Annotated in this window: 46 protein-coding genes, 1 tRNA gene, 1 pseudogene and 1 riboswitch; of the genes and pseudogenes, 31 read left to right on the top strand and 17 right to left on the bottom strand. The window is 72.1% G+C overall.

The genetic code is table 11. The features are described 5' to 3' along the window. The first annotated feature begins 11 nt into the window (after positions 1–11). Entirely contained in the window at positions 12–869 is an 858-nt protein-coding gene (locus ACZ53N_RS11200; RefSeq protein WP_469140636.1) for an SAM-dependent methyltransferase, read from the top strand. Positions 870–1,003: 134 nt separating this feature from the next. Here the strand turns inward: ACZ53N_RS11200 and ACZ53N_RS11195 are convergent, their stop codons facing one another. Continuing rightward, positions 1,004–1,564, bottom strand: a complete 561-nt coding sequence (locus ACZ53N_RS11195) for a carboxymuconolactone decarboxylase family protein (protein WP_469140635.1) — start codon at positions 1,562–1,564, stop codon at positions 1,004–1,006. A gap of 178 nt (positions 1,565–1,742) precedes the next feature. Here ACZ53N_RS11195 and ACZ53N_RS11190 point away from each other — a divergent pair, with 178 nt between their 5' ends. The 3 genes from ACZ53N_RS11190 to ACZ53N_RS11180 all read left to right on the top strand — a co-directional run bounded on the left by ACZ53N_RS11190 (position 1,743) and on the right by ACZ53N_RS11180 (position 4,921). Beyond that, positions 1,743–2,390: an alpha-ketoglutarate-dependent dioxygenase AlkB family protein gene (locus ACZ53N_RS11190; protein ID WP_469140634.1), complete on the top strand. Its 648-nt coding sequence runs from the start codon at positions 1,743–1,745 to the stop codon at positions 2,388–2,390. A 295-nt stretch (positions 2,391–2,685) separates the two neighbouring features. Further along, positions 2,686–3,873, top strand: a complete 1,188-nt coding sequence (locus tag ACZ53N_RS11185; protein ID WP_469140633.1) for an MBL fold metallo-hydrolase — start codon at positions 2,686–2,688, stop codon at positions 3,871–3,873. A gap of 160 nt (positions 3,874–4,033) precedes the next feature. Beyond that, entirely contained in the window at positions 4,034–4,921 is an 888-nt protein-coding gene (locus ACZ53N_RS11180) for a chitosanase (RefSeq protein WP_469140632.1), read from the top strand. A gap of 59 nt (positions 4,922–4,980) precedes the next feature. Here ACZ53N_RS11180 and ACZ53N_RS11175 read toward each other — a convergent pair whose 3' ends face one another. Next, positions 4,981–8,220, bottom strand: a complete 3,240-nt coding sequence (locus ACZ53N_RS11175; RefSeq protein ID WP_469140631.1) for an amidohydrolase family protein — start codon at positions 8,218–8,220, stop codon at positions 4,981–4,983. A 220-nt stretch (positions 8,221–8,440) separates the two neighbouring features. Here ACZ53N_RS11175 and ACZ53N_RS11170 point away from each other — a divergent pair, with 220 nt between their 5' ends. Beyond that, on the top strand, positions 8,441–8,857 hold the full coding sequence (locus ACZ53N_RS11170) for an MmcQ/YjbR family DNA-binding protein (protein WP_469140630.1): 417 nt from the start codon (positions 8,441–8,443) through the stop codon (positions 8,855–8,857). A gap of 49 nt (positions 8,858–8,906) precedes the next feature. Here ACZ53N_RS11170 and ACZ53N_RS11165 read toward each other — a convergent pair whose 3' ends face one another. Then, a complete protein-coding gene (locus ACZ53N_RS11165; protein ID WP_469140629.1) occupies positions 8,907–9,200 on the bottom strand; it encodes a YiaA/YiaB family inner membrane protein in 294 nt (97 codons plus the stop codon). 212 nt (positions 9,201–9,412) lie between these two features. On the opposite strand from ACZ53N_RS11165, the gene ACZ53N_RS11160 reads away from it, so the two are divergent. After that, a tRNA-Pro gene (locus ACZ53N_RS11160) sits at positions 9,413–9,489 on the top strand. A gap of 327 nt (positions 9,490–9,816) precedes the next feature. Here ACZ53N_RS11160 and ACZ53N_RS11155 read toward each other — a convergent pair. Then, the gene (locus ACZ53N_RS11155) at positions 9,817–10,227 is read right to left on the bottom strand and encodes a hypothetical protein (protein WP_469140628.1); all 411 of its coding nucleotides are present in this window, start codon (positions 10,225–10,227) and stop codon (positions 9,817–9,819) included. A gap of 48 nt (positions 10,228–10,275) precedes the next feature. Between ACZ53N_RS11155 and rpmF the strand changes: the two genes are divergently transcribed. The 6 genes and pseudogenes from rpmF (at position 10,276) to ACZ53N_RS11125 (ending at position 14,549) form a co-directional block, all read left to right on the top strand. Then, entirely contained in the window at positions 10,276–10,446 is a 171-nt protein-coding gene (gene rpmF, locus ACZ53N_RS11150; protein ID WP_370417666.1) for a 50S ribosomal protein L32, read from the top strand. A gap of 5 nt (positions 10,447–10,451) precedes the next feature. Next, positions 10,452–11,620, top strand: a pseudogene (locus tag ACZ53N_RS11145) (GTP-binding protein). Positions 11,621–12,109: 489 nt separating this feature from the next. After that, positions 12,110–12,562 (top strand): STAS domain-containing protein, encoded by a 453-nt coding sequence (locus ACZ53N_RS11140; protein ID WP_469140627.1) that lies wholly within the window; start codon positions 12,110–12,112, stop codon positions 12,560–12,562. Between the two features lie 355 nt (positions 12,563–12,917). Then, the gene (locus tag ACZ53N_RS11135) at positions 12,918–13,094 is read left to right on the top strand and encodes a hydrophobic protein (protein ID WP_469140626.1); all 177 of its coding nucleotides are present in this window, start codon (positions 12,918–12,920) and stop codon (positions 13,092–13,094) included. Between the two features lie 340 nt (positions 13,095–13,434). Further along, positions 13,435–13,986, top strand: a complete 552-nt coding sequence (locus ACZ53N_RS11130) for a hypothetical protein (RefSeq protein WP_469140625.1) — start codon at positions 13,435–13,437, stop codon at positions 13,984–13,986. An 80-nt stretch (positions 13,987–14,066) separates the two neighbouring features. Further along, positions 14,067–14,549, top strand: coding sequence for a hypothetical protein (locus ACZ53N_RS11125; RefSeq protein ID WP_469140624.1), 483 nt, complete (start codon positions 14,067–14,069; stop codon positions 14,547–14,549). Between the two features lie 230 nt (positions 14,550–14,779). Here the strand turns inward: ACZ53N_RS11125 and ACZ53N_RS11120 are convergent, their stop codons facing one another. The 4 genes from ACZ53N_RS11120 to ACZ53N_RS11105 form a co-directional block, all read right to left on the bottom strand. After that, entirely contained in the window at positions 14,780–17,047 is a 2,268-nt protein-coding gene (locus ACZ53N_RS11120; RefSeq protein ID WP_469140623.1) for a heavy metal translocating P-type ATPase, read from the bottom strand. A 79-nt stretch (positions 17,048–17,126) separates the two neighbouring features. Then, positions 17,127–17,426, bottom strand: coding sequence for a heavy-metal-associated domain-containing protein (locus ACZ53N_RS11115; RefSeq protein ID WP_469140622.1), 300 nt, complete (start codon positions 17,424–17,426; stop codon positions 17,127–17,129). A gap of 384 nt (positions 17,427–17,810) precedes the next feature. Beyond that, positions 17,811–17,948: a hypothetical protein gene (locus ACZ53N_RS11110; protein WP_469140621.1), complete on the bottom strand. Its 138-nt coding sequence runs from the start codon at positions 17,946–17,948 to the stop codon at positions 17,811–17,813. A 31-nt stretch (positions 17,949–17,979) separates the two neighbouring features. Continuing rightward, positions 17,980–18,480 (bottom strand): GNAT family N-acetyltransferase, encoded by a 501-nt coding sequence (locus tag ACZ53N_RS11105; protein WP_469140685.1) that lies wholly within the window; start codon positions 18,478–18,480, stop codon positions 17,980–17,982. An 882-nt stretch (positions 18,481–19,362) separates the two neighbouring features. Between ACZ53N_RS11105 and ACZ53N_RS11100 the strand changes: the two genes are divergently transcribed. Further along, positions 19,363–19,938, top strand: coding sequence for an antibiotic biosynthesis monooxygenase (locus ACZ53N_RS11100; RefSeq protein WP_469140620.1), 576 nt, complete (start codon positions 19,363–19,365; stop codon positions 19,936–19,938). A 371-nt stretch (positions 19,939–20,309) separates the two neighbouring features. Next, positions 20,310–21,038 (top strand): transglycosylase SLT domain-containing protein, encoded by a 729-nt coding sequence (locus ACZ53N_RS11095; RefSeq protein ID WP_469140619.1) that lies wholly within the window; start codon positions 20,310–20,312, stop codon positions 21,036–21,038. 188 nt (positions 21,039–21,226) lie between these two features. Here ACZ53N_RS11095 and aceA read toward each other — a convergent pair whose 3' ends face one another. Next, on the bottom strand, positions 21,227–22,543 hold the full coding sequence (gene aceA, locus ACZ53N_RS11090) for an isocitrate lyase (protein WP_469140618.1): 1,317 nt from the start codon (positions 22,541–22,543) through the stop codon (positions 21,227–21,229). A 390-nt stretch (positions 22,544–22,933) separates the two neighbouring features. Between aceA and ACZ53N_RS11085 the strand changes: the two genes are divergently transcribed. From ACZ53N_RS11085 to ACZ53N_RS11030, 12 genes are all read left to right on the top strand, one after another. Continuing rightward, entirely contained in the window at positions 22,934–24,343 is a 1,410-nt protein-coding gene (locus ACZ53N_RS11085; RefSeq protein WP_469140617.1) for a short-chain fatty acyl-CoA regulator family protein, read from the top strand. A gap of 75 nt (positions 24,344–24,418) precedes the next feature. After that, positions 24,419–24,593: riboswitch (cobalamin riboswitch) on the top strand. Positions 24,594–24,797: 204 nt separating this feature from the next. Then, the gene (locus tag ACZ53N_RS11080; RefSeq protein ID WP_469140616.1) at positions 24,798–26,297 is read left to right on the top strand and encodes a CoA-acylating methylmalonate-semialdehyde dehydrogenase; all 1,500 of its coding nucleotides are present in this window, start codon (positions 24,798–24,800) and stop codon (positions 26,295–26,297) included. Beyond that, on the top strand, positions 26,294–27,448 hold the full coding sequence (locus ACZ53N_RS11075; RefSeq protein ID WP_469140615.1) for an acyl-CoA dehydrogenase family protein: 1,155 nt from the start codon (positions 26,294–26,296) through the stop codon (positions 27,446–27,448). The genes ACZ53N_RS11080 and ACZ53N_RS11075 overlap by 4 nt, the downstream gene beginning before the upstream one ends. Continuing rightward, positions 27,445–28,524, top strand: coding sequence for an enoyl-CoA hydratase/isomerase family protein (locus ACZ53N_RS11070; protein WP_469140614.1), 1,080 nt, complete (start codon positions 27,445–27,447; stop codon positions 28,522–28,524). Before ACZ53N_RS11075 ends, ACZ53N_RS11070 begins: the two co-directional genes overlap by 4 nt. Further along, complete coding sequence (gene mmsB / locus ACZ53N_RS11065; protein WP_469140613.1) at positions 28,521–29,465, top strand: 3-hydroxyisobutyrate dehydrogenase; 945 nt, start codon at positions 28,521–28,523, stop codon at positions 29,463–29,465. Before ACZ53N_RS11070 ends, mmsB begins: the two co-directional genes overlap by 4 nt. Next, a complete protein-coding gene (locus tag ACZ53N_RS11060; protein ID WP_469140612.1) occupies positions 29,462–30,235 on the top strand; it encodes an enoyl-CoA hydratase in 774 nt (257 codons plus the stop codon). The genes mmsB and ACZ53N_RS11060 overlap by 4 nt, the downstream gene beginning before the upstream one ends. A gap of 118 nt (positions 30,236–30,353) precedes the next feature. Continuing rightward, on the top strand, positions 30,354–30,863 hold the full coding sequence (locus tag ACZ53N_RS11055; protein ID WP_469140611.1) for a ribonuclease FAU-1 family protein: 510 nt from the start codon (positions 30,354–30,356) through the stop codon (positions 30,861–30,863). A gap of 320 nt (positions 30,864–31,183) precedes the next feature. Continuing rightward, on the top strand, positions 31,184–32,743 hold the full coding sequence (locus ACZ53N_RS11050; protein WP_469140610.1) for a carboxyl transferase domain-containing protein: 1,560 nt from the start codon (positions 31,184–31,186) through the stop codon (positions 32,741–32,743). Between the two features lie 811 nt (positions 32,744–33,554). Next, a complete protein-coding gene (locus tag ACZ53N_RS11045) occupies positions 33,555–34,784 on the top strand; it encodes an ATP-grasp domain-containing protein (RefSeq protein WP_469140609.1) in 1,230 nt (409 codons plus the stop codon). Next, positions 34,781–36,517 carry an IucA/IucC family protein gene (locus tag ACZ53N_RS11040; protein ID WP_469140608.1) on the top strand — a complete coding sequence of 579 codons (1,737 nt, stop codon included), beginning with the start codon at positions 34,781–34,783 and terminating at the stop codon, positions 36,515–36,517. The genes ACZ53N_RS11045 and ACZ53N_RS11040 overlap by 4 nt, the downstream gene beginning before the upstream one ends. 155 nt (positions 36,518–36,672) lie before the next feature. Further along, the gene (locus ACZ53N_RS11035; protein WP_469140607.1) at positions 36,673–38,448 is read left to right on the top strand and encodes an IucA/IucC family protein; all 1,776 of its coding nucleotides are present in this window, start codon (positions 36,673–36,675) and stop codon (positions 38,446–38,448) included. After that, positions 38,445–39,653 (top strand): type III PLP-dependent enzyme, encoded by a 1,209-nt coding sequence (locus ACZ53N_RS11030; RefSeq protein ID WP_469140606.1) that lies wholly within the window; start codon positions 38,445–38,447, stop codon positions 39,651–39,653. The genes ACZ53N_RS11035 and ACZ53N_RS11030 overlap by 4 nt, the downstream gene beginning before the upstream one ends. A 9-nt stretch (positions 39,654–39,662) precedes the next feature. Here the strand turns inward: ACZ53N_RS11030 and ACZ53N_RS11025 are convergent, their stop codons facing one another. Then, complete coding sequence (locus ACZ53N_RS11025) at positions 39,663–40,682, bottom strand: ArsR/SmtB family transcription factor (RefSeq protein WP_469140605.1); 1,020 nt, start codon at positions 40,680–40,682, stop codon at positions 39,663–39,665. A 1,192-nt stretch (positions 40,683–41,874) separates the two neighbouring features. On the opposite strand from ACZ53N_RS11025, the gene asnB reads away from it, so the two are divergent. Then, on the top strand, positions 41,875–43,734 hold the full coding sequence (asnB, locus tag ACZ53N_RS11020) for an asparagine synthase (glutamine-hydrolyzing) (RefSeq protein ID WP_469140604.1): 1,860 nt from the start codon (positions 41,875–41,877) through the stop codon (positions 43,732–43,734). 90 nt (positions 43,735–43,824) lie between these two features. Then, positions 43,825–44,211, top strand: coding sequence for a GntR family transcriptional regulator (locus tag ACZ53N_RS11015; RefSeq protein WP_469140603.1), 387 nt, complete (start codon positions 43,825–43,827; stop codon positions 44,209–44,211). Between the two features lie 52 nt (positions 44,212–44,263). Here ACZ53N_RS11015 and ACZ53N_RS11010 read toward each other — a convergent pair whose 3' ends face one another. After that, the gene (locus tag ACZ53N_RS11010; RefSeq protein ID WP_184737972.1) at positions 44,264–45,409 is read right to left on the bottom strand and encodes a DUF5925 domain-containing protein; all 1,146 of its coding nucleotides are present in this window, start codon (positions 45,407–45,409) and stop codon (positions 44,264–44,266) included. 114 nt (positions 45,410–45,523) lie between these two features. Here ACZ53N_RS11010 and ACZ53N_RS11005 point away from each other — a divergent pair, with 114 nt between their 5' ends. After that, positions 45,524–46,879, top strand: a complete 1,356-nt coding sequence (locus ACZ53N_RS11005; RefSeq protein WP_469140602.1) for a xylan 1,4-beta-xylosidase — start codon at positions 45,524–45,526, stop codon at positions 46,877–46,879. 61 nt (positions 46,880–46,940) lie between these two features. On the opposite strand, the gene ACZ53N_RS11000 is transcribed toward ACZ53N_RS11005, so the two are convergent. From ACZ53N_RS11000 to ACZ53N_RS10975, 6 genes are all read right to left on the bottom strand, one after another. Further along, positions 46,941–50,798 carry a lipopolysaccharide biosynthesis protein gene (locus ACZ53N_RS11000; protein ID WP_469140601.1) on the bottom strand — a complete coding sequence of 1,286 codons (3,858 nt, stop codon included), beginning with the start codon at positions 50,796–50,798 and terminating at the stop codon, positions 46,941–46,943. Next, positions 50,791–51,591, bottom strand: coding sequence for a polysaccharide deacetylase family protein (locus ACZ53N_RS10995; protein WP_469140600.1), 801 nt, complete (start codon positions 51,589–51,591; stop codon positions 50,791–50,793). Before ACZ53N_RS10995 ends, ACZ53N_RS11000 begins: the two co-directional genes overlap by 8 nt. Further along, positions 51,588–52,751 (bottom strand): glycosyltransferase family 2 protein, encoded by a 1,164-nt coding sequence (locus ACZ53N_RS10990; RefSeq protein ID WP_469140599.1) that lies wholly within the window; start codon positions 52,749–52,751, stop codon positions 51,588–51,590. Before ACZ53N_RS10990 ends, ACZ53N_RS10995 begins: the two co-directional genes overlap by 4 nt. Beyond that, positions 52,748–53,566: a glycosyltransferase family 2 protein gene (locus ACZ53N_RS10985; RefSeq protein ID WP_469140598.1), complete on the bottom strand. Its 819-nt coding sequence runs from the start codon at positions 53,564–53,566 to the stop codon at positions 52,748–52,750. The genes ACZ53N_RS10990 and ACZ53N_RS10985 overlap by 4 nt, the downstream gene beginning before the upstream one ends. 405 nt (positions 53,567–53,971) lie before the next feature. After that, positions 53,972–55,066 carry a GNAT family N-acetyltransferase gene (locus ACZ53N_RS10980; RefSeq protein WP_469140597.1) on the bottom strand — a complete coding sequence of 365 codons (1,095 nt, stop codon included), beginning with the start codon at positions 55,064–55,066 and terminating at the stop codon, positions 53,972–53,974. Between the two features lies 1 nt (position 55,067). Beyond that, a complete protein-coding gene (locus ACZ53N_RS10975; RefSeq protein WP_469140596.1) occupies positions 55,068–55,505 on the bottom strand; it encodes a hypothetical protein in 438 nt (145 codons plus the stop codon). Between the two features lie 423 nt (positions 55,506–55,928). On the opposite strand from ACZ53N_RS10975, the gene ACZ53N_RS10970 reads away from it, so the two are divergent. Further along, positions 55,929–56,735, top strand: coding sequence for an SGNH/GDSL hydrolase family protein (locus tag ACZ53N_RS10970; protein ID WP_469140595.1), 807 nt, complete (start codon positions 55,929–55,931; stop codon positions 56,733–56,735). Between the two features lie 513 nt (positions 56,736–57,248). Continuing rightward, on the top strand, positions 57,249–57,512 hold the full coding sequence (locus tag ACZ53N_RS10965; RefSeq protein ID WP_130881299.1) for a hypothetical protein: 264 nt from the start codon (positions 57,249–57,251) through the stop codon (positions 57,510–57,512). The last annotated feature ends 159 nt before the right edge of the window (positions 57,513–57,671 follow it).

Below are 57,671 nucleotides of genomic sequence, written 5' to 3'. Positions count from 1 at the left end.
CACCGAAGGTCATGCGTACCGAAGGGAACAACCGCGTGAGCGAGCAGGGATTCACGGCCGACCAGATCGACACCAGCAGGCCGCACCCGGCCCGGATGTACGACTACTACCTCGACGGCTGGGACAACTACGAGGTCGACCGGCAGGCCGCCGAGCGCGTCATCGAGGCCCACCCCCAGGTCCGCCTCTCCGCCCGCGCGAACCGCGCCTTCCTGCGCCGTGCCGTACGGGAGGTGGTGGGCGGCGGCATCCGCCAGATCATCGACGTCGGCACGGGCATACCCACCTCGCCCAACACCCACGAGGTGGCCCGGGAGACGGCGCCGGACGTCAAGGTGGCCTACGTCGACAACGACCCGATCGTCGCCACCCACGCCGGGGCGAAGCTGACGAACGCGGGGGACGCCGGATTCGCCCTCGGCGACGTCCGCGACCCCCGGGCGATCCTCGCCGACCCCGTGGTCCGCGCACTCATCGACTTCGACCGGCCGGTGGCCCTGCTGCTCGTCGCCGTCCTGCACTTCGTCAAGGACGAGGAGGACCCGGCGGGCATCGTCGCCGCCTTCGCCGAGGCGCTGCCCTCCGGCAGCTGCCTCGTGCTCTCCCACGCCACCGGCGAACCCTACGAGGCGTACGAGGCGGGCCGCACGGACGAGGTGGCCCGGGACGGCGTCCTCGACGTCTACAAGAACGCCACCGCCACCTTGAACCTGCGCGGACGCGCCGAGATCGCCCCGCTCTTCGGCGAATTCGCTCTCCTCGACCCCGGACTGGTCCGGGTACCGCTGTGGCGCCCGGACGGGCCGGTGCCGGGCGCCGAGGAGCTCAGCAACACCATCTTTTACGGGGGAGTCGGGCGGAAGGCCTAGGGTCTGCCGACCGCTGTGCCGCCTGCGGCGGCGGGCGCCCTGCGGGCGCGTCCTCAATCGCCGGACGGGCTGGTTCTGGCTGAGCCCAGCCGATATCAGCCTGTCCGGCGTTTGAGGACACCGCCGACCAGGCCCTAGCGGGAATCCCGCGCCGGGATGTCGCAGCTGTCCTTGAACCCCTGGCCGGCCAGCCCGAAAGCCGCGTTGACGCGTGAGCGGAGGTTCTCGACCGCGACCATCGCGGTCAGCTCGACCAGCCCCTCGTCGCCGAGGTGCTGCCGCAGCCGCGCGGCCAGGTCGTCCTCGACCGTCGGCGGGGTCGCGGTCATCGCCTCGGCGTACTCCATGACGTCCCGCTCTAGCGGGGTGTAGACCTCGCTCTCCCGCCACCGGGGCACATCGTGCAGCTTCTCGTGCGTCATGCCGTGCCTGCGGTTCTCCCAGTAGCCGAAGTCCATGCACCACGAGCAGCCGATGGCCGACGCCGACGCCATCACCGCGAGGGCCTTCAGGCCGGGGTCGAGCTTCTTCCAGCGGGCCACCGACAGCTCGAAGCGGGACGTGCCGATCAGCACCCGGCGGTGGTGGCCGTAGGCCATCAGCGGGTCGAGGACCTTGCCGTAAGCCCGCCGGGAGTACCACTGGAGCAGGCGGATCAGCGGGGTGCGGGGCGGGTTGAGGGAGATGCGGGCCATGTCGGGTACCTCCGGTGGTCGCTGCGGTGTCGTCGCGGGTGTCGTCCGGTGGCGGCCGCTTCCACGGTCGCCTCTGCCCGTACGACGGACGGGCCGGGCCCGTTCGTGACATCCGGGCGGGGAAGAGGGGAAAAATCTTTTCCCGGGCCGCCACGGACCCCGGCCTACGCTGGGGGACATGCACGACGAGCTGCTCCCCCGCCCCGCCGCCGAGATCGCCCCGGGCGCCGTGCACATCCCCGGCTGGCTGGACGAGGCAGCCCAGCGCCGCCTGCTGGCCGAATGCCGGCAGTGGGCGAAACCCCCGGCGGGCCTGCGGACCGTGCGGATGCCCAGCGGCGGCGAGATGTCCGTACGGTCGTTCTGCCTGGGCTGGCACTGGTTCCCCTACGGCTACGCCCGGACCGTCGTCGACGGCGACGGCTCACCCGTCAAACCCTTCCCGGACCGGCTGGGCGAGCTGGCCCGGGCGGCGGTGGCGCGCGCCTACGGACCGAAGGCGGCGCCGGCGGAGTACGACATCGCGCTCGTGAACTTCTACGCGGCGGGCTCGCACATGGGCCTGCACCGGGACGGCGACGAGAAGTCCGACGCACCGGTCGTCTCACTCAGCCTCGGCGACACCTGCGTCTTCCGGTTCGGGCACCCGGGCGGCCGGACCCGGCCCTGGACCGATGTCGAGCTGCGCAGCGGTGATCTCTTCGTCTTCGGCGGCCCCTCCCGGCTCGCCTACCACGGCGTTCCCCGCACCAGGCCGGGCACCGCGCCGCCCGGCCTGGGCCTGACCGGGCGGCTCAACATCACCCTGCGCGTCAGCGGACTGTGATCGCCCCCGTGCGGCAGCGAACGCCCTCCACGGCGGGCGCGCGCCGAAAAATTGACGTGCGCGCCGGACGCCGAGCCTGCACAGTGGATTCCCGGCCGACATGGACGCCGCCGTCCGGGCCCGTACGTCAACGGGGGTGGGCCCGGGCGGTGACGTCCCGGTGTACGCGCAGCTCAGCGGCCCGGCAGTGGGATGGATCACCGTGTGCTCCGGCCGCTCGGGCCGATAATGGGGGGACCTGCCCTCCCCCGTGGCCCGCACGGCACGGGGGCGCCCCCATCGCCTTGGAGGTGCCGTGACCGGCTCCCGACCGCACAGCTCACCGCTCGACTCGCTGCGCCCGGCCGCCTTCGGGGCGGATCCCTCCGGGGAGCGGATGGCGCGCATCCGGCGGTCGCCGCACTTCGCCGACGGCCGGTTCGTCAATCCGGTGGCGGCCGACCGGACGCCGTCCGGCTCCATGCTGAAGTTCCTGCCCACCTACTTCCGCAAGGACGAGCGCGTCCGCAGAGCCCCCGCCGGGCCGGTGCCCGTGCACCCCACGACCATCGCCGACCTCGCGGACCCGGCCGCCTCCGGGCTGCGCATCACCTGGATGGGCCACTCCAGCGTCCTCGCCGAGATCGACGGCCGCCGACTGCTGTTCGACCCGGTGTGGGGCGAGCGCTGCTCGCCGTTCGACTTCGTGGGGCCCAAGCGCCTGCACCCGGTGCCGGTGCCGCTGGCCGAGATCGGGCCGGTCGACGCGGTGATCATCTCCCATGACCACTACGACCACCTGGACCTGCCGACGGTCAAGGCCCTGGCCCGGGCCGGTACGCGCTTCGTCGTACCGCTCGGCGTCGGCGCCCACCTCGAACACTGGGGGGTGCGCGCCGACCGGGTGACCGAACTCGACTGGCACGAGTCGACCCAGGTCGTCGAGGGCCTCACGCTCACCGCCACCCCCGCCCGGCACTTCTGCGGCCGGGGGCTGCGCAACACCCAGCACACGCTGTGGGCCTCCTGGGTGGTCACCGGCCCCGAGCACCGGATCTTCCACAGCGGTGACACCGGTTACTTCCCGGGCTTCGCGGAGATCGGCGCCCAGTACGGGCCCTTCGACGTCACGATGGTGCAGATCGGCGCGTACAGCGAATTCTGGCCGGACATCCACATGACCCCCGAGGAGGGCATGCGCGCCCACCTCGACCTGCAGGGCGGTGTGCCCCGCGGGATCATGCTGCCGATCCACTGGGGGACGTTCAATCTCGCTCCGCACCCCTGGGAGGAGCCCGCCGAGGGGACGCTCGCCGCGGCGCACCGCGCCGGAGCGGCGGTGGTCACCCCCCGTCCCGGACAGCCGTTCGAGCCCGCCGCCGGACTGGCGGTCGATCCCTGGTGGCGCGCGGTCGCGGTGCGACCGGCGGGCGGCTGGGCCGAGATCGGGGACGGCGCCGCGAACGGTGCCGAGGACGACGCCGAGGTCATTCTGCAGGCGTAGCGGGCCGGTCGGTGGCGGGCCGGTCGGCGGCGGGCGGGCGGGTGGCGGTATTTCACCAGGATGCGTACGAGCCTCTTGTGGTGCGCGCGGAAGGGCCGCTTCAATGGCGCCGATGGTTAGGAAAGCTTCCTAACAGCCTGATCGGGAAACGGAGCTCCGCATGCCCGCGCGCACCTCGAAGAGGATTCCTGTGTCCGGCCGTCTCGCCCTCGTGGGCCTGGCCGCCGCGATCCCCACCGCCCTGATGCTCACCGGGGTCGACCAGGCGTCCGCCACCGCGACCTCCCCCGCCTCCGCCCCCGCTCCCCGGGCCACTTTCCACACCCTGGCGGCGGGCACCGACCTGAACGACCCGTACAAGAAGGACATGGCCATGCGGCTGGTGTCGAGCGCGGAGAACTCCTCGCTCGACTGGCGTGCCCAGTTCACCTACATCGAGGACATAGACGACGGCCGCGGCTACACTGCCGGCATCATCGGCTTCTGTTCCGGCACCGGCGACATGCTCGACCTCGTCGAGCGGTACACCAAGCAGAAGCCCGACAACCCGCTCGCCAAGTACCTCCCCGCCCTGCGCAAGGTCAACGGCAGCGACTCGCACGCCGGCCTCGGCAAGCCCTTCGAGGACGCCTGGAAGAAGGCCGCCCAGCACAAGGCCTTCCAGGACGCCCAGGAGTCCGAGCGCGACCGCGTCTACTTCGACCCGGCGGTCAAGCAGGCCAAGGCCGACGGCCTGCGCGCACTCGGCCAGTTCGCCTACTACGACGCGATCGTCATGCACGGCCCCGGCAGCGGCAAGGACAGCTTCGGCGGCATCCGCAAGGCCGCACTGGCCAAGGCCAAGCCCCCGGCGCAGGGCGGCGACGAGAAGACCTATCTGGGCGCCTTCCTCGACGCCCGCAAGAAGGCCATGCAGAGCGAGGAGGCGCACAGCGACACCAGCCGTGTCGACACCGCCCAGCGCGTCTTCCTCAACAACGGCAACTTCGACCTCAAGCCGCCGCTGAAGTGGAAGGTCTACGGCGACTCGTACGAGATCAACGAGTAGCCGGCGGACCCGCGCACCCTCCACCGAGGGTGCGCGGGCGGCCCCGGGACACGCCTGGGTCAGAGCGCGTCCATGTCACAGCACGAGTCACGGCGCAGCTGCCGCCCCACCGCGAGCCAGTCCTCCTGCCGCACCCCCGCGCGGGGGGCCGGGATCCCCGTCGGCTCGTACGCGCCGACCAGCCTCGCCTGCTCGAAGGGCACCCCGCCACGCAGCACCGACTCCGTGCGGACGAGCGAGTCGAAGTCCGTGAACGGATCGCCGTCGATCACCGTCACGTCGGCGAACTTGCCGACCTCCAGCGTGCCCAGATCCCGCTCCGCGCCGAGCGCCCGCGCGGGCAGCACCGTCGCGGTGCTCAGCGCCTGGGCCGCCGACAGCCCGAAGCGGTGCAGGGCACGCAGCCCCAGGTGCAGGGAGAGCCCGACCGGCACCAGCGGGGCGTCCGTGCCCAGCGCCACGATCCCGCCGCCGGCCAGCACCCGCCGGTAGACCCCGATCTCACGCTCCAGCGTCGCCAGCTGGTCGGCCGTCGGCCGGGCCGCCGCCGTCTGCCGGACGACCGCGAGGTCCCACGGCGGCATCAAGCGGGTGACCCGGGGATCCTTCGCCAGGTCCGGGTCGTCACCCAGCAGGGGAACGGACGTGAACATCGTGGCGACCAGATGGAAGTCCGTGGCGGTGTAGATCTCCGTCAGGTCCTGATAGGCGTGCCCGGCGGCGGTCGTGGCATGCCCGAACTCCAGCCGCTGTGTGGCCTGGAGATGCGTCGTCAGGTCCTGCCCGAGCTGAACGCCCGGCGAGCACAGATGGCTGCCGGCCCGCACGCCGAGCCGCTCGTGCGCGAACCGCGCCGCCTCCGCCATCACCCAACCCGGCGCCCGGACATACGTCTTGACGAAGTCCCAGTCCAGCGCGGCGGCACGGGTCAGCGACCGGCGCAGGCCCTCCTCGGTACGGTGCGCGCGCCCCATGCTGTACGCCACCCGGGCCCCGTCCAGCAGCTCACCGGTGGCCAGCAGCCGCGGCCCGGCGAGCTCGCCCGCCGCGACGGCCTCCCGGATCCGGGCCTGCTCGTAGGCGAAGCCGCCGAAGGAGACGGCGGTAGTGATCCCGTAGGCCAGCTGCAGCGCCGTCTGCCGACCGCCGTAGGTGTTCTGGTAGGGGTGCGTGTGGGTGTCCCACAGCCCCGGGATCACGGTACGCCGCGACGCGTCGACGGTGCGCAGCGCCGCCCGCCGCGCCCGGTGCGGCTCGACGGCGGCGATGCGCCCGCCCCGTACGACGATGTCGACGTCCTCGCGGACGGCCTTGCCCGTGCCGTCCCAGAACTTCCCGGCCCGAACGACGGTGTCGGCGGGTGTGAGACGGCGGTAGTCGAGCGCGACGGGGACGGTGCGCGCCGAACCGTTCGCCTTGCCGCCTGTGACGTCGAGCAGCCGCAGCCGCCCGGCCGATAGGTAGAGCAGCCGGCGCGAGTCCGCGGACCACGAGGGGTGGTCGGCGGCCTCGTCGGTGATCCGGTGGGCCTCGCCGTCCGGGGTCCCGTCGGGCCGTACGGGCAGCAGCCACAGAGCGGACTCCACGATCACCGCCATCAGCCGGCCGTCGGGCGACCAGACGGGGCCCGAGTCGTAGCGGTCGGCGATCGAGGTGTGCGGGGCGACGGGGTGCAGCCGGGCGGTGCCGGTGGTGGTGTCGACGACCCGGATCAGGTTGTAGCCCTCACGGAATCGTTGGTTGAGGCGGTTGCGGTCGCAGAAGGCGACATAGCGGCCGTCGGGCGACCAGCTGGGCCGCCCGGGCAGCCCGCCGCCGCCCATGGGCGCTGCCAGTACCCGCTCCGTACCGGCGGCGAGGTCGCGCACGAGGAGGTTGCCGGAGAGGTCGAGGCAGGCCAGCCGCTCGCCGTCCGGCGAGAGCGCCGGATACGCGCGCCCGCCGTCGGCCAGCACGGTCTCCTTGCCGGAGGCGAGATCGTGTCGGCGCACGGCAGGCAGCCCGCCGCGGTCGTCGGTATAGACCAGCGCCCGCCCGTCGTGTGTCCAGGTCGGGGCCAGCAGATAGCGCGTGGGGTCCGTCCGCACCACGCGACGCGGCGCCCGGCCACCGGAGACGTCGGCCACCCAGAGGGAGTTGAGCGCGGCGAAGACCACCTGCCGGGCGTCCGGCGACAGCGCCGGCAGGTGCACCGCCCGGACCCGGCGCACGACGCCGCCCTCGAAGTCGTACCGCTTGCCGCGGTAGCGGGGGCGGTCGACGGGCAGGGGAGCGGTGAAGGCGATGGTGTCGGCCGTGAACCTCGCCCCGGGCAGTGCGGGGCGGATGATCCGGAACTGACCGCTCACCGTCAGCAGCAGCTCGTCGCGCGACACCCACCGCGGCGGAACCGGCTCCACGTCCCCGTCCACCGCGACCACGGCCCCGTCCACCACGAGCACACAGGAGGCGGTGGGCGCGGCCGTCGTCCGCAGATAGGCCAGCTTTCCGGCCGGTGACACGGCCGGCGTCATCACCTGCGCCGCGGCGCTCTCGACGTGCTCGACCCGTACCGGCCCCTGCCCGTCGGACGGCACGGAGGCGACCGTCCGGGCCTCCAGCGCCGCCCCGGCGACCTTGGCGCGGACGAAGAGCAGCCGGGCCCCGTCCGGCGACCAGACGGGGTCGAAGTCCTCCCAGGCCCCGTCCTGCGCGGGCCCCTCCTGCCCGGACAGCCCGGTGACCCGGGTGAGCGCACCGGTACGGACATCGATCACCCACACGCGGTACGGGCTGCCCGTCACCGGGTCCCCGCCCCGCTCGGAGGCGAAGGCGATCCGGGTCCCGTCCGGCGACCACGACGGCCCCCGGTCGTCCCAGGGACCGTCCGTGAGCTGCCGGAGCCCGGAGCCGTCGGCGCGGCACGTCCACAGGTGGAAGCCGCCGCCCCGGTAGGCGCAGACCGCGAGGTGCTTGCCGTCCGGGGAGTGCACCGGGCGGGTGGGCTCGAGGTCGGTCGGGGTGATGGCCACGGCCTCGCCGCCTGCGCGGGGAACGGACCACAGGACGTTCTGCACCTCGGCGACCAGCCGGTCACCGGCGGGGGACAGCGACGCCGAGCCGTTCGTGGCGGCGGTGAAGGAGAGGGTGACCTTGCGCGTGGCGGCCTCGCGGGACGCGAGACCGGGCGCGGCGGCCACCGCGTCCACGGGAAGCGCGACGGCCGCGCCGGCCACGGCGGCGGTACCGGCCGTGGCCTGCAGGAATCTGCGCCGGGTGAGGGCGGAGGGGGTAGCGTCCGCCGGGCCGGTGGTGTCCAACTGTCCTCCTGGTGCGGGGGAGTTGCGCGGTGCGGGAGCCGAAAAACGAGACGCTTGATACTTGCACGGCGCACCGGTCCAAGGTCAACACCGCGCGTGGCTCCGGGGCTGTCACCGGTGCGGGTGTGAGTGCCGGGGGCTACGGTCGTTCGTATCCGCGTCGAGGCGAGCCGAGGAGCCGGGCCGTCGGCCGCCGGCCGCCGGAGGGAGAGGGACGATCATGGTCACTGCCGAAGACGTCCGCGCGATCGCGCTCTCCCTGCCGGAGGCGACGGAGAGGCTCGCCTGGGGGATGCCCACGTTCCGGGTGGGCGGGGCGGTCGGGAAGGCCGTAAAGGGCGGGAAGACCGGCGGAAAGATCTTCGCCGCACTGGCGGACGACGACGCCTCGCTGGGCGTGAAGTGTCCGCTTGAGGAGCGGGCGGAGCTGATCGCGACGGAGCCGGAGAAGTTCTTCGTCCGCCCGGGTCACGACGACAACTACGACTGGCTACGGGTCCGCCTCGCCGCGATCGAGGACACCGCGGAGCTGCGCGCGATCCTCCTCGACGCCTGGCGGCAGGCCGCGCCCCGCTCGGTCGTCGACGCGCACGGCGGGGCGGAGGGGGCGGAGGCGGATGAGGGGGACGAGGGGTGAGGTATGGGGTGGACTGGATGCCGCGGGCCTTCGCGGCCTGCGCGGCCCCTCAGATGCCTCCGGCCTTGAAGACGTCCTGCTCGATGAGCAGCTTGTCGATCCGCGCCTTGTCCACCCGGTTGGTCACCTCCTCGACCTCCTGCCGGTCCCGCACGCACTTGGCCAGCGTGAACGCGGAGGACACCACGAAGATCAGCCCCAGCCCCAGAAACGCCCGCTCCCACGCCCCCACGGGCAGCTTCGCGATCCCCACGGCCAGCGCGACCAGGGACAACCCGAAGGAGAGCGCGGCCTGCACAAAGAAGGCATTGGTCGTCGGCCGCTGTATCGATGGAGTGCTCATGTGCGTAGCGTGTCCGCGCCCTGACCCCGGGCGCATGAGTACGGCTACTCATCTCCACCGGCCCACCGGTCCCGATCATGCTCGGGCGAAGCCCCGGACCGGCCTCCACCCGAGGTCAGAGCCTCGCGAAAGCCGTGCGCGACCACCGGCTGAAGTGCGGTATTGTTCTCATGCGCGGTCGGCGAGGGCGAAAGCCCGGGCCGGTTGAGCATCGGGACGTGGCGCAGCTTGGTAGCGCACTTGACTGGGGGTCAAGGGGTCGCAGGTTCAAATCCTGTCGTCCCGACCAGCGATTTTCGCAGGTCGGAGGCCGTTTCCTCGTTTGAGGAAACGGCCTTTCTGATGTTGTGTCGGCTTGTGGTCGCGGGGCGGTCGCGGTGTCGAGGACCCGGCTTGGCCATCAGGCCATCAGATATGACGCGAGAGCTTACGTCTCTCACGGCACGGTCACCCTCGCCGCGATCCGGCTGTGGATCCGCTCGTGACCCGAGGACGGTTCCAGCGAGGGTCCCGAGGTGGAACCCGGCCATTGTCGACTCGTCTGTCGGCTGTCTGCAGCGAGGGCCGCTGACCTGCATATCCGCAGGTCAGCGGCCCTTTTGTCACTACTGGCGGGCTAATGAGGGACGTCGAAATTGCCCTGCCCAAAGCCCGGCTCAGAGGCCTCCTGAGGGACCTCCTGAGGGGCAAACGACGGCGCAAACTGCTGCTGGATGGGCTCGTTGGGCACAGCGAACTCCGGCTGGGGTGGCTTGCTCGTACGGACGAGTCCATCGATCACGTCGAGGTCGCCGTTGAGGGCACCGTTCTTGATGCTCCTGGGCAGCTTGCCGTGGCCTCCGCCTCCCGAGGGCGGAATGGCCGCGAACGGAAGGAGGTCGCCGAAGCCGCCGAGGCCGCCCACGTTTGCGTCGTTGAAGCTCGCTTGGTGGATCGCCGCCGACCAGGAGTAGATGCTCTTCGCGACCAGCGGACACCTGAACGCAAGCAACGCCCCGACAGCCGCAGAGTTGGTAATGGGATCCATTTTCATATAGCGTCGGGTCCCGCACCGACCGGAGAGGACCCCGAACCCATGGCCGTTCCCAAGCGGAAGATGTCCCGCAGCAACACCCGCCACCGCCGCGCCCAGTGGAAGGCCGTCACGCCGCAGCTCGTGCCGGTAACCCTCGACGGCGTCGCCCATCTGGTGCCGCAGCACCTGGTCAAGGCCTACGAGCGCGGTCTGCTGCGCCCCGAAGGCTGACGGGCATGCGCGGACGACTGCCCGTCACCGTCCTGTCCGGCTTCCTCGGCGCAGGCAAGACCACCCTGCTCAACCACGTGCTGAGCAACCGCGAGGGCCTGCGCGTCGCGGTCATCGTCAATGACATGAGCGAGATCAACATCGACGCCGCGCTCGTGCGCGGCGGCGAGGCCGCCTTGTCGCGGACCGAGGAGCGCCTGGTCGAGATGACCAACGGGTGCATCTGCTGCACCCTGCGCGACGACCTGCTGGAGGAGGTCGACCGCCTCGCCCGCGAGGACCGCTTCGACCACCTCCTCATCGAGTCCAGTGGCATCTCCGAACCGATGCCCGTGGCGGCGACCTTCGCCTTCCCCCGCGACGACGGCGCACCCTCGGCGACCTGGCGCGCCTCGACACCATGGTGACGGTCGTCGACGCCGCCAACTTCCTGCCGGAGCTGGAAGGCGGGGACGGGCTCGCCGAGCGCGGGCTCGACCAGTACGAGGACGACGAGCGCACCGTCAGCGACCTGTTGATGGACCAGATCGAATTCGCCGACGTCATCGTGCTCAATAAACTCGACCTCGTCGACGCGGACAGCGCCGAACGGCTGCGCGCCACCCTCACCCGGCTCAATCCACCGGCCCGTATCGTGACCGCCACCCGCGGGCGCGTGGACGTCGGCGACGTCCTGGGGACCGGGCTGTTCGACCTGGAGCGGGCGCAGCAGGCTCCGGGCTGGGTCATGGAGCTCAACGGGGACCACGTCCCGGAGACGGAGGAGTACGGCATCTCCAGCACGGTCTTCCGCTCCGACGTCCCGTTCCACCCGGACCGCCTGTGGGAGTTCATCACCGTAGGCCTCGACAGCGGGGCCTACGGCCGGGTCCTTCGCTCCAAGGGTTTTTTCTGGCTGGCGACCCGCCCCCGGGTGACCGGCCTGTGGTCGCAGGCTGGTTCCGTCGCCCGCTTCGAGCCCTCCGGAGCCCGGGGCGCGGGCAGCGCACAGGGCCAGGAACTGGTCTTCATCGGCACCGGCCTGCGCAGCGAGGAACTCCGGTCCGCCCTGGCGCACTGCCTCATGCAGGACGGTGAAAGCCTCCCCGCCGCCGACCCGTTCCCCGCGTGGGACACCTACGGAATCGACGACGCCTGCGAGCACGAGCACCCCGCACTCGTACCGCAGAACTGAAGCCCCCGGGCCGGGCAGTGGTCGCAGCCACGGCACTGCCCGGCCCGGTCATCCCGCTCGCCGGCACCGGTGCCGGCCCTGACGAGGAGACCTGCCCCGGGGAATCGGTCGGCCAGGGGACCCAACGTCATGGGGCAGTAGCCACTGTGGACTTGGCGGCCGACTGGCGGCCGACTGACGGTGGAAAACTTGTCGGCTTGCGGCCGTTTCCTGGACCGGACCGGGGCTATGCTGCTGGGTGGACGTCCCGGACCCCGACGGCATGCTGTTTCTTGGCCCATGGTGCCTGTGGCGAGCGGACTGTTCGTCCCTTCGCTCAGAGCACCCCCGGGGTGAGCCAGCGGGGCCCTCGGCCCTGGAACTCGGGCCACTGGGCCCGCTGTTCGCCTGCTTGCCCGAACGTCACGAAACCGGGAGCACAGCAGGACGTGCCGAAGCCTGGCATTCTCACCTGGCGCTGCCCCGGCTGGTCTCCTGAACCGAGGCGCTATGCCTGCCCTTGAGATGTTGAACGTCTACCGGCGCGACAGGAACAACCGGGTGCTGATCACCCTGGCCGGTGAGATCGACCAGGTCTCGGCGCCCCTGGTGAGCGCGGCGCTGGAGCGATGCCTGTGTGAGGGCATCCGCACCATCGACGTCGACCTCACCCCTGTCACCTTCTGCGACTGCAGTGGCCTCAACGCCTTCCTCGACGCCGCACACCGAACCATCGCGGCCAACGGATCTCTGCGCCTGCACCACCCGCCTTCCACGCTGACCCGGATCCTCACCCTCACCGGCACCGGCCCCTTGCTCCTCGGCCCCCCGGACCCTGCCATGTCACCTCCTCGTCCGGAAAGGGCCGCCGACAGCCTTCCGGCACCACAGCCTTCCCTCGTGCACGGGGGCATCGGGCGGCCGGGTGCTCCGATGCCCGCCGTCTCGGGCGATGCGCTGTGACGGCCCGCTCCGGACCGGGTCAGGCACAGAAGCTGGAGGGCTACGCACCGTCGGCGGGAGCCGGGGTGTACTTGCGCGGGCTGCCTGTCCTGGTGGGAGGACCACGTCCTGCCGCCTGCCGACCCGGCGGAGACTGCCGACGAAGGGCCCTCGCGAACCCCGCCGGTCGCGTTTCCGGAGCCGGAACGCGCCAGTATCGCCGGCTCGTTGACAGGCAGTGGTGGCGGGCGTTGACTGGGCACCACGGCGTAGGGCTACGACGCTCCGGCATCCTCCGGGCGACGCCCCCGTCCAACTTCGCCCGGACCCCGCGGAACTCAGGGAATCCTCCCTGGCTTCATCCGGAGGCCCGGCCATGATCATGTTGATCGTCCTTCTTCTGCTGGCCCTGGCTCTGTTGGGGTTCGGCTTCGTCGTGCCCCTGCTGTGGATCGCTGCGGCCGTTGTGCTGATCGTCTGGATCCTGGGTTTCGCCCGCCACCGTCGTGGCCGCCAAGGCGGCGGACGCCGGTATGCCGGGAACCACCGATAATCCACACCTGGCCCGGGCCCCTTGCGGTACGCCCCGGGTGGTGTCCACTTGGGTGGGCGCCACCCGGCAGGCACCGGTGAGGGCACGAGCCTTCAGGGGTGGACGGGAGCGAAGCGGAGCGGCTTACGGGCCGAGCCAGTGAGGACAGCGATGTCCGCAGTCGTGATCACCGCCTCGATGGCCGGAGCCGCCTGTTCTATGAGGTGAGCGGCACTGAACGTGGGCCCCGGGCGGCAACCCGCGTTCAGTGCCGGCTCGCCTGGTGCGCGCCCGGTTTCGGACCTGTGGGCAGGGGCAGCCGTAGTGCACAGGGCTCACTCGGCTACGAGCGGAGGACCCAATGTCCCTCATCGTCATCATCATTGCCGTCGTGCTGGTGCTGCTCGTGTGCGGGGTAGCAGCGTGGATGGTCACGGCGCGCCGCCGGAAGCTGCGGGAGCGGTTCGGCCCGGAGTACGAGCGGACCGTGGAAGGCAAGGACAGCCGCCGGGCGGCTGAGCGTGAGCTGCGCGAGCGCCAGGAACGCCATGACGCGCTGGACATCAAACCGCTGCCGGCACCGGTCCGGGACCGTTACGCCCAGGACTGGACCCGGGTGCAGGAGCAGTTCGTCGACCGGCCCGACGACGCGGTCCACGAGGCGGACCGGCTCGTGACCACCCTCATGAGCGAGCGCGGGTATCCGACCGAAGGATACGAACAGCAGCTGAAGGACCTGTCGGTCGAACACGGGCGCACCCTGGAGCACTACCGCGCCGCCCACGAAATCAACGACCGCAGCAGCAGCCATCAGGCGACCACGGAGGAGCTGCGGGGCGCGATGGTGCACTACCGCGCGCTGTTCGACGAGCTTCTCCACAACGGCGACCGGCCGCGCGAGAGCCAGGCGTGAGCCCGCCACCGGCGACTTGGGTGCGACGAGCGGGCCCAGTCGGAGCCCGGCCGGAACCTATGACGGACGGAAGTGAAGAGATGCGCGACCAACAGACACCCCAGCCGGACGAGGGCGCTCTGTCCACGGACGACCTGGCCGCTACCCGGCAGGGCACCGGATACGAGGCGCCGGGCTCGCCGGGCGCCCCACCGGAGTTCCCCGGAGAGGCCACCACCATCGCCCGGGAGGGCCGGGAGGAATATGTCGGCCGGACATCCGCCGGCGAACGCCGGGGAGCGGAACTGGCCGAGGAGAACGAGCCCCTGCTCGGCGACGAACAGAAGGAATTCCGCGCCCGGTGGCAGAAGATCCAGAGCAACTTCGTCGACGACCCCCAGGACGCCGTCAACGCGGCCGACCGGCTCGTCGCCGAGACGATGCAGGCACTGGCCACGACCTTCTCCGACCACAAGCAAGGGCTCGAAGGCCAATGGCATCGCGGTGAGGAGGTGGCGACCGAAGACCTGCGCGTCGCGCTCCAGCGATACCGCTCGTTCTTCAACCGCTTGCTCAGCACCTGATCAGCCCGCCGCCGCCACGCCCGCAGCCCGTGCGGTTCCTGCCGGATGTCGGTTCTGCTCGACCAGGACTTCGCGGCGCGCCCGGCAAGCCCGGCGGGCCCGTTACCGCCGCCGCCCGTACGGGGATTACGCCGCCGGGCCCGTACACCGACAAGGCCATCGCCATGCCGCATGCCGATGAACAGCACCCGCGGGTGCTGTTCATCGGCACGTGAGCCGGTCGGCGGGGCTCAGTGTGCGCTGCGGAAGCGGCGGAGGCGGAGGCTGTTGCCGACGACGAAGACGGAGGAGAAGGCCATCGCGGCTCCGGCGATCATCGGGTTGAGCAGTCCGGCGGCGGCGAGGGGGAGGGCGGCGACGTTGTAGCCGAAGGCCCAGAAGAGGTTGGACTTGATGGTGCCGAGCGTCTTGCGGGCCAGGCGGATGGCGTCGACGGCGGCGAGGAGGTCGCCTCGTACGAGGGTCAAGTCGCCGGCCTCGATGGCGGCGTCGGTGCCGGTGCCCATGGCGAGTCCGAGGTCGGCCTGGGCGAGGGCCGCGGCGTCGTTGACCCCGTCACCGACCATGGCGACCGAACGGCCTTCGGCCTGGAGGCGCTTGACGACGTCGACCTTGTCCTCGGGCATGACTTCGGCGATCACTTCGGTCGGGGCGATGCCGACCTCCGCGGCGACGGCTTCGGCCACGGCCTTGTTGTCGCCGGTGAGCAGGATCGGCGTCAGGCCGAGGGCGCGGAGCCGGGTGAGGGCTTCGGCGCTGGTGGGCTTGACAGCGTCGGCCACCTCGAGGACCGCACGGGCCCGACCGTCCCACGCTACGCAGATCGCCGTACGCCCTGCTGCCTCGGCGCTCACCTTTGCCTGTCGCAGCTCGTCGGTCAGTGCGATGACCCACTCGTCGAGGAGCTTCTCGCGGCCGACGAGAACGGCGTGACCCTCGACGACGCCCTGTACGCCGAGACCGGCGAGGTTCGCGAAGTCCTCCGGGGCCGGGAGGTCGCCCACCTTCTCGGCGGCGCCCGCGGCCACGGCCTGGGCGATGGGGTGTTCGGAGGCGTGTTCCAGCGCGCCGGCCAGGCGCAGTACCTCGTCCTCGGTCTCGCTCTCGGCGAGGTGGATGCCGAGGAGGGTCATCTTGCCGGTGGTGACGGTGCCGGTCTTGTCGAGGACGATCGTGTCGACCTTGCGGGTGTACTCCAGGACTTCGGGGCCCTTGATCAGTACACCGAGCTGGGCGCCGCGTCCGGTGCCGACCATGAGAGCGGTCGGGGTGGCGAGGCCCAGGGCGCAGGGGCAGGCGATGATCAGGACGGAGACGGCCGCGGTGAAGGCGGCGGTCCAGCCTTCGCCGGTGGCGACCCAGAAGCCCAGGGTGGCCAGGGCCAGGACGATGACGACGGGGACGAAGACGGCGGAGATCTTGTCGGCCAGGCGCTGGGCGGCGGCCTTGCCGTTCTGGGCGTCCTCCACCAGACGGGCCATGCGGGCGAGCTGGGTGTCGGAGCCGACGCGGGTGGCGCGGACGACCAGGCGTCCCCCGGCGTTGACGGTCGCGCCGGTGACCGCGTCGCCGACGGACACCTCGACCGGGACTGATTCACCCGTCAGCATGCTCGCGTCGACCGCCGAGCTGCCGTGCTCGACGACGCCGTCGGTGGCGACCTTCTCACCCGGACGGACCACGAAGGTATCGCCGACAGTGAGTTCGGAGACGGGGATGCGAACCTCGCGCCCGTCGCGCAGCACGGTGACGTCCTTGGCGCCCAGCTCCATCAGTGCCTTGAGCGCGGCGCCGGCTCGGCGCTTGGAGCGGGCCTCGAAGTAGCGTCCGGCCAGGATGAACGCGGTGACACCTGCGGCCGCTTCGAGGTAGATGTTGCCGCCGCCGTCGCTCCGGGACAGGGAGAACTCGAAGGGGTGGGCCATGCCGGCCATGCCGGCGGTGCCGAAGAACAGGGCCCACAGGGACCAGAGGAACGCTGCCGACGTGCCGACCGAGACCAGGGTGTCCATGGTGGCGGCACCGTGGCGCAGGTTGGTGAACGCGGCCTTGTGGAAGGGCCAGGCGCCGTAGACGACGACCGGGGCGGCCAGCGTCAGGGAGAGCCACTGCCAGTTGGTGAACTGCAGCGCGGGCACCATCGCCATGGCGATCACCGGTACGGACAGGACGACCGCGGTGATGAGGCGCTGGCGCAGCGGCGCGAGGGCATCGGGGCCGCCCCGGTCCGGCTCGGCGCCGTCGGCGCCACCGGCGGGGGCGGCCGGGGGCTGGGGTAGGGCGGCGGTGTAGCCGGTCTGCTCCACCGTGGCTATCAGGTCGGTCACCTCGACGCCGGCGTCGAAGACGACCTTGGCCTTCTCCGTCGCGTAGTTGACCGTGGCCTCCACGCCGTCCATGCGGTTGAGCTTCTTCTCGATGCGAGCCGCGCACGAGGCGCAGGTCATGCCGCCGATCGCCAACTCGACTTCGGCTGAGGCAGGGGCGGTGATGCTCATGATGCTCCTCGTGCGCGGATGGGGTGTTCTTCTACCGGCGGGCGGCGGTGGCGTGGGCGCTCCGCCGCCGGGCCGGGAATCAGTGGGCGGAGAGGCTCTCGGCCCGGCCGGTCAGCTCGTAGCCCGCCTCGTCGACGGCGGCGGCGAGGCGGGCGTCGTCGGGCTCGTCGGCGGTCGTGACGGTGACCAGGCCCGCGGCGACGTCGACGCTCACGCCGGTCACACCCGGTACGGCGGTGACCTCCTTGGTGACGGCGGTCTCGCAGTGGCCGCAGGTCATGCCCTGGACCTTGTAGACGGTGGTGACGCGCCCCGCGGTCTTCTCGTCACGCGCCGCGGTGGAGGTGGAGCAGCTGTGGTCGGGGGAGCAGCAGGACATGAGTGCCTCCGGTGGTTGGTCTGTCTGCGGGGCACTGTGGGCGCCCTCGGAGATATTTATACCCCCGGGGGGTATCGGCCGCAACCCCTCGGGGATGCGGGCGTGAGGGTGTGGCGATGCCCAGTCGATATAGGTTTCCGCTGGTCAGGCAGGGGTCGCGCGCGGGGCGGCAGGCCCGTACCGGCTCGGAGATCGGCAAGACGGGCTAGGCGAACCGGATACCCCCGGGGGTATATGAGGGGCGGCGGTCGGTGCGGGCGTACGACCTCAGCCGAGAGTGCGGGGAAAAGGCGTGCGGGGCGTCGGCCTGCCGACGCCCCGCGTGTAGGTGGATCAGCCGACGCGGAGCGTCAGCGTGGCGGCGTGCGGCTTGCCGCCGGTCCGTCACTGCAGGAACAGGCGCCAGGTGCCGGGCTTGTCGACGTCGTCTCCCGTGCCGGTGATCCGGTCGGGGTCGGGCTGCGGCGGGTCGATGATCTCCAGGTGCTTGCCGCGCGCGTCGGTGATGTCCTGGCCGCGCACGCCGGCGAGCCAGATCGCCTTCTTCCCCGACTCAGCTGATCTTGGGGCTGCGGCGCTCGATGAGGAGGACGTCCCGCCACACCCCGTGGTGGCGACCGATGCGTTCGCGGGTGCCCAGCACGCGAAAGCCCGCTCGCCGGTGGACGGCCAGGCTGGCGGTGTTCTCGGGGAAGATCCCGGACTGGATCGTCCAGATGCCGGCCGCTTCGGTCGAGGCGGCCAGTGTCTCGAGCAGCAGCCGGGCGACGCCCCGGCCCCGGGCGTCGGGGTGAACGTAGACGGAGTGATCGACCACCCCGGCGTACGCGCACCGGTCGGAGACCTTGGAGACGGCCACCCAGCCCAGCACCCGGCCGGTGGCCGGGTCGAGGGCGACGAACCGGTGTTCCGAGAGCTTCGCCGCGTCGAACGCCTCCCATGTCGGGGCGGCCGTCTCGAAGGTGGCGTTGCCTTCGTCGATGCCCGCCTGGTAGATCGCCAGTACTTCCTCGGCGTGTGCGGGTCTCAGCGGCGTGATGGCAGTGGCGGCCATCTCGGACTCGGTGGACACGGTGAGACGGCTCCCGGAGATTCAGGCGGGCCCTTGGCGGGCGGAGCTTCTTGTCGTTGTCTACCGCCGCACCCATCGATGCGGTGCCCGTCACGGTGTTGCTCGCGCGATGGATTCCGCCGGACTGTTCGTGGTGCTGGGTGAACGGCACACGTCTGGCATCGCAGCCATGGTCCCTCAGGAGGAAGGGCCCCGCCCACATGGCGAAGGCGAAACTCCACAGGCCCATCAGTACGGCGATGCCCAGGTGGAACGCGATACCGAGCGACAGCGGCAGCCATCGTTGAGGCCGTCTCGCCATCGCCGAGGGAGAGACGGGTGGCGCCGGTCGAGGGGCCGGAGGGGGCTTCGCTCTCCTGGATTCTGCCGCAGACCAGCCACCCCACGGCCGCATAGACGGCCGCGGATCCGAACACGAGTGCGGCCTGGAGGCCGGGCAAGGTGACGGACGGGGCGTCGGCGGCATGGACGTTGGCCCGCAGCACGGCGACGACCAGCCACCCGGTCAGCACGGCGGCGCTGCCGCCGGTGACGGCGATCACCCGCTGAGTGCTCGGGGGCCGCCCGTATCCAGGGGGTAAGTCCTCCGAAGAGCACGGCGTCACCAAGCAGCACGGCTGACGCGACGGCGAGAAACGCCCCTTGTCCCGTGAAGCCGTCGGCCTCCCCGCCCGGGCCCATGTGGGTGGCCATCCGCCCGGGCAGACGGTCGCGCAAGGAGAAGAACGAGAGGACCGGCAACGGCCAAGAGGGGCGGCGTGACGGCGACCAGGGTGCGACGTGCGTGCGTCGCCGCAGGGGAAATGCCGGATGGATCGGTGCGCAAGGCATATATCACCCGACATCGGGACCTATCGTGTCCTCATGACGGAACCGGCGCGGGGACCGCACAGCAGCGGTGACGACCAGGTCAGCGTCGTCTACACCTGGCAGGTGGAACCGGGCAGGCAAGGCGACTTCCAGGAGTGGGCGCACGGCATCCAGCGGGTGGCCCGCACCTTCCCGGGAGAGCTGTCCGTCACCTGGCTGCGGCCGGAGGGCGACGGGAATCGCTTCCACACGGTCGTACGGTTCCGGGACACCGAGAGCCTTGAGCGATGGATGGGATCCCCTGAGCGCGCACAATGGCACGCCCGGCTCACGGGCATCGCGCGTCCGGTGCACCCCCACCTCACGACCACCGGGATGGAGTCCTGGTTCACCGTGCCCGGCGGGGTCGCCCGGCCGCCCACCCGCTGGAAGATGGCGTGTATGACGCTCCTGGCCGTGTACCCCTTCGTCCTTCTGTACACGTGGCTGGTGGCGCCGGAGCTCGTCTCCTGGCCGGTTCCCCTGCGCGCCGCCGTTCTCCCGCTCGTGCTGTCCCCGACATTGACCTACCTGGTCATGCCCCGCCTCAGCGAGCTGTTCCGCCGCTGGCTCTACCCCGAGACCCCCTGAGTACCGGGGCGCATCGGGGCTCGGGCTGAAGGCGGTGTCCAAGGGGCAGCGGCCGTCCACGCTCTGCGCATGCGCCTTTACATGGTGTGTGGGGGTGGGGGGTGTGGTGTGAGGCCGCTCATGGGACCTGGATCACTTACGAACCCGGATAGTGGGCTCCCGATTCGGACATTTAGGTATGAAATGGGGTGGTGGGTGGGGTGCGCGGGGGCCTGTTGTTACCGGGCGGGGTAGTAGGTCACACCTTTGCCAGGGGCTTTTCGGGCCGCTAACAATTGCCGAGTCGCATGGCGCCGTCGATCGAGACACGGCGCTTTCTTCGCGCCGATCCGGCCAGTGCGACTCACGCGATTGGAAGAGGTTCAGCCAGCATGCGCTCCACCACCTTCGGTACCGCCCGTCTGACCAAGACCCACAAGCTCACCGCCGCCGGTCTGACCGTTGCCGCGGGCGCCGCCGCCCTCACCATGGCCGTCACCCCCGGCCAGGCCGCCGAGACCCCCTCCATCGCCGTGAAGCCCGTCGCCTGGACCACCACCGACCTCGGCGCCCACGACCACATCGGCAAGCAGTCCGACAACGCCGCCACCCAGGCCAAGACCGCCGCCGCTGCCAAGGTCAAGGCTGATGCCGCCGCGAAGGCCAAGGCCGGCCAGGCCCGCGCCGACCAGCAGGCCGCCGGCCGCTCCCAGACCCGCACCCCCGTCAAGCCCGCCCCCGCCAAGCCCAAGGCTCCCGCCAAGCCCAAGGCTCCCGCGGCTCCGGTGAAGAAGGCCTACGCCGACAACCTCGACGGGTGGATCAAGGAGTCCCTGGACATCCTGAAGTCCAAGAACATCCCCGCCACCTACGAGGGCATCAAGCGCAACGTCATGCGCGAGTCGACCGGCAATCCCCGCGCGATCAACGACTGGGACGTCAACGCCGTCAACGGCGTCCCCTCCAAGGGCCTCCTGCAGATCATCGACCCGACCTTCAAGGCCTACCACGTCGAGGGCACCGCCTGGGACCCCTACGACCCCGTCGCCAACATCGCCGCCTCCTGCAACTACGCCGCCGACAAGTACGGCTCCATGGACAACGTCAACTCCGCCTACTAAAAAACCGGCACAGGAGTCGACCCCCACACGCCCAAGGGCGGCAGCACCCACCCGGTGCCGCCGCCCTTCGGCGTATCCCTGCGGGAATCCCGGCCCGCCCCGGTCCGCGAGCGCGCGGAGCGTCCTGGTCGCTCCGCGCCGCTCCCCAGCGGCCAGGGCCCCTCAGCCCCGGCCGTGACCCGGGCCCCTCAGCCCCGGTCGCATGTGTGGCCGCTCCTGGCCTGATGGAACTGCTCCTCCTCCGTGGAGCCGCGCAGCGCGAGCGTCTCCGCGGCGGGGTTGAGCGCCGTGCTGACCTGGTCGAAGTAGCCCGTGCCGACCTCGCGCTGGTGCTTGACGGCGGTGAAGCCGTGCCGCTGGTCGGCGAACTCCCGCTCCTGGAGGTCGACGTAGGCCGGCATGCCGTGCTCCGCGTAACCCCGGGCCAGGTCGAACATGCCGTGGTTGAGGGAGTGGAAACCGGCCAGGGTGATGAATTGGAAGCGGTAGCCCATCGCCCCCAGCTCCCGCTGGAACTTGGCGATCTGGTTGTCGTCCAGAGCGGCCCGCCAGTTGAAGGACGGCGAGCAGTTGTAGGCGAGCATCTGCTCGGGGTACTCGGCGTGGACGGCCTCGGCGAACTCGCGCGCCTGTGCCAGATCGGGGGTTCCGGTCTCCACCCACAGCAGATCCGCGTACGGGGCGTAGGCGAGGCCCCGGGAGATCACCGGGCTCATGCCGGGCTCGACGCGGTAGAAACCCTCGGCGGTGCGCTCGCCGGTGCAGAAGCGGGCGTCGCGCTCGTCGACGTCGGTGGTCAAAAGATTGGCGGCGAGCGCGTCCGTACGGGCCACGATCAAGGTCGGCACATCGGCGATGTCGGCGGCGAGGCGGGCCGCGTTGAGGGTGCGGATGTGCTGGGAGGTGGGTACCAGCACCTTGCCGCCGAGATGGCCGCACTTCTTCTCGGACGCGAGCTGGTCCTCGTAGTGGATGCCGGCCGCCCCCGCCGCGATCATCGCCTTGGTCAACTCGAAGGCGTTGAGCGGGCCGCCGAAGCCGGCTTCGGCGTCGGCCACGATCGGGACCAGCCAGTCGACGCCGGCGCCGTCGCCCTCGGCGGTGGCGATCTGGTCGGCGCGCAGCAGCGCGTTGTTGATGCGGCGCACCACGGTCGGTACGGAGTTGACGGGGTACAGGCTCTGGTCGGGGTAGGTGTGCCCGGCCTGGTTGGCGTCGGCGGCGACCTGCCAGCCGGACAGGTAGACGGCCTGCAGCCCCGCCTTGACCATCTGGACGGCCTGGCCGCCGGTCAGCGCGCCGAGCGCGTGGATGTAGTCACGCTCGTGGAGCTGCCGCCACAGCCGCTCGGCGCCGCGCCGGGCCAGGGTGTGCTCCTCCCGGACGCTGCCGCTCAGCCGCACCACGTCCTCGGCGCCGTACGAGCGCCGTACGCCCTGCCAGCGCGGGTCCGTCGCCCACCTCTGTGCCAGCTCCTCGGCCGTCGTCGTCCCTACCTGCGCCATGACCGTCTCCCAGTGTCGCCGTGTCGCGTCGGACCCGCGCCGGGTCCGCAGCGCATCCGCGCCGGACCCGCCCGGACTTCTGCCAAGAATGCGAAGGGGAGTGCTTCCCCCGGTAAGTGCGGCCCGCCGGGCCCCCGTTGAGCGGGCAATGGTGAGAAGCGGGGGCTCCGGTGGGCCGTGCTACGACTCTGACAGTGGCACTCAGTGCCATCAAGCATGGCCGGTTGCCAAGTTCTGTGAATCTTCCCGGGCTTGTTTGCCAATCTTGCCAACTTTGCCAACCGCCAAGTCCGCGAAGCCTCCTGCTCCCGGCTAGGGTGGCCGTACGGAGCCGGGGGCGGCCGAAGGGGTCTGGGTGAGCGCGACCGTGAGCAGGACCGTGAGCAAGGCATGAGCAAGACCTACGCGGGGGTGCGACTGCGGCGCTTGCGCGAGGAACGGCGGCTCAGCCAGGCCCAACTGGCCCGGATGCTCGCCATCTCGCCCAGCTACCTCAACCAGATGGAGCACGACTCCCGCCCGCTCACCGTGCCCGTACTGCTGAGGCTCACCGAGGCGTTCGGTGTGGACCCCGGCTTCTTCTCCGAGCGCGACACCGGACGTGTCCTGGCCGACCTGCGCGAAGCCCTCGCCGACGAGGTGGCCGCCGCCCGCGTCTCACCCACCGATCTGTCGGAACTCGCCTCCCGGCTGCCCGCCGTCGCGGCGGTGCTGCTCGACCTGGGCCGGCGCAACCAGGCCCTGACCGAGCGGCTCGCGGAGGTCGCCGAGCGGCGCGGCACCGACGACCCGGCCCTGCCGCGCCCGCCCCACGAGGAGATCCGGGAGTTCTTCTACCGTCGGCAGAACTACCTCCACACCATCGACACCGCCGCCGAGGAGCTGGCCGCAGAGATCGGCATCCGCCCCGGCGGGGTGCTGCCGGCCCTGGCCGCCCGGCTCGCCGAACGCCACGGGGTCCGCATCGCCGCCGACCCCGACCACCTCCACAGCTACGACCCCCGCGCGCGGGTGCTGCGCCTGTCGAACCGGTTGCGCCCCGGCCAGCAGGCCTTCCGGATGGCGACCCAGCTCGCCCTGCTGGAGTACGGCGGGGAACTCACCCGGCTCGCCTCGGAGGACTACGAGGAAGACTCCGTCGTCCGGCCGCTGGCCCGGATCGGCATCGCCAACTACGTCGCCGCCGCGCTGATCCTGCCGTACCGCGAGTTCCACGCCGCGGCGGAGGAGCTGCGGTACGACATCGAGCGGCTCGCCGACCGCTTCGGGCTCGGCTACGAGACCGTCTGTCACCGGCTCAGCACGCTCCAGCGCCCGCGGCTGCGCGGGGTGCCGTTCTCGTTCGTACGGGTCGACCGCGCGGGCAACATGTCCAAACGGCAGTCGGCCACCGGATTCCACTTCTCCCGGGCCGGCGGCACCTGCCCGCTGTGGAACGTCTACGAGGCATTCGCCTCTCCCGGCCGCATCCATGTGCAGATCGCGGCGATGCCGGACGGGCAGCGCCATCTGTGGACCGCCCGCACCGTCACCCGGCACCGGGGCGGCTGGGGCGAGCCCGGCAAGACCTTCGCCATCGGGCTCGGCTGCGAGATCCGCCACGCCTCCCGGCTCGTCTACTCCGACGGACTCGACCTGGACAACGCCTCGGCCGCCACCCCCATCGGCATGGGCTGCCGGATCTGCGAACGCCTGGACTGCCCGCAGCGGGCCGTCCCACCGCTCGGCCGGCCCCTCGCCGTCGACGAGAACCGCAGCACCTTCGTGCCGTACCCGGTGCGGGACACCGGGCCCCACTGAACCGAGGCCTTGATCCGGGCCGCTGACACTCCGGGCCAGGAGACCCTGGACTTACTAGGACGTCCAACTATATGTTCGGAGGACAAGGTCCGCGGTGCAGGGAAGCCGGTGTGAATCCGGCACGGTCCCGCCACTGTGACCGGGGAGTTCGTCCTCGCGGTACACGCCACTGACGAGCGGGATGTCGGGAAGGCACCGGGACGCGCGCTGATCCGGGAGTCAGGATACCGGCCGCGGAACGTTCCGTGTTTTCCACGAGGATGGAGCAGACACGTATGGCACCGGTCCGTACCCACGACCCTGGTGATCCGGCGCGGCGAGCGGCTGTTCCCGCTCGCTGACGGTTCCTGGCCCTTCGCGTCCCGCGACCCGTCGGCGGCCGCGCGCAACCCGCGCTCTCCGCCGGACGCTTCGCGCCGTCCTCGGATCTCACCTGACGAGAGCAGGCTCTCCCATGGTCCGTGAACTCACCCATTTCATCGGCGGCAGGCACACCCCGGGAACATCGGGTGCCTACGGCGATGTGTACGACCCCAACACCGGCGCCGTGCAGGCCCGGGTGCCCCTGGCGAACCGGGCCGAGACCGAGGCGGCCGTCGCCGACGCGGCCGAGGCCCAGCGGGAGTGGGGCGAGTGGAACCCGCAGCGCCGGGCCCGCGTCCTGTTGCGCTTCCTCCAGCTCGTCGAGGGTGAGAAGGAATCCCTCGCCCGGCTGCTGTCCTGTGAGCACGGCAAGACGGTCCCCGACGCGCTCGGCGACATCCAGCGCGGTCTGGAGGTGGTGGAGTTCGCCGCCGGCATCCCGCACCTGCTCAAGGGCGACTTCACCGACAACGCCGGGACCGGCATCGACGTGCACTCCCTGCGCCGCCCGATCGGCGTGACGGCGGGCATCACCCCGTTCAACTTCCCCGCGATGATCCCGCTGTGGAAGGCCGCCCCGGCCATCGCCTGCGGCAACTCCTTCGTCCTCAAGCCCTCCGAGCGCGACCCGTCCGTCCCGTTGCGGCTCGCCGAGCTGTTCCTGGAGGCGGGGCTGCCGCCCGGTGTGCTCAACGTCGTCAACGGCGGCAAGGAAACCGTCGACACCCTGCTCGAGGACCCGCGGGTGCAGGCGCTCGGCTTCGTCGGCTCGACCCCGATCGCGGCCCACATCTACGCCACGGCCGCCGCCCACGGCAAGCGGGCCCAGTGCTTCGGCGGTGCCAAGAACCACTTGATCGTGATGCCCGACGCCGACCTCGACCAGGCCGTCGACGCCCTGATCGGCGCGGGCTACGGCTCGGCCGGGGAGCGCTGCATGGCGATCTCCGTCGCCGTACCCGTCGGCGAGGACACCGCCGACGCGCTGGTCACCCGCCTCAAGGAGCGGATCGGCACCCTGCGGATCGGCCGGTCCGACGACCCCGACGCCGACTTCGGCCCCCTCGTCGGCCGCGACGCCGTCGACCGGGTCCGCGGCTATGTGGACCTCGGAGTGGAGGAGGGCGCCGAACTCGTCGTGGACGGGCGCGGCTTCACCCTCGCCGGGCACGAGAACGGCTTCTTCGCCGGCGCCTCCCTCTTCGACCGGGTCACCCCGGACATGCGGATCTACCAGGAGGAGATCTTCGGGCCCGTCCTGTCGGTGGTCCGCGCGGCGGACTACGAGGAGGCACTGCGGCTGCCCTCCGAGCACGCCTTCGGCAACGGCGTCGCGATCTTCACCCGCGACGGGGACACCGCCCGCGACTTCACCCGGCGCGTGGACACCGGCATGATCGGCGTCAACGTCCCGATCCCCGTGCCGGTCGCGTACCACACCTTCGGCGGCTGGAAGCGGTCCGGCTTCGGCGACCTGGGCCAGCACGGCCCGGACGCCATCCGCTTCTACACCCGCACCAAGACCGTCACCTCGCGCTGGCCCTCCGGGGTCAAGGAGGGCGCGAGCTTCACCATCCCCACGATGGGATGAGCGCCATGACGACGGGCCTCACCGAGGACCAGCTCGCGATGGCCGAAACGACGCTGGACTTCGCGCGGGAACACCTCGCCCCGCACGCCGTAGCCTGGGACCAGGACAAACACTTCCCCCTCGACGTGCTGCGCAAGGCCGCGGGGCTCGGCCTCGGCGGGGTCTATGTACGGGAGGAGGCGGGCGGCTCCGGCCTCACCCGAGCGGACGGCGTGCTGATCTTCGAGGTGCTGGCCACCGGCTGTCCCTCCATCGCCGGCTACCTCTCCATCCACAACATGGTCGGCTGGATGATCGACCGCTACGGCGACGAGGCCCAGCGCGCCCGTTGGCTGCCCCGGCTGTGCTCGATGGACACCCTCGGCAGTTACTGCCTGACCGAGCCGGGCGCGGGCTCCGACGCCGCAGCGCTGCGGACCCGGGCCGCACGCGACGGGGACTCCTATGTCCTGACCGGCGTGAAGCAGTTCATCTCCGGCGCCGGGGCCGCCGAGGTGTACATCGTCATGGCGCGCACGGGCGGGGAGGGGCCGGGCGGCATCTCGGCGTTCGTCGTCGAACGGGACGACCCCGGGCTGTCCTTCGGTCCCGACGAGAAGAAGATGGGCTGGAACGCCCAGCCCACCCGCCAGGTCGTCCTGGACGGCGTCCGCCTTCCGGCCGACCGTCGGCTCGGCGCCGAGGGCGACGGCTTCCGCATCGCCATGAACGGGCTCAACGGCGGCCGGCTCGGCATCGCCGCCTGCTCCCTCGGCGGCGGACAGAACGCCCTGCACCGCAGCCTGGAGTACCTCGCCGACCGGGAGGCGTTCGGGGCACCGCTGCTCGACGCCCAGGCGCTGCGGTTCCGCCTCGCCGACATGGCGACCGAACTCGCCGCCGCCCGCGCCCTGGTCCGCCAGGCCGCGGAGGCCCTGGACCGCGACGACCCCCAGGCGGCCCAGCTGTGCGCCATGGCCAAACGCTTCGCCACCGACACCGGCTACTTGGTCGCCGACCGCGCCCTGCAACTGCACGGGGGCTACGGCTACCTCACCGAGTACGGCATCGAGAAGATCGTCCGAGATCTTCGAGTGCACCGGATCCTGGAAGGAACGAACGAGATCATGCGCCTGATCGTGGCCCGCGGACTGACGGGAGACGCCCGATGACCCCGACGGACGGCACGGACGACTGTGTGTTGCTGCGCACCGAGGGCCGCGCCGCGTACCTCACCCTCAACCGGCCGAAGGCCCTCAACGCCCTCAGCCACACCATGGTGCGCCGCATCGACGAGGCCCTCACCACCTGGGAGCACGACCCCGCCGTCGAGACCGTCGTGATCAGCGGCGAGGGCGAGCGGGGGCTGTGCGCGGGCGGCGACATCCGGTCCATCCACGCCGACGCCCGCGCCGGCGGTGACGCCTCCGCGGCCTTCTGGCGCGACGAGTACCGGCTCAACGCCCGTATCGCCCGCTACCCCAAGCCGTACGTCGCCCTCATGGACGGCATCGTGATGGGCGGGGGAGTGGGGATCTCGGCCCACGGCAGCGTGCGGATCGTCACCGAGCGCTCCAAGGTCGCGATGCCCGAGACAGGCATCGGTTTCGTGCCCGACGTGGGCGGCACCTATCTGCTGGCCCTCGCGCCCGGGGAGCTCGGCACGCACCTCGGGCTCACCGGAGTGCCCGTGGGCGCCGCGGACGCCCTGCTGTGCGGCCTCGCCGACCACTTCGTACCGGCGGACGCACTTCCCGCCCTCGGCGCGGACCTCGCCGCCGGGGCCGTGCCCGATGTCCTGCCCCGCCATGTCCGCGAGGCACCGGAGGGCCGGCTGGCCGCCGACCGGGAGTGGATCGACCACTGCTACGCGGCCGACACCGTAGAGGAGATCATCGAGCGGCTGCTCGCCGCGGGCACCCCGGCCGCCAAGGAAGCCGCCGAGACGATCCTCGCCAAGTCGCCCACCGCCCTGAAGGTCACCCTCGCCGCGCTGCGCCGCGCCCGGGACCTCGGCCCGCTGGAGCGGGTCCTGGAGCAGGAGTACCGCGTCTCCTGCGCGGCCCTGTCCGCTCCCGACCTGGTGGAGGGCATCCGCGCCCAGGTGATCGACAAGGACCGCGCCCCGCGCTGGTCGCCGGCAACCCTGGCGGAGGTCGGCGGGGCGGACGTGGCCCGGTTCTTCGCACCGCTCGGCGCCCGGGAACTCTCCCTCGCCGACGACGCCCCGCAGGAGGTGCCCTGGTGAGCGCCGTGAGCCCCGCGAGTACGGTCGTCGGCTTCGTCGGCCTCGGCCACATGGGCGGTCCGATGGCCGCCAACCTCGTCAAGGCCGGATACCGGGTGCGCGGCCACGACCTGTCGGCCGCGTCCCTGGCGGCGGCCGCGGCCGCCGGTGTCGAACCGGCCGTCTCGGCGGCCGAAGCCGCCGCGGGTGCGGACGTGGTGATCACCATGCTGCCCGCCGGCCGCCATGTCCTCGCCCTCTACCAGGACGAGGGGCTGCTCGCGGCGGCGACGCCCGGCACCCTCTTCGTGGACTGCTCCACCATAGACGTGGCCGATGCCCGGGCCGCCCACGACGCCGCAGCGCGAGCCGGGCACCGCGCCCTGGACGCGCCCGTCTCGGGCGGGGTGATCGGCGCGGAAGCCGCCACCCTGACCTTCATGGCCGGGGGCGGCGAGGCCGAGTTCGCGCGGGCGGAGCCGCTGCTGTCCGCGATGGGCAAGAAGGCCGTCCACTGCGGAGCGGCAGGCTCCGGTCAGGCCGCGAAGATCTGCAACAACATGATCCTCGGCATCTCGATGCTCGCGGTGGGCGAGGCGTTCGTCCTCGGCGAGCGCCTCGGCCTGTCCCACCAGGCCCTTTACGACGTGGCCTCCACCGCGTCCGGCCAGTGCTGGGCCCTCACGGTCAACTGCCCGGTCCCCGGCCCCGTCCCGGGCAGCCCCGCCAACCACGACTACCGGCCCGGCTTCGCCGCGCCCCTGATGGCCAAGGACCTCGGCCTCGCCGCCAACGCCCTCCGCGCGGGCGGGGTGCACGCCGAGCTCGGCCTGCGGGCGGCTGAACTGTACGCGGAGTTCGCCGAGGGCCCGGGGGCAGCGGAGGACTTCTCCGCGATCATCCGGACGATCAGAGACCGGTCCATCCAGGACACCGCAGAGAACGGAACGGCCACCGCATGACCTACGAGACCATCCTCGTCGAGCGCAAGGGCCGCACGGCCCTCGTCACCCTCAACCGGCCGAAGGCCCTGAACGCCCTCAACCTCCAGGTCATGAACGAGGTCGTCGACGCCACCGCCGCACTCGACCGTGACCCCGACATCGGCTGCATCGTCCTCACCGGCTCACCCAAGGCGTTCGCGGCCGGGGCCGACATCAAGGAAATGCGGCCGCAGGGGTACATGGACATGTACCTCAGCGACTGGTTCACCGCATGGGACCGGCTCGGCGAACTCCGCACACCGACCGTCGCCGCCGTCTCCGGCTACGCCCTCGGCGGCGGCTGCGAGCTCGCCATGCTCTGCGACATCCTGTTGGCCTCGGACACGGCGGTCTTCGGCCAGCCGGAGATCAAGCTCGGTGTGATCCCCGGCATCGGCGGCTCCCAGCGGCTGACCCGCGCGGTCGGCAAGGCCAAGGCCATGGAGCTGTGCCTGACGGGCCGCACCATGGACGCGACGGAGGCCGAACGCGCGGGGCTGGTCTCCCGGATCGTGCCGGCGGACGAACTCCTGGAGGAGGCGCTCGCGGTCGCCGACACCGTGGCCGGGATGTCCGCGCCGGTCGCGATGATGGCCAAGGAGGCGGTCAACCGGGCCTTCGAGACGACGCTGGCGGAGGGCGTCCGCTTCGAACGCAGGCTCTTCCACGCGGTGTTCGCCGTCGCGGACCAGAAGGAGGGGATGTCGGCGTTCGTGGAGAAGCGGCCGCCGGAGTTCACGCACCGGTAGACGGGCGAGTGCGGCTTCCCTCGCCGGGATGGCCCAAGCGCTGCCGAAATCCATTCGCCCGAGATCTCGTCATGGGAGAAGCTGCGGCCGGACGATCTACGGACGGGAGCGGATTTTCATGAGCGGGATCCTGGGCGGGACGCTGGCGGCGGGCGACGCGGTGACGGTGCGGCTGGTGAAGGAACCCCGGCCCGAGGTGCGGTACCCCGCGACCGTGGTGCGCGACGACGGCACGCACGTCGTGGTGCGCGCCCCCTGGGCCGGTGCCGACACCCGTGACTTCGGGTTCGTGCGGTTCGAGAAGGGTGACGTTTTCACCGAGCACTACTGGCGTGACCGCTGGTACGCCGTCAAGGAGGTGCGGGACGCCGCCGGGGTCGTGAAGGGCTGGTACTGCGACGTCACCCGCCCCGCCCGCGTCGAGGAGGCCGGGCTCGTCGTCACCGACCTGGACCTCGACCTGTGGCTCTCGGCCGACGGGGCCACGGTGCTGCGCCTGGACGAGGACGAGTTCGCCGAGAGCGGCATCGCCGAGCGCGACCCCGTCGCCGCCGGACACGCCCGCCGGGCGCTGGACGACCTCGAGGAGCTCGCCTGCGGCGGCGGCTTCGCCGCGCTTCTCGGGTAAGGCCTGTCTTGCCGCCTGCGGTTTGTCCTGCCGACGGCGGGTCCGTCTTGCCGCCTGCGGCGGCGGGCGCCCTGCCCGGCTGCGCGGGCTCTGGATGCTGTCCGGCGGACCTTCGGCTGCGGGCCGTCTTGCCGCCTACGGCGGCGGGCGCCCTGCGGGCGCGTCCTCAATCGCCGGACGGGCTTATATAAGCCCGTCCGGCGATTGAGGACACAGCACAGTAGCCCGTCCGGCGATTGAGGACACCGCCGCGCAGCGGGGGTGCGCACACCCCGGCCCACAGAGACACGTCTGCGGGGAACCCATGGCAGGCTGGCCCCATGAGTGCTACGAGCCCCCGCACCTCCGCCCTCGACCTCATCGGAGCGGTGGTGGACCCCGGCAGTTGGCGCGGGTGGGACGAACCGGTCGAGGTGACGACCGACGACCCCGACTACCGGGCCGATCTGCTCGCCGCGCGTGAGCGCACCGGGCTGGACGAGTCGGTCGTCACCGGCGAGGGCCTGCTGCGCGGGCGCCGAGTGGCGGTCGTGGCCTGCGAGTTCCGCTTCCTGGCCGGGTCGATCGGCGTGGCGGCGGGGGAGCGGCTCGTCACCGCCGTGGAGCGGGCCACGGCCGAGGGGCTGCCGCTGCTGGCGGCGCCCGCCTCGGGCGGCACCCGGATGCAGGAGGGCACGATCGCCTTCCTGCAGATGGTGAAGGTCACCGCGGCGATCACCGACCACAAGGCCGCCGGGCTGCCCTACCTCGTCTACCTCCGCCATCCCACGACGGGCGGGGTCCTCGCGTCCTGGGGCTCCCTCGGCCACGTCACCGCCGCCGAGCCGGGTGCCCTCATCGGGTTCCTCGGGCCGCGCGTCCACGAGGCCCTCTACGGCGAGGAGTTCCCGCCGGGCGTCCAGCTCGCGGAGAACCTGCTGGCCCACGGCCTGGTGGACGCCGTGCTGCCCGCCGACCGGCTGCCGGAGACGGTGGCGCGGGCGCTCACCGTGCTGTGCGGGGACGCCGCCGAGGCTCCGCCCGAGGACCCGCCCGGCGCGCACGACCCGGCTCCGGCCCCGGTCCCCGCCTCCGCCGCCGAGTCGATCCGCCGCTCCCGGCGCCCCGATCGGCCCGGGGTGCGGCGGTTGCTGGCGGCCGCGGCCACCGATGTCACGCCACTCAGCGGCACGGGCGCGGGGGAGCGGGACCCGGGGCTGCTGCTCGCGCTCGCGCGCGTCGGCGGCACCCCGTGCGTCGTGCTCGGTCACGACCGCGGCAGCCACGCCGAGGAACCGGGCCCGGGCCCGGCGGGGACCGGTGTTCCCGCGCACGGCCAGGCGCTCGGTCCGGCCGGGCTGCGCGCCGCGCGGCGGGGGATGCGGGTCGCCGCCGAGCTGGACCTCCCGCTGCTCACCGTCGTCGACACGGCCGGGGCCGCGCTGTCGCGGGACGCCGAGGAGGGTGGGCTGGCGGGGGAGATCGCCCGGTGCCTCGCGGACCTGATGGCCCTGCCCGCCCCGACCCTGTGCCTGCTGCTGGGACAGGGCGCGGGCGGGGCCGCCCTCGCGCTGCTCCCGGCGGACCGGGTGCTGGCGGCCCGTCACGCGTGGCTCTCGCCCCTGCCACCGGAGGGCGCGTCGGCGATTTTGTACCGCACGACGGACCGGGCGTACGAAGTGGCCGAACGTCAGGGGGTGCGGTCCGCCGACCTGTTGGCGAACGGCATCGTGGACCGCATCGTGGAGGAGGGCGAGGGAGAGACGGCGGATTCCGACGGCTTCCTTCCCCGGCTCGGCCGGATCCTCGGCGCCGAACTCGCTGTCCTCAAGGGGCGTGAACAGGGTGAACGGCTTACCGCCCGCCGCGCGCGCTACCGAAACCTGGGCGTGCGAAGGTGACTTCGCGCCCAGAAAAATGCGGGCATTGCCTCCATACCCCCACGGGGGATTGGCGCCCTTAGGTTTGCCTAACCTAAGGTCTCGGGTGTGAAGGCGATCGATCTCCGGGATGCCCGGACCGCTGCCGCGCGCCCCCGGAAGGCCCCGGTCCGGGCCGTCGCCCCCGTGTCGGCTCGCTGCGCGGAGCTCGGCACGGTCATGGGCTCCAGGCCCGCGTTCCCCGTCGCGTCCGCCTGGGTGCCCGCCGTCCCGGCCGCCGGAGTGCGGCTCGCCGGGTCCGTCGTTCCGGTGCGTTTCCTCGCGCCCGTCCGTCCGGCCGCATCCCACCGTGCGCGGACACCGGCGGGCGGGGACCGCCGTCCACAGGCCCCCGCCGCGCCCGGGCCAACCCGCCACCGTCCTCACCCGCTCGTGCCGGAAGCCCGGCACCGAGGCCGGGCGGGCCGCCGTGACGGCCTCCCCCGGCCCCGGCCGTGCGGTCGTCGGCCCCGCCCGCCCCGTCCGCCGTCCGGTGGGCACGTCCGATGCCCGCCCAGCCGGTGTCGGCCCGTCGTCCGAAGGCCGGTCGGGGCACGCGCCCTGCCCGTCGGCAGCCTCGAACCCACCGCGTGCGGCAGCGGATGGACGCGGGACGACGGCGAGCACGGAGCCGGAGCCCGAGCCCCCGGCATCGCGACCTCCGGAACGTAGCCGCCCGCCGTGCGGCCCGTGCGGCCCGTGCGGCCCGGCGTCGGCTGTCCCCACCCGTCAGCGCGCCCCACGGCGCTGAGACCTGCCCGAAACCCGCCACCCGCCCCGAAAGGCGCCTCCCGTGCGGCTTCATCTGCTCGCGCTCAACCCGACCGACTCCGTCACCGAGGGCTTCCTTCCCGCGGCCGCCCGGCTCGGTCTCGCCGTCACCCTCCTGACCGACCAGCCGGACGCCCACCGGCGCGCCTACGCCCGGTTCGCCGAACGGGCAGCCACCGGCCTCCCCTGGCCCGAACTCACCGTCGTGGACTGCGACGTACGCGAATTCCGCGAGGTCATCCGGCAGATCTCCGCACTGGGCCGCCCCGACGCGGTGTTCACCAACAGCGACCACCTCCAGACGCAGGCCGCCCTCGCGGCCGACTACTTCGCGCTGCCCGGCAAGGACTGGCGTGCCGCGCTGCGCACCAAGAACAAGGCGCAGCTGCGCCGCGACCTCGCCGAGGCGGGCATCGACACCGTCTGGTCCGCCGAACTGGGACCCGCCGAGGACCCGGACACCCTGAAGGACCTCCAAGCGCCCTTCCCCTGCGTCGTCAAACCCTGCGAAGGCGTGGCCAGCGAGGACGTCATACGCGTCGAGGACGGCGACGAACTCTTGGCGCGCTGCCGGGAGATCCGCGAACGCAGGCCCCACGCGGCGCTCCTCGTCGAGGAATACCTCGACGGACCGCTGCACACCCTGGAGACACTGGGCGACGGCCGCACGCTGCACACGGTCGGCTCCTTCCGCACCCGGCTGTCCCCGCCGCCGCACTTCATCGAGGAACGCCTCGACCTGCTGGCCGCGCCGCCGCGACCGCACGCCGACCGGGTCCTCGAACAGCTTCACGCGCTCGGCGTCGGCTTCGGCGCCTGCCACACCGAGTTCGTCACCCAGGGCGGCCGCGCCCGCCTCATCGAGGTCAACTACCGTGCCATCGGCGACCAGTGCGACCTCACCCTCGCCCAACTGCTGGACATCCCGCTCTTCGAGCACATCCTCCGCGTCCACCTCGGCGAGCCGTTGCCCGCCGACCTGGGGGCGCGTACCGACGGCCGGGCCCGCGTGGAGTACGTCCGCGCCGACCGCGGCGGAACGCTCGTCGCGGCTCCCCGGGCGAGCGACACCGAGCGCGACGGCGTACGGCTGGTCTACCGGCCGCTGCGGGAGACGGGCGCGGAGCACCCGCTGTACCGCACCAACCGCGACTACCTCGGCGTACTGCGGGCGACCGGCACCGACCAGGGCCGGATCGACCGGGCCGTCGAGGAATTCCTGGCCGACCGGCGCTGGGAGATCGTGTCATGACCCCCCACGGCTCCGACCCGGCGGAGGACGAACTCCTCGGCCGGATACTGAGCACGCTGCTCCGCGAGGACACCTACGGCCTGCGCAGCCGCGCGCGCACCGAACGGCGCCCGGACGGCGACTGGCTCCGGCTCCGTATCGGCGGGGACGGCTGTGCGCTGCCCGTCGGCCCCGAGGGCTTCCAGTGCGAAGTGCGGGCCCGGGAAGCGTTGCTGGAGACCCCCGGCGGTGTCCTCACCGGACTGCGCCCCGTCCTCACCCGGCTGCGCGCCGCGGTGGCCGCCGAGGACCGGGCCGGATTCGACCACTTCCTCGCCGAGTGCGACGAGGCGCTCGCCGCCACCCGGCTGCACGGCCGGGTACGCGAAGACGTCGTGGAGCGGTTGGCCGGGGCCCACGGGCGGGACACCGGCCGGTGGACGGGCCCGCGCCGCTCCCTCGCCTACGACACCCTCGCCGCCTTCCGCGACCATCCCGTCTACCCCACCGGCCGGGCCCGCGCCGGGCTCACCGAAACGGAACTCCGCGCCTACGCACCGGAGTTCCACCCCACCTTCGCCCTGCGCTGGCTCGCCGTCCCCCGGGGCACCGTGCGCGGCGGGCGGGCTAAGACCCCGCGGTGGTGGCCCACGCCCGGCGCCCTCGGCCTGCCCGGCCTCGACACCACCCACCTCACCCTGCCCGTCCACCCCCTCACCGTGGGCGACCCGCTCGCCGAAGCGCTGAAGGCCGCCGGGCTCGAAGGCGCCGCCCACCTGGCCGAACGGCCCTGGCTCGCGGTGACACCGACCCTGTCGATGCGTACCCTCGCCGTGCTCGACGACCCGGACGTGCACCTCAAACTCCCGCTCGCCACCGCCACCTTGGGCCTGCGCAACCGGCGCACCATCAAACCCGGCACCCTGGTCGACGGCGAGGTCGGACAGCGGCTCCTCGAAGAGATCATCGCCGCTGAACCGCGCTTCGCCCCCACCGTGCTCCTCGCCGACGAGCGCACCCACCTCGACGCCGGCCACGAACTCCTCGCCGCCCTCGTACGCCGCTACCCGCCCGGCCTCCACGACGCGCACATCGTGCCCGTCGCCGCGCTGCTCGCCCGCACCCCCGACGGCACCCTCGTCGCCGACGCGCTCGCCGGGCGCTACTACGGCGGCTCGCTCACCGCCTTTCTCGACGCCTACCTGACGCTGCTCTTCGACTGGCACGCCACCCTGTTCGCGTACGGCATCGCCCTGGAGTCCCACCAGCAGAACACCTCCGTCGTCCTCGACAGGACGCCCGCCGGCCCACGGCTGCGCCTGCTGCTCAAGGACAACGACGGGCCGCGCGTGCACTCCGTGCGGCTCGCCAGGCGGCTCGGCGGGGAGGCCGCCGACCTCCTCGGCTTCGACGACCGACGGATCCTCGTCGGCGGTGACGGACCCGTCGCCGACGTCTTCGCGACGATCACCGTGCACCTGTGCGCGGGCGCCCTCGCCTTCGAGCTGGCCCGCACCGGCCGCGCCCGGCTGGACACCCTGCTCGGGCAGCTCCGCGACCGGCTCACCGAAGCCGTGGACCGGCTCGCCCCCGGCCCGGCAGCCGTGCTGCGCGCCCGGGTCCTCGACGCCGACCGACTTCCGGTCAAGGCCATGGTCACCGCCGGCACCCTGCTCACCAAGGAGCGCTCGGGCGCCGCCGACATCAACAAGTACTACGTCGAAGGCCCCAACTACCTGCGAGCGGGCGCGTGACGGCGCCCCGGACAGGCCCCGGGCCCGCGCTCGTGGCCGCACCCTTCCTGGTGGGCACACTCCCTCCATGGGCGTCACCGCACCGCCGGTACCCGCTGCCGCCGACCGCCCCCGCCGGCACCCCCACTGCCCTCCGTACCCGCTGGAGTCGCTGAATGTCCTCCGCGTCCCTTCCCACCTCGCCTCCTCTCTCCGCCCCTCGCGCGCGGGCCACCGCCCTCGCGGGCCGGGCGGACGCCGACCAGGTCGTCGCGCACACCCTGCTGAACTGCCTGCTCCGCGAGGTGTCCGGCCCCGAGCACCAGACCGCCGTCAGCGACGGGCACCTGCTGCTGCGACTGCCGCGTTGCGGCGCGCTGCTGCGCGTCGCCCTGCGCCGCGCCTCCCTGATCGGCGCGCACCGCTTCACCGGGCCCGTCAGCGCGCAAGGCCCCGACGGCTGGACCGAACTGCCCTGGCAGACTGTCGCCGAGTACATCCACCGCGAGCTGGAACTGCGCACCGGCGTCCGCAACGACGAATTCCTCGCCCAGGTGGCCTCCAGCCACGCGGGCGTGAGCGCCGCCCTGGACGCGGCCCGCCGGGAGACCGGGGCGCCCGCCCGGCGAGGCTCGGACGGCCCGGACGCCTATATGGACTCGGAGCAGTCCCTGCTCTTCGGCCACCGCTTCCACCCCACCCCCAAGGCCCGCACCGGCTCCATGGCGGACTGGGACCGCTACGCCCCCGAGACCCGCGCCCGCTTCCGGCTCCGCCACCTGGCCGTACGGCGGGAGCACGTCCGTGAGGAGACCGCGACGCCCGGCGCCCTCGCCGCCCTCGACCGGCAGGGCACCGTCCCCGACGGCTACCGGCTGCTGCCCGTGCACCCCTGGCAGTACGCCATGCTCCGCGACGACCGGACCCTGCGCGCCGCCATCGGCCGCCGCGATGTCCTCGACCTCGGCCCGCGCGGCGCGGAATTCGAGCCCACCGCCTCGGTGCGGACGCTCTACGACGGCCGGGACTTCCTCAAGTTCAGCCTGAACATCCGCATCACCAACTGCCTCCGCAAGAACGCCGAGTACGAGCTGACCGGCGCCGTCGCCCTGACCCGGTTGCTGGAGCCCGTCGCCGCCGACCTGGCCGCCCGGTTCCCCGGCACCGACCTGCTGCGCGAGCCCGCCTACCGCACCCTCGACCTCGGCAGCCGCGACCTCGCCGAAGGCTTCGGCGTCATCGTCCGGGAAGGCCTGGGCGCCCGGCTCACCCCCGGCGTCACCGGGCTGCTCGCCGCCGCCGTCGCCGACGAATACCCCACCGGCACCGCGCAGCTCGCCCGGCTGCCGGCCACGGCCGGCCCGGCGGAGGCACTCGCCTGGTGGGACGCCTACCTCGGCCTGCTCGTCCCGCCCGTCCTCGCCGCCTACTTCGACCACGGCGTCGTCCTCGAACCGCACCTGCAGAACGTGGTCCTCGGCGTCGACGCCGACGGCACCCCCCGGCAGATCCTCTTCCGGGACCTCGAAGGAACCAAACTGCTCCCCGACCGGCACGCCACCGCCCTAGCCGCCCTCCCCGACGACGTCGCCCGCCCCATGACGTACGACCGGGAACGCGGCTGGGACCGGGTCGTCTACTGCCTGCTCGTCAACCACCTCGCCGAGATGCTCGCCGCCCTCGCCGACCGGCACCCGCACCTGGAGCCGGAACTGTGGCGCGCCGTGCGCGCGACGCTGGACCGGCGCGCCACCGCCCACGGCGACCCGCCCCCGCTGCGCGCCCTGATCGCCGGGGTGCCGCTGCCCGCCAAGGCCAACCTCCTGACCCGCTGGGAACGCAAGGCCGACCGCGACGCCGGCTACGTCCGCATCGCCTCGCCGCTGGTGCCCGACCTGCTGTCCGCGTTCCCGGGCACCACCCGCACCGAACCCTGGAGTCCCACACCGTGATCACCCCCCGCGTCGCCGCCCGCGCCGCCGGCCTGTCGGCCGACGAACTGCCCGCCTACGTCTACGACCTGGCCGCGCTCGACGAGCACGCGCGCGCGATACGGGCCGCCCTGCCCGGCAGCGTCGAGCTGTACTACGCGGCCAAGGCCAACCCCGCCCCGGAGATTCTCCGGGCCCTCGCCCCGCACGTCACCGGGTTCGAGGTGTCCTCCGGCGGCGAACTGGCCCACGTACGCGAGGCCGTCCCCACCCTCCCGGTCGCCTTCGGCGGCCCCGGCAAGACCGAGGCCGAACTGCGGCTCGCCCTCCGCCTGGGAACCCGCCGATTCCACGTGGAGAGCGAGGGCGAACTGCGGCTGCTCGCGGAACTCGCCGACGGGCGGCCCGGCGACGACCCCGTGGACGTGCTGCTGCGCGTCAACCTCCCGGCGGGGGACGGCGAACTGGCCGGGGCGGCCCTGGCCATGGGCGGCGGACCCGGCCCCTTCGGCCTCGACCCCCGCCGCGCCGAGGCGTGCCTGCCGCTGCTGCGCGGCAGCAGGCTACGGCTGCGCGGCATCCACGCCCATCTGGCCAGCGGACTGAGCGGTCCCGCCCATCTCGCCGTCGCCGCCCGGATCGCCGACTGGACGCGCGAGCTGGCCGACCGGCACGGCCTCACCCTCACCGAGATCAACGTCGGCGGCGGCATGGCCGTCGACTACTCCCGCCCGGCCGCCCTCTTCGACTGGCACTCCTACGGCGCGGGCCTGCGCGACCTGGCCGTCCGCAACCCCGGGCTGACCCTGCGCGTGGAACCCGGCCGGGCGCTCACCGCGTACTGCGGCTGGTACGTCACCGAGGTCCTCGACCTCAAGCACAGCCACGGCGAGGCCTTCGCCATCCTGCGCGGCGGCACCCACCACCTGCGCACCCCCGCCGCCAAACAGCACGACCAGCCCTTCACCGTGCTGCCCGTCGACACGTGGGAGCGGCCCTGGCCGCGCCCGGCCGCCCTGGACGAGCCGGTGACCCTCGTCGGTCAACTGTGCACCCCCAAGGACACCCTGGCACGCCACGTCCCGGTGGCCGAGCTGCGGGTCGGGGACCGGGTGGCGTTCTCCATGGCCGGCGCGTACGCCTGGAACATCTCGCATCACGATTTCCTGATGCACCCCGCGCCGACCTTCCATTTTCTCGATGGGAGCGGGCCTGACCGGGGCTGACCGGGCGGGTCACGCCTGGCCGACGGGCCGTCCGACGGCCAGGCAGGAGTCGCCGTTGAGGAGGCCCACGCCCAGCCCGGTGGCGGTGTGCAGGACGGCCTCCCCGACGCGCCGGGTGCCGATCAGCCCGGCCTCGCGCAGCACGGAGGTGTGATGGCTGACGGTGGCGGGCGAGATGCCCACCCGGCGGGCGACCTCACCGGTCGTACAGCCCGGCCCACCCGCGACGGTCTCCAGGACCGCGGCCCTGCGCATCCCCAGCAGGGCCGCCAGCGCCCGCCCCGAGGCCGGCCGGGGCTCCGGCTCGTCGAGCCAGCGCAGATCGTGGGCGATGGGGTAGACCAGCACGGGGGCGAGCCCCCGGTCGCGCAGCAGCGTCGGCGCGGGCCAGCAGAAGAACGAGGGCACGAGCCGCAGTCCCCGCCCGTCGAGATGGAGGTCGCCCCGCACGTGCGGGCCGCGGAGCTCCAGCACCGGCGGGCTCCAGCTCAGCGCCGGGTGCAGTGTGGGCAGTAGTCGCGCGCTGCCGCCGGTGAGCAGGGCACGGGTGCGCACCGAGCAGTCGGCGCCCAGCCGGCCCTGGATATGCGCCCAGTGCGGGACCAGCACCGCCCGGTGGTAGTCGCGCACCGCCTGCGCCAGCCCGTCGAGGGTGTCCCGGTCGCCGTCCCCGAGCGGCCGGGTCCAGCGGGCCAACGGCCGGGTGGCCGACAGCTCCGTCAGATCCTTGCGCAGCCGGTCGCGGGGGGTCGAACGCAGGGCGTCGATGCCGTTCTCCAAGCCGTCGGCCCCGGCGGCGGGAGTGAGGAAGTCGGGGGAGTAGCCGTAGGGAGGCGCGAGGTCCAGCAGCCGTCGGTCCACCGTGCCCGGATCGGAGCGGACCCGGCGGCGCCAGCGGGCGAACACGGGCGCGGCGTCGGTGCTCTGCAACACATGCAGGCTCAGCAGCACTTCCCACAGCGGATCCGGGTGCTGGGCGATCGTGATGCGGGTCAGATCCTCGCTGGTGAAATGGATGCGCAGCGTCATGGCGGCGTCCCTCGTGCTCGGGATGCCTCGCGCTCCCGCGGGGGTGGCCGCGGATGCCAGGCGTGTCCGTGTGTCCCTTTTGCTGGGTGGGACGCCCGGCATGCCCGTAAGGTTGCTCTGAGTTGACAGAATATCACATTCTGTAAAATTTCCGGATGGTCGTGGTCCACTGCGGCATCCGCAAGGCCGTCCGCGAGCCGGCGACCACGGCCCGGCCCGCGCCCGGATCGGTGATCATGGCCGTACTCCCGTCGCCACTCGGCGCAGACCGACCGCCAGGGCCGCAGGATCGGCCGGACGGCGTACTCGCCGCCGCCCCGGCCGGTCCCGTGGCCGCCCCCGGCGTCCCCTGCGCGCCGGGGGCGAGTCGTCGCCCATCTCCAGCCCGCGGTCGAGGATGTCGGGCAGATTCGCCTCTCCGTGCAGGGTGCGCGGTTCCTCAACGGCGGTCGGTGGTGGGGCGGTGCGGTGCCCCGCGTACGGTCGCGGTCCATTTCGTCCCGACGGTCCACGTCGCGGTGCCGCGGGCCGGCCCCCCGACCCGGCCCGGCGGCACGATCCAACGTGCCAGGGGGCGCCGGAGGAGGTCCACCTTTTCGAAGGCCCTCTAAAGTCGCAGGTCCGCCGGGTGTGGACGAGTTTTCGAGCGCCATGGGCCCCGCAAGCCACGGCTGTCACGGCCGGCCCGGGCAGGTGTGCGCAGGAGCGGAGCGGTTCCCTCACGGCCGACGAGCACCGGCGGGCCCCTCCGGTTTCGGCCAGGTCGCGCCACCACGACGCGGTGCGCGGCCACTGTCGTGGGCGCGGAACGCCCGCGGCCGTGGCGACGGGCCCGCCCGAGTCCGTCGTGGCCGGAGAGGAATCACCGACCCGGTGGCGCCGAGGAGTCGTCCGCGCAACTCGGCGCGCGTCGCCCTGAACCGCAGCTCGGCGGGCACGTGAGTCCTTTCCGGGGCTGCCGGTTCAGGTCCGGCGACCATGAAGCGGCGCTCCGTAGAAGGCACTTCGGAGGTCGCGCCCGGCGGGATTGGCCGGTTCCGGGGGGTTCCAAACGATCTTAGATGGTGCATGCATCTAGATTGGGCGTACGGTGATCATCGCGATCCGCTCGCGCAGCGTCGCGGACCGTGATCGACGAGGGCACAGCCGCCCCGGGCCACCCGGGCGGCCTACCGAGAAGGAGACCGCGACCATGTGCGGGATCACCGGATGGATCTCCTACGACCAGGACCTCAATACCCCCACCACACGCAGCACGCTCGAGGCGATGACCGAGACGATGGTCTGCCGCGGCCCGGACGCCGGAGGCGTCTGGCTGGACACCCACGCCGCCTTGGGCCACCGCCGGCTGGCCGTCATCGACATCGAGGGCGGCAAGCAGCCGATGCTCGTCGAGCACGACGGCCGCACCCTCCTTGCCACCACCTACAGCGGTGAGGTCTACAACTACCGTGAGCTGCGGTCCGAACTCGAGGCCCTGGGCCACGCGTTCCGCACCTCCAGCGACACCGAAGTCGTCCTGCACGCCTATCTCGAATGGGGCGACGCGTTCGCCGAGCGCCTCAACGGCATGTACGCCTTCGCGATCTGGGACCCGCGCAGCGAGGAACTCCTCCTGGTCCGCGACCGCATGGGCGTCAAGCCGCTTTACTACCACCCCACCCCCGACGGCGTGCTCTTCGCCTCGGAGGCCAAGGGCATCCTCGCCCACCCCGCCGTCCGCCCCGCCGTGGACGCCGAGGGCCTCGCCGAGCTGCTGGCGAACACCAAGACCCCCGGCCACGCCGTCTACAAGGGCATGTACGAACTGCGCCCCGGCCACCTCGCGCGCATCCGCCGCGACGGCCTCACCGTCCGGCGCTACTGGGCGCTGGAGGCACGGGAGCACACCGACGACCTGGGCGCCACCGTCCACCACATACGCGAGCTGCTCGACGACATCATCGCCCGCCAGCTCATCGCCGACGTCCCGCTGTGCACGCTGCTCTCCGGCGGGCTCGACTCCTCCGCCATCACCGCGCTCGCGGCGAAGGGCCTGGCCGACGCGGGCCGTGGCCCGGTGCGCTCGTTCTCCGTGGACTTCGCCGGCCACACCGAGAACTTCACCCCCGACCAGATGCGGCCCACCCCCGACGGCCCGTACGCCCACGCCCTCGCGGCGCACGTGGGCTCCGACCATTCCGACATCGTCCTCGACACCGCCGCCCTGATGGACCCGGCCCACCGCGCGGCCGTCCAGTCGGCCCGCGATCTGCCACTGGCCTTCGGCGACGGCGACACCTCGCTCTACCTGCTGTTCAAGGCGATCCGCGAACAGTCCACCGTGGCCCTGTCCGGCGAGTCGGCCGACGAGCTCTTCGGCGGCTACCACTGGTTCCACGACCCCGAGATCGTGGCGGCCGACACCTTCCCGTGGATCGCGGCCGGCATCGCCGACCGCTTCTCCGGCCCGCGCAGCGGCGGCCGTGTCGCCCTCCTCGACGCGGGCTTCCTCGGCAAGCTCGACGTGGACGCCTACCGGGACGCGCGCTACCACGAAGCCCTCGCCGAGGTCCCCCGGCTGGCCGGCGAGAGCGGCCACGACCGGCGCATGCGCGAGGTCTCGTACCTGCACCTGACCCGGTTCGTGAACCTCCTCCTCGACCGCAAGGACCGCGCCAGCATGGCCGTCGGCCTCGAGGTCCGGGTGCCGTTCTGCGACCACCGCCTCGTCGAATACGTCTTCAACACCCCTTGGGCGATGAAGACCTTCGACGGCCGGGAGAAGTCCCTGCTGCGCGCCGCCACCCGCGACACGCTCCCCGACATCGTCGCCGACCGGGTGAAGAGCCCCTACCCGAGCACCCAGGACCCGCGCTACGCGGCGGCCCTCCGCACCGAGCTGAAGCGGGTCATGGCCGACAACGACGCGCCCGTACGCCCGCTGCTCGACAGCGGGTCCGTCACACAGGCGCTCGCCGACGACGCGGGCGAGTCCTTCCGGACCGGTACGGAGCTGGTCCTCGGCATCAACTCCTGGCTGCGGACCCACGGCGCGTCCCTGGAGGTGTAGCGCGGCAGGGCATTGCCCGAGGACCGGGCACGGTGGGTCTCCCAAGGCGCACAATGGGTGGTACCACCTCGCCCAGCCAGGAGTCCCACCGTGGCCTTGCAACTGACCGTCGACCCGGACGCGACCGAACCGCCCTACGAGCAGATCCGCGCCCGCATCGCCGACCGGGCCCGCTCCGGCGCGCTCCCCGTGGGCTACAAACTCCCCACCGTACGGGGCTTCGCCGAGGAGCTGGGCCTGGCCGCCAACACCGTGGCCAAGGCCTACCGCGCGCTCGAAGCGGACGGGGTGATCGAGACCCGGGGCCGCAACGGCACCTTCATCGCCGCCCCCGGCGACGCCGCCGACCGGGAGGCGGCCGCGGCCGCCCAGGCCTTCGCCCAGCGCGCCCACCGGCTGGGCCTGGACCGGGCGGCCGCGCTCGCCGCCGTCGAGGACGCGCTGCGCGCCGCGTACGACGGCGGGGAGGAGCGGTAGCGCCGGTGCGGGGTCATCCCGGAGGAGCGGTCGGCCCCGCACCGCCGTCGGCCTACAGGTAGAGCCCCGAGTCCGCACCGTCGTGCTGCGCGGGCACCGACGCGGGACCGCTGCCGCGCCGCAGCGCGAACAGCTCCGCGAGCGTCGCCCCCTCCCGGCCGACGCCCTCCTCCCGGCCGAGCCAGTTCACCGCCTCCGGACGGGTCAGCGAACCCACCTCGATCCGGGCGAGACAGCGGCCGGGACGCACGACGGCGGGATGCAGCCGCTCCAGGTCCTCGTTGGTGGTCACGCCGACGAGGACATTGCGGCCCTGGCCGAGCAGCCCGTCCGTGAGGTTCAGCAGCCGTGACAGCGCCTGCCCGGCGGTGTGCTTGGCCTCGCCCCGGATCAGCTCGTCGCAGTCCTCCAGGAGCAACAGCCGCCAACGGCCCTTCGCCGTGCCGTCGTCCTCGCCGATCGCGATGTCCATCAAATAACCGACGTCGTTGAACAGCCGCTCCGGGTCGAGCACGCAGTCCACCTGGCACCAGTCCCGCCACGAGCGGGCCAGCGTGCGCAGCGCCGAGGTCTTGCCCGTGCCCGGCGGACCGTGCAGAAGCAGCAGACGGCCGGCGATGTCATCCGGGGTGATCTTCATCAGCCGGTCCATGGCGTCCGCGACCGGCGCGGTGTAGTTCGGACGCACCTCCTCCCACGTACCGGCGGAGATCTGCCGGGTGGTGCGGTGCGGGCCGCGCCGCGGGGAGACGTACCAAAAGCCCATGGTGACGTGCTCGGGCTGGGGCTCGGGCTCGTCCTCCGCGCCCGAGACGGCCTGGTCCAGCACCTTCTTGGCCAGCTCGTCGGTGGCCGCGGTCACCGACACGTCCGCGCCCCGGCTCCAGCGGGAGATCAGCAGCGTCCAGCCGTCGCCCTCCGCGAGGGTCGCGCTGCGGTCGTCGTCCCGCGCGGCGCGCACCACACGGGCGGACGGTGGCAGCAGCGTCACCCCCGTCTTGACGCGGTCCACGGAGTGGCTGTGCGCGTACGGCTGCTCGCCGGTGGCGAACCGGCCGAGGAAGAGGGCGTCGATGACGTCGGACGGCGAGTCGCTGTCATCCACGTTCAGCCGGATGGGCAGGGACTTCTCCGTCGGGGTGGTGTCCGGTTCGGCGGGCAGGGCCTGCCTCCTGGCAGCGGGGCGGTCGGCACACATGCCGCCCATGATCCGGCACGGACCGCCCGCGCGCACCAAGGTTTTCCCTGGTTCCGTCGTAGTTACCCGGTAAATCGCCGCACACCGATTCCCGCGCCGATACTCTGGCCGGTGATGGGACGTCATGAGGGCCGGCGGTTGTCCCGGGCAGGTCGGTGGGGATTCACGGCACTGCTCGGTCTCACCCTGCTCGTGCTCGCCCTGCTGGTCGCCATGTGCGGCGGCGTCCTCCAGCCGCGCGACGACGACGTGGACACCCGCCGGGACGCCGCCGTCGGCTGGGGGTTCACGCACACGCAGTACAGCGCCGACCGCGGCGAGGCCGATGCCCGCAAGACCGCCGGCAGGCTCCTCGCCTCCGGCCCGCTGTCGCAGAACCAGCACATCATGGGCTGGGGGGTGGACAACCCCGAGCCCAAGCCCGGCGCGTACAACTTCGCCGACCTGGACCGGCGTGTCGCGCTGATGCGAAGAACGGCCGGGACGCCGGTGCTCACGCTGTGCTGCGCCCCCGACTGGATGAAGGGCGGCGGGCAGCGGACCGACTGGTCCCAGAAATCATTGGAGACGGCCCCCGACCGCAAGTACTACAAGGATTTCGCGAAGCTCGCCGGAGTGGTGGCCAAGCGCTATCCGGACGTACGCCATTTCATCGTCTGGAACGAACTCAAGGGTTTCTTCGACGAATCCAAGAACCGCTGGGACTACGAGGGCTATACCGAGCTGTACAACCTTGTCCACGCCGAGCTGAAAAAGCAGAACAAGAACAACCTCGTCGGCGGCCCGTACGTCGTCATGGACAGTGAGGCCCCCGGATCCAAGGCCAACGCGTCATCGCTGCGTGGCCCCTGGGGGGTCGTCGACCAGCGGTCCGTCGACGCCGTCACCTACTGGAACAAGCACAAGGCCGGAGCCGACTTCGTCGTGGTCGACGGCTCCAGCTATACGCGGGAGAGCGATCAGTTCTACCCCGACGAATTCGATGCCACGACCAAGTTCGCCGCGGTCACGACCTGGCTCAGGAAGACCACCGGGCTGCCGGTCTGGTGGGCCGAGTGGTACGTGGAGCCCGCCGACGGCAATGACGACCGAAGGGGATGGACCGAACAGCACCGCCTTGCCGTCCAGGCCGCCGCGATGATGCAGCTGGCCGGCTCGGGCGCCTCCGCGGCCTTCTACTGGAACCCGCAGGAGCAGAGTGCCGACTGTCCCGGCTGTCTGTGGCGCAGCACCGAGCTGACCGACGGGGGCAAGGAGCTGCCGATGATGAAGCTGCTGACCCGGTTCGCCAAGGAGTTCCCGCCCGGTGCGGATTACCGCGAGGTCGAAACCGACGACGGCGCACGTGTCCGCGTGCTCGCGACGGACGGGGCGCTGCTGGTCGTCAACACCCAGAACCGGGCCGTGTCCACCCGCGTGGACGACCGTAGCGTCGATCTGAAACCGTACGAGGTCCGCTGGATCGCCTGAGCCCCTGGCGTCCGGCGCCGGGCGGTGGCCGCCTGCCCACCTCACCGGCGCCGGGCGGCCGTCAGGACATCGTCGTGAGCCGCACGACCAACGACACCAGCAGCAGTACCAGCAGCGGCAGCGCGAACCAGTACGAACCCTGCAGCCATCGCAGTTGCCGTACCCCCGGCCGGGCCGCGACCCGCGACAGCTCCCGCGCCGTGAGCAGCACCATCAGCGCCAGTGCCGCCAGCCCGCCGATCACCGACATCGGGGTCCACGTCACCCGCGGCCCGGCCGGGCCCGGCCGGGGCTCCGGGACCGCGCCCGGGGACTGCCGGGACAGTTCGTACAACACCGCGTCGTCGTTGGACAGCACCCGGCGCAGTTCGGGCCGCCGGTCGAGGGCGCGCAGCAGCCGCGGCTCCCAGTTCACGGCGTAACCCGCGTCCAGTTGGAGGGTGACGGACTGGCCGCGATTGACCATGAGGTAGGAGTTGGGTCCGGCCTTCCGCAACGCGACGACCAGGCTTTCCACCAGGGCCGGATCGCGCGGCGCCTGCGTCGGTTCGTAGGTCACCCGCTCCATGTCACGGGCACCCCAGGGCATGGCGGGCGTCACGCTGTTGACGGGGTCCTGGCTCATCCACAGCAGTCGCACGGTCGGCCTGTCGTGCTCGTACACGTACTCCATCGCGGCGACCTCACCCGGCCGTACCCGCTCGAAGGGCTCGTTCCCCCAACGCGCCACGAGGAAGCCGAAGATGAGCACGAGGCCCGCCAGCAGCGCGGCGAGCGGCCCCGCGGCGGTACGGCCGCGTGCCGCGCCCGTGCGCGGGAAGACCGCGAGGGCGGCCAGGACGCAGGCGCCGGGCAGCGCGAACAGGAAGACCCGCAGGGCCACTTCGCCGCCGTACGACTGCATGCCGAAGGCGAGGAAGGGGACGGCGGTCAGGACCAGGAGCGCGGTATCGGCGCGACCGGACCGCCGGCGGCGCCACCAGCCGTACGCGGCGCAGGCCAGCACGCCGCCCGCGAGCGCCACCCGGGTGTACAGCACCAGCTTGTGGGTGCTGCTGCCGCCCTCGATGCGGCCCGAGACGGATGAGGAGACATTGCCGCCCAGCGAGCCCAGGCCGCCGAACAGCTCGTCGAAGTGCCCCGACCAGTACGGCTCCGCGAGGAACCCCACCCACACCGCCAGCATCACACCGCACAGCAGGGGCAGTCCGGTCAGTGTCGAGCGGCGCGTGAGCACCAGCACGGTCAGCACGCCCAGCATCACGAAGGGGGTCAGTTGATGGCTGGCCACCGAGGCCGCGAACAGGGCGATGAGCAGCGCCAGCAGCACCCCTTGCTGGCGGCGTCCGGCGGGCGCGACCTCCGCCTCGCCCGGCAGCAGCTTCCCGCCCAGCTGCCGGGGCCAGCGGAACCACACCAGCAGCACGGCCATGAAGAGCAGATAGATGAAGTAGTTCAGCGCCTGGGGCGAGAAGTAGTCCTGTCCGACCCAGCCGCACAGGGCGAACAGCCACACCGCCGTCCACTTCGCCCGCCAGCTCGCCCGCACCGCCCTCAGCAGCAGCGCCAGCGGCGCGAGACACAGCAGCTGAACGGCCAGCGGCCACCAGCGGAGCACCTCGGTGAGGTCGCTCACCCCGCAGGCCCGGGCGGTGAGGGCGGCGAGGGCGAAGAACCCGGGCCAGCTCCAGCGGGCGTCGAGGTCCGGCGCGGCCACCTGGGACCGGTCGATGTAGTCCAGGAAGCCGAGGTGCTGCCAGGCCGTCGCGAAGCGCGGCTGGTCCTCCAGCAGCGCGGGCACGGCGTGCAGGGACACCACCGTCAGCAGCAGGACGGCGGTCAGCAGCCCGCGGCGGGGCCGGTCCAGCCACAGCGCCCACGCGAACGACACCACCAGCAGCGCGGCCCCCAGCACCGTCCCCACCGGGAGCACGGACACCAGCCCGAGCCCGCCCATGCCGTCCAGCTCGGACTCCCCGAGGGACCTCAGCGGCACCCAGTACATCGCCAGGGCGGCGCCGAACAGCAACCAGATCCCGGCCTCCGGCCCCCGCCACCACGGCCTGCGCGCCGCCGGCGCCGTACGGGTGACCACGGTGGGCGGCGCCCCCGAGCCCTCGGGCAGCGCGGACACGTCGGAGGCCGCGGAGACGGACGCGGCGGTCGAGGCCGAGGAAGCGCCGGCCGGCCCTGCCGAAGGGCCCGCGGCAAACGCGGCGGACGTGCCGCTCGACGCCGCGGCGGCGACGGAAGCCGGCGCCGGAGCGGAGGCCGTGCGCGGCTCGTCCGGCTCGGCGGGCACTTCCGGCTCGGCGGGGACTGCGGAGGACATGGGTACCGCCTCGGGGGTGTGCCGGAGATCGGGGCGCCTCTCCAGGTGGTCGAAGTCCAGCCGCACGCCCAGCGGCACGGTGTCCGCGTCCAGCGCGGCGCGCAGCGCCCACCGGGTGCCGAAACCGCCGCTGTCGCGCTCCGCGCCGGCCGCCGCCCCGCGGCCGTGCCTAAAACCCTCGCGGGCACCCCGCCGGTCGCCGTGGACCGCCAGATCCGCGAGGTCGCCGTCGGGCGCGGCGCCGGGGGAGCGGGGCGGCGGGGCCGCCGACGCCTCCTTGAGGATCCTGCGGAGCCGCACCGCCGAGATCGAGGCGATCACCGCGAGACTGACGACCTCCGCGATGCCCGCGCCCGCCAGCCCCAGCCGGGGGAGCAGCAGCAGCGTCAGCCCCAGCACCAGGACACACAGCAGCCCCTGGAGATAGGCGAGCCCGGCCGTCCGGCTCTGGGCCCGCAGCACCGCGAAGTACACCTCCATCACCACCCGCAGCGCGGCCCCCACGGCGAACCACCGCAGCAGCGGCGTGGCCGCGTCCGCGTAGTCCTGCCCGAAGACCCGCAGCACATACGGGGCGAGGAGGAGCAGCAGCACACAGACCGGGACCATGATCTTGGCCATCCGGCGCAGCGCCTCCCGGCAGTTCTCCGCGAGCCGGTCCGGGTCGTGCGAGCCCTCGACGGTCAGGGAGGCGCCCATGTTGATGGCGAGCAGATTCACCGTGCCACCGATGGTGGTGGCGATGTAGAAGTACGCGTTGTCGGTGGAGCTGACCTGCGAGGCGACGATCACCGGCACCAGATAGACCACGGCCAGCGAGAACAGCGACCCGGTGTAGTCGCCCGCCAGGAAGCGGCCCATCTCCCGGTAGGTGGGGGGCCGGGCCGTCTTCGCGGTCGCCAGGGCGTGCCGCGGCACCAGCCGACGGAAGACCAGCCAGCCCAGCGGCAGCACCGACACACCGATGGAGACGACCCAGGACGTGAACACCCCGGACGTCGGCAGCACCGCCGCCAGCGCCACCAGCAGCGCCAGCTTCGCCGCGGAGAACGCCGTATTGCCCACCGGCACCCAGAACGCGCTGCGCAGCCCGGTCAGCACCCCGTCCTGGAGGGTGAGGAGGGACCAGGCGACGACGGCGACGACGAACCCGAGACCGGGCAGCACTCCGCGCAGGGAGCGGTAGGAGGGGCCCCAGAGGTCCAGTGTGGACAGGAAGACGCAGGCCGCGACGGCGACGACGGCCGAACTCCCCGCGTACGTACGGAGGACGAGCCGGCCCGTCGATCGCCCGGCCACGGGGATGAAGCGGGCCAGCGCCCCGGTCAGGGTGATCGCGGTGAGCCCCGCGAGCAGCTTCATCGCGGCGATGGCCGCGGATCCCTGGCCGACCGCGTTCGGGGTGTAGTACCGGGCGGCGATCAGCCAGTAGCCCACGCCGAGGACGGCACTGATGCCCGTATTGAGCATCAGGGCGAAGGCGTTGCGGAACAGTGGACTGCTGCCGCCGCGCCCCGGGAGCCGCAGTCTGCGGCTCACCGGACTCTGCGCCTCCCGTTCCTCGGCCCGGGTGGACGTGTCAGACACGGACTTCGCTTATCTTCCTCATGATCTGTCGAGTTCTGCGAACCATGGCGTAACCCTTGGTCAACGCGCGGTCCCCGGCGAAGTGACGGCCGACGCCCCGGCCCTCGACGAGTTGTTCGAACTCGTCGATCGTCGTTGAGCGGCCCACGGTGACGCGCTCCAGTGCGTACGGCCCCTGCCGCCGCGCGGCCAGGGCGTTGCCCACGGCCAGTGAGACGCCGAACCCGGCCGTCCGCACGGCGCTCCGCACCCGACGGCTCGAATAGCCGTAAGGGTAGGCGAAGGACACCGGCGGACGGTCGAGCTCCAGAGTCAGTACCTCCCGGCAGCGTTCCACCTCGAACCGCAGCCCGGCGTCGGCGAGTTGGTCGAGCTGCGGGTGGGTGTGGCTGTGGCCGCCGATCTCCAGTCCGGCACCGGCCAGCTCACGGACCTGGTCCCAGGTGAGCATGAGATCCAGTGCCCCACCGGTCTCGTGCTCCCCGCGCACCCACCCCGTGGAGGCGAACAGCGTGGCTGTGAAGCCGTGCTCGGTGAGGACGGGAAGGGCATAGCGGTGCACGCCCTCATAGCCGTCGTCGAAGGTGATCAGGACGGGACGCGGCGGCAGCGCGAGGCCGCCGCGCCAGGCAGCTGCCAGCTGCTCCGCGGTCAGTGGGGAGAAACCCCGCTCGGCGAGCAGCCGCAGCTGCTCGCCGAACGCGGCCGGGGACACCGACAGCGTGTGCGCCGCGCGCGAGGGCGTGTGCGCCACCGCGTGATACATCAGTATGGGGACCGGACCACCGTTCATGCCTCGGTCCCCTCCTTGGCCGCTTGCTCGGCCGCTGGCTCGGCCGGTTCCTTGGCCGGTTCCGTCACGGGACCGGCGGCGGCCGTGCCTTCCGGGGCGGTGGACAGCCCCGGGCCGCCGACCGGCTCGGGGCTGATCCCGACGCCCGGTACGGTCGCCGGCGCGAACCGCTCGCCGCCACGGCGCGCCCGTACGCTGCCGACCGCGTAGCCCCCGGCCGCCGCCGCCACGCCGGCCACGATCGCGCCCGCCCGCCCCGCGCCCCCGGGCCGGCCGAGCAGCGCGTCGCGGACGCCGCGCGCGATGCCCGCGGGCAGCACGCGCGTGGTGTACCGGCGCTCCGTCGCAAGTCCCGCCCGGGCGCCCACGCTCCGCGCCACGAGCGCCTTGGACAGGCCCTCGGCGTACGCGCGGGTGCGGAAGTAGGCGAACCGCTCACGGGCGGCGGGCACCCGGTGATGGATCACCGAGCGGTCGTCGATCAACAGCACCGCTTCCGGTACGGCCCGGGTGAGCCGGATGCACAGCTCCGTCTCCTCGCAGCCCAGCGGCAGCCGGTGGCCGTCGCGGCCGATGCCGTTGGCGAAGCCGCCCACGGCGGTCAGCGCCGACCTGCGGAAGGAGGCGTTGCCGCCGAGGACGTTGCGGACCTCGGTCCGGCCGGGCGGCAATCCCCGGTACGTACAGCCCACGACCCAGTCGAACTCGGCCGGGAACCACACGGGTCTGCGCCGGGACTCCCACACGGGGAGGGTGCGGCCGCCCACCGCCATCACGCGCGGGTCGGCGTAGGCCTCGGCGAAATACCGCAGCCAGTCCCGCTCGGCCACCGCGTCGTCGTCGAGGAAGGCGATCACCTCGCCGGTCGACGCCGCGGTCCCGGTGTTGCGGCCCGCCGACAGACCACGGGGGCCCGCGTTCGCGAGCACCCGCACCCGGTCCGGTGTGCCCCCGGCGCCGTCGTCGCCGAAGGTTTTGGCCAGCCGCCGCAGGAGGGCGGGATTGTGGTCCACGACGATCAGCGTCTCCAGCGCGGGCCAGGACTGTTCGCGCACCGAGGACACCGCCGCGAGGATGTCGTCCCACCGGTCCTCGGTGTAGACACAGATGACCACCGAGACGTCAGGCGCCCCACCCGGCCCGGCCGGTGGAGGTTTCAAGACACCTCCCCCCGGCTCGCGGCCGGCGCGATCGCGAGCCGCGGCGGGCGGCCTCGGAGTCGCTTTGCACCATGTTCACGCAGAATCACATGCAGCACCCGTAGTCCGTCGCGCACGGCCCGTAGATTGCTGGTGCCGTGGATGCGGACGAACTCATGGCTGGGAATCTCCTGTACCCGCAGCCCCGCTTTGGCCACTCTGATGTTCATCAACGTCTCCACCTCGAACCCCGCGCAGTCCAGGGCGAGTTCGTCCAGGCAGCGCTTCCAGAACGCGTTGTAGCCGTAGCACAGATCGGTATAGCGTGCCCCGAACTTGTGATTGACGATGGAGGTCAGGACCCGGTTGCCGAGCTTCCGGATCGGAGTCATGTCGTCAGTGCCGCCCCCGTTGGCGAACCGAGAGCCCTTGGCGAAGTCCGCGCCACCGACGAGCGCGGAGACATAGCTGACGATCTCGTTGCCGTCCGCGGAGCCGTCCGCGTCGACCATGACGATGATCTCGCCCGTGCACGCCGCGAAGCCCGTGATCAGGGCATCTCCCTTGCCCTTGCCGAGCTGTTCCACGACCTTGACGTCCGGCCACAGCTCACGGGCGACCTGCACGGTGTCGTCGGTCGAATTGCCGTCGACGAGGACCACTTCGTGAATCCACTCGGGCAACGTCTTGAACACGTACGGGAGGTTCTCCGCCTCGTTCATCGCCGGGATGACGACGCTGACCGGCGGTGCGATCGCGAAATGTGAGGTGACCGGGCGGTAGCGGCCGCTTATCAATGGATCTTGATCGGCCGCCGGGCGCAGAAAAGAACTCATGTACTGTCTCCCTCTCGTCCGGTGGACCGCCCGCCCAGAGCGGTCCGGTGGTTTTCCGGGTCGAAAAGGGGGTACGCACCTTGGCCCGGACGGCTCGGATCGCCGTTCGGACAGGGTGAGTTGGCAAGTGTTACCGGCCGCGCGGCACGCGACTCGGCATGCTGTGAAGGCCGAGCGCGGCTACCCCCTACCGCGCCCCGCTCCGGGCACCATCGCGACGCTCGAGCCCTCCCCTAGTGCCGCTTTGCGTGATGGACCGTTGCGGGTGGATGTACGACGGTATTGATGCTTGAGACTGTATGGCAAGAGCTCCTGCGGTGACTCCTCCTTTGGTGTTTTCCCGCCGCGTTCGAGGTGTCGGGTATTGGTGATCTGTGTCGACGGCGCATTCGAATATCGTGCGCCTCAACTACCTTCGCGCAGGCTCCCCATGCGCTTGAGAAGCCGGTCCGCCGGCTCGAAGAGGCCCGGCCGGGACACCACGGTGTTGCGGAGCGCCCGCAGGGGCGCCCGGCGTGCGCGGTGACCGAAGGCCACCGGGTGACGACGCATCACCCACCCCTCGCACACGACGAGTTCACGCGTCTTGAGCAGGTCCTTGTACTCCTTCTCGCCCCGCCCCAGGTCCACATAGCCCAAACCCTCCGCGGCGGCCCCCTCCGCCATCCGCAGATGCAGCAGTAGCCCGGGGGAGTACCTCCCGAACTCCGGGTCGTACGCGGGGAACCAGCAGGACAGCACCGTCCGCGAGCGCGGCCCGAAGTGCGCCGCGACCGGCCGCCCGCCCGCGTAGAGCACCGAGAGCAGACCCGCGAACGACTCGGTGCGGGTGTGGAAGAGCTGATCGACCAGCCGGCAGATCCAGGGGCGCGCGAACCGGTCGCTGCGCCCGGTTCTTCGATACTGCGCCGACTTCCATCCGATCAGCGTCCGCAGGACGGCCGGATCGCGTTCGTCGTGCACGTACCGCACCTCGCCGACGTTCCGGGCGAGCCTGCGCTCCTTGGCGCGCGTGGTGCGGACGAACTTCGGCCGCTGTTTGCGCAGCGCCGTCAGATACCGCTCGAAGCCCTGGTCCACATCGATGACCGGCGAGGCGAATGCCCCGGAGGCCGCCACCTCGAACGGCTTCTGTCCCTCCACCAAGTGGTCGAACTCCCAGACGGACAGCCCGCAGGCGTGCAGCAACTCCCGTGCGTCCCACTGGAATCCGGGCCGGTGGACCAGGCCCTGGGCATCGGAGACACCGAGGCCGATCGCCCGGCCCACCCCCAACGGGCTGCGCTGGTACGGGAAGAAGGCCACCGGCTCGCCGTCCTCCCGCACGACCGCGATCCGCGCGCCGTGCCGGGACCTGCCGACCGCGAGCGTGAACTCCGGTGCGAGAAAGGGGTTCGCGAGCTGGGGCGACCCGTCGAGGGCGGCGCGTCGCTGCATGGCGGACCACGCCGCCCGGTCCGCCGCCGTGAGGTCACCGGGTCGGTACACCCTGATGTCCACCTCAGGCGGCCCGGCTTCGACGAGCGTCGTCCCGGCGCCGGCACACGAGCGCCGGCAGGAACAGCAGCAGGCTGACGATCGCGACCGCGGTCACCCCGCCCCGCACGCTCCAGGCGTGCAGCGCGAGCATGGACTGCGCGACCAGCAGATCGATGGCGACCGCCCCGCCCGCCGCGACGACCGAGCGGCTGAGCGGATCGAGGCCGCGCAGCGCCGCCGCCACGGCGCCCGCCGGTGCCATGACGAGAAAGAAGAGAGTGAGCGGCGCACGCAGTGGCGAGCCGATGTCGGCGAGCGCCAGCGCGGCCCCGACCCCCGCGATGGCGACGGCGGCGCCGACGACCAGGGGAAGGGACTCGGCCGTCCGAGTTCTCCTTCCGGCGGGGTCGCCGACTTGGCTGAGTTCTGTGGGATCCGTGAGATCAGTGACGTTCTGCATTGGCGACTTTGCCCCCCGAAGCGCCGGATGCCGGGCTTCAATGTCGCGCAATCGGCAGAGGCGCGTCAAGATGTGAAGGCCGTGCAAACGGCCTCCGGTTATCGCACCGCGGTGGAACTGGAGGTTGTCCGTCAAGTGAACACTTCACCACAGTGTCGCACCGTCAACCAGGGACCTCCAAAAGCCCGTTGGGGCATATGAGGGACGCCGGGCGGCATCGGCATCCGGACGGACACCGACGCGGACTCCCTCGCCCGGCCGACGGGGCCCAGGTGGGCGGGTCGGGAAGCGGAATGACATAGACCTGACACACAAAGGTCATTTATAGGACCGCTGTTCCCACAATTTTGGCATGGACACTTCCATTATTACGGGGGTGGCTGCTACGACGGACGTGGCCGAAACCCTGCTATGGGAGGTTCCATGAAACTGTCCACGCTCACCGGCTCCCTTTCCGCGCTCGTCCTCGCCGCCGTCTGTGCCCTGTCCGGGGCCGGGGCCGCGCAGGCGGGGGAGAGATCCTCAACTCCCGCCTATGTGGCCCTCGGTGACTCCTATTCGTCCGGGGTCGGGGCCGGCGGATACATCGGCTCCAGCGGCGACTGCAAGCGCAGCAGCAAGTCCTATCCGGCGCTCTGGGCCGCCGCGAACGCGCCCGCGAGCTTCGCCTTCACCGCCTGCTCGGGCGCCCGAACGGGTGATGTTCTGAGCCGTCAGCTCGCCCCGCTCACCACCTCGACCGGGCTCGTCAGCATCAGCGTCGGCGGCAACGACGCCGGATTCGCCGACACGATGTCGACGTGCGTCCTCGGCTCCGACAGCGCCTGCCTGAACCGGGTCGCCCAGGCCCGTACGTACATCGAGGGCACCCTCCCCGGGCAGCTCGACTCGGTCTACTCCGCGATCAAGGCCAAGGCGCCCGCCGCCCACGTCGTCGTGCTGGGCTATCCACGCTTCTACCGGATCGGCGGCGGCTGTAGCAGCGGCCTGAGCGAGAACAAGCGGATCGCCATCAACGGCGCGGCGGACCACATCAACTCCGTCCTGGCCAAGCGCGCCGCCGACCACGGCTTCGCCTTCGGCGATGTGACCGCGACCTTCGCCGGCCATGAGATCTGCTCCGGCAACGCGTGGCTGCACAGCGTGACGCTCCCCGTCGACGAGTCGTACCACCCCACCGCCTCGGGACAGTCCGGCGGCTATCTGCCGGTCTTCGCCTCGGCGGCCTGAGCCGCAGGCCGAGTCTCCGGCCCTGGCGGCGGACCGCTAGGGCCGGAGGTGCGGGAGGCGGGGGAGGAGGGGGAGGGAAAGGGGCGCGGAAGAAGAGGGGCGCGTAGTAAGTGCATAGAGAGGCGCATGGGAAAGAGGGGCGCCCCCTGTTGCCCCCGTCGCCCCCCGAGTCTCACCGTCCGTGACTCATACCACGTCCCGTCACCGCGCCCCGGCCTCTCCAGGGCCGGTCCGCCGCTCGACCGCCCCTTCCTGGCCTGCTTTCCCTTGGGGGCGGCTCCGCCCCCGCAAGGGAGCAATTCCGAGTAAATGCCCCACAACGGAGTGTGATTACCACCGGTTCGTCACTGCTTTCGCCTCGCCAACTCGCCCTCCGTGACAGCAGGTTCGCGCCAGGGCCGTCAACGCCCTTGACGGGGTGGTGAATCCGGGCTCCCGATGCGCGGGTGACGCGATGGGGCGATAGGGTTACTCTGCCTGGGCCGGGTGCCTCGTACGGGTGGGGAGTCTCAAATGGATCAGATAGCAATGCGCGGCAGGCCACGTGTGCCTGCCATCAACTGCGGAAACGGCGCCACCAGCGCGCGTCTCGACCGCCATCTCGCCGTGCTGGGCGGGCCCGCCCTGCCGCAGCGTGAGGTGGAGGGCGCGACGGTGCTGATGCGCGAGCTGACCGCGCGTGACCGCACGCGTACCAAGCAGAGCCGGACCGCCAGGGTCTCGCTGTTCGCACCGCTGCGACGGCTTCGCCGTTCGCTGTTCGGCAACCACAGCTGACCCGGGGCCCGGCCCCCGAACCTCGGAGCCCGGCAGCCCCACCGACCCGGCACAGGGGGGGGGGGGGGGGGGGGGGTTGTGGGGGGGGGGGGGGGGGGGGGGGTGGGGGGGGGGGGGGAGGGGGGGGGGGGGGAAAGGGGGGGGGGGGGGGGGAGGTTC

The sequence above is a fragment of the Streptomyces sp. NPDC033229 genome (assembly GCF_055576875.1).
Note: the sequence above shows the minus strand (reverse complement) of the source record. Positions and strands in the feature narration are given on the sequence as shown.

Bases quoted from the DNA above. Each gene is read 5' to 3' on its own strand.
- ACZ53N_RS11200 (WP_469140636.1), top strand. From the start codon at position 12: ATGCGTACCGAAGGGAACAACCGCGTGAGCGAGCAGGGATTCACGGCC.
- ACZ53N_RS11195 (WP_469140635.1), bottom strand. From the start codon at position 1,564: ATGGCCCGCATCTCCCTCAACCCGCCCCGCACCCCGCTGATCCGCCTG.
- ACZ53N_RS11190 (WP_469140634.1), top strand. From the start codon at position 1,743: ATGCACGACGAGCTGCTCCCCCGCCCCGCCGCCGAGATCGCCCCGGGC.
- ACZ53N_RS11180 (WP_469140632.1), top strand. From the start codon at position 4,034: ATGCCCGCGCGCACCTCGAAGAGGATTCCTGTGTCCGGCCGTCTCGCC.
- ACZ53N_RS11170 (WP_469140630.1), top strand. From the start codon at position 8,441: ATGGTCACTGCCGAAGACGTCCGCGCGATCGCGCTCTCCCTGCCGGAG.
- ACZ53N_RS11165 (WP_469140629.1), bottom strand. From the start codon at position 9,200: ATGAGCACTCCATCGATACAGCGGCCGACGACCAATGCCTTCTTTGTG.
- ACZ53N_RS11155 (WP_469140628.1), bottom strand. From the start codon at position 10,227: ATGGATCCCATTACCAACTCTGCGGCTGTCGGGGCGTTGCTTGCGTTC.
- rpmF (WP_370417666.1), top strand. From the start codon at position 10,276: ATGGCCGTTCCCAAGCGGAAGATGTCCCGCAGCAACACCCGCCACCGC.
- ACZ53N_RS11140 (WP_469140627.1), top strand. From the start codon at position 12,110: ATGCCTGCCCTTGAGATGTTGAACGTCTACCGGCGCGACAGGAACAAC.
- ACZ53N_RS11135 (WP_469140626.1), top strand. From the start codon at position 12,918: ATGATCATGTTGATCGTCCTTCTTCTGCTGGCCCTGGCTCTGTTGGGG.
- ACZ53N_RS11130 (WP_469140625.1), top strand. From the start codon at position 13,435: ATGTCCCTCATCGTCATCATCATTGCCGTCGTGCTGGTGCTGCTCGTG.
- ACZ53N_RS11125 (WP_469140624.1), top strand. From the start codon at position 14,067: ATGCGCGACCAACAGACACCCCAGCCGGACGAGGGCGCTCTGTCCACG.
- ACZ53N_RS11120 (WP_469140623.1), bottom strand. From the start codon at position 17,047: ATGAGCATCACCGCCCCTGCCTCAGCCGAAGTCGAGTTGGCGATCGGC.
- ACZ53N_RS11115 (WP_469140622.1), bottom strand. From the start codon at position 17,426: ATGTCCTGCTGCTCCCCCGACCACAGCTGCTCCACCTCCACCGCGGCG.
- ACZ53N_RS11105 (WP_469140685.1), bottom strand. From the start codon at position 18,480: ATGGCCGCCACTGCCATCACGCCGCTGAGACCCGCACACGCCGAGGAA.
- ACZ53N_RS11100 (WP_469140620.1), top strand. From the start codon at position 19,363: ATGACGGAACCGGCGCGGGGACCGCACAGCAGCGGTGACGACCAGGTC.
- ACZ53N_RS11095 (WP_469140619.1), top strand. From the start codon at position 20,310: ATGCGCTCCACCACCTTCGGTACCGCCCGTCTGACCAAGACCCACAAG.
- aceA (WP_469140618.1), bottom strand. From the start codon at position 22,543: ATGGCGCAGGTAGGGACGACGACGGCCGAGGAGCTGGCACAGAGGTGG.
- ACZ53N_RS11085 (WP_469140617.1), top strand. From the start codon at position 22,934: ATGAGCAAGACCTACGCGGGGGTGCGACTGCGGCGCTTGCGCGAGGAA.
- ACZ53N_RS11080 (WP_469140616.1), top strand. From the start codon at position 24,798: ATGGTCCGTGAACTCACCCATTTCATCGGCGGCAGGCACACCCCGGGA.
- ACZ53N_RS11075 (WP_469140615.1), top strand. From the start codon at position 26,294: ATGAGCGCCATGACGACGGGCCTCACCGAGGACCAGCTCGCGATGGCC.
- ACZ53N_RS11070 (WP_469140614.1), top strand. From the start codon at position 27,445: ATGACCCCGACGGACGGCACGGACGACTGTGTGTTGCTGCGCACCGAG.
- ACZ53N_RS11060 (WP_469140612.1), top strand. From the start codon at position 29,462: ATGACCTACGAGACCATCCTCGTCGAGCGCAAGGGCCGCACGGCCCTC.
- ACZ53N_RS11055 (WP_469140611.1), top strand. From the start codon at position 30,354: ATGAGCGGGATCCTGGGCGGGACGCTGGCGGCGGGCGACGCGGTGACG.
- ACZ53N_RS11050 (WP_469140610.1), top strand. From the start codon at position 31,184: ATGAGTGCTACGAGCCCCCGCACCTCCGCCCTCGACCTCATCGGAGCG.
- ACZ53N_RS11040 (WP_469140608.1), top strand. From the start codon at position 34,781: ATGACCCCCCACGGCTCCGACCCGGCGGAGGACGAACTCCTCGGCCGG.
- ACZ53N_RS11035 (WP_469140607.1), top strand. From the start codon at position 36,673: ATGTCCTCCGCGTCCCTTCCCACCTCGCCTCCTCTCTCCGCCCCTCGC.
- ACZ53N_RS11025 (WP_469140605.1), bottom strand. From the start codon at position 40,682: ATGACGCTGCGCATCCATTTCACCAGCGAGGATCTGACCCGCATCACG.
- asnB (WP_469140604.1), top strand. From the start codon at position 41,875: ATGTGCGGGATCACCGGATGGATCTCCTACGACCAGGACCTCAATACC.
- ACZ53N_RS11010 (WP_184737972.1), bottom strand. From the start codon at position 45,409: ATGTGTGCCGACCGCCCCGCTGCCAGGAGGCAGGCCCTGCCCGCCGAA.
- ACZ53N_RS11005 (WP_469140602.1), top strand. From the start codon at position 45,524: ATGGGACGTCATGAGGGCCGGCGGTTGTCCCGGGCAGGTCGGTGGGGA.
- ACZ53N_RS10995 (WP_469140600.1), bottom strand. From the start codon at position 51,591: ATGAACGGTGGTCCGGTCCCCATACTGATGTATCACGCGGTGGCGCAC.
- ACZ53N_RS10985 (WP_469140598.1), bottom strand. From the start codon at position 53,566: ATGAGTTCTTTTCTGCGCCCGGCGGCCGATCAAGATCCATTGATAAGC.
- ACZ53N_RS10975 (WP_469140596.1), bottom strand. From the start codon at position 55,505: ATGCAGAACGTCACTGATCTCACGGATCCCACAGAACTCAGCCAAGTC.
- ACZ53N_RS10970 (WP_469140595.1), top strand. From the start codon at position 55,929: ATGAAACTGTCCACGCTCACCGGCTCCCTTTCCGCGCTCGTCCTCGCC.
- ACZ53N_RS10965 (WP_130881299.1), top strand. From the start codon at position 57,249: ATGGATCAGATAGCAATGCGCGGCAGGCCACGTGTGCCTGCCATCAAC.